Here is a 55,579-nt window from a genome sequence, read left to right on the forward strand (position 1 = left end):
TTTCCGTGGCCCGTGCACTGCTGGGGGACGACAGAGCTGCTCAAACGGCAGAAGAGGTGATCGCAGCCAGCGAACGGCAGGGAGAGCAGTGGATTAGGTCGCGCGCCCTCTATGCGCTGGGCTTACACGCCTGGATGAACGGTCAATTGGACCAAGCATCCTCGGCGGCCCGTGCTGGGCTGCAGATCCAGCGCGGATTCAATGACCACGTCGGAGCTGCGATGATGATCGAGCTCCTCGCATGGATCGCGACGGCGAAAACTGAGTTTGACCACGCTGCGCGTTTGCTTGGAGCGATTCGTTCGATTTGGGGCGCGCTGGGAACGTCGCTTTCCGCCTTTGGTCCACACTTGGCCACCTATCACTCCCAATGTGAAGCAGAGCTGAAAAGCGGGTTGGGAGGGTATGGGGCGCTGCAGGTCCGGCTCGATGAAGGAGGCCGGCTAGACCGAAACCAGGCTATCGCCTATGCAATTGATGGTCCTGAAGTGAGAAGCGCAATCGAGTCAAGACCAGATATAGGAGTGTTGAGCCCACGTGAGCGCCAAGTCGCGCAATTGGTCACTGAAGGGCTAAGTAATCGCCAGATCGCTGAGCGTCTAGTGGTCTCGCCCAGAACGGTGGACGGACATATTGAGAGGATACTGGCGAAGCTGGAGTTTTCATCCCGCGCGCAAATCGCTGCATGGGTTGCCTCTTCTGGTCTGCCGCCTGTGGACATCCCGGAACGGCGCTAGTACTCATATCATGCAGCATTTCCCTGCTGCAGGCTCGGAAAGACGACTCGGGCGGTCAGCTGGACATATTGAGCCCGCGCCGCGAGCTTAGGAGCGATCCCCGGGCTTCCTTAAACTTTAATCTCTACCAGTTGCAACTGCTGGGAGCCGTTCGGGTATCGCACCACCAGCCGCCAATCCTGCGAAATGGTTTACATTTCAACCATCTCCGACATGGATCTGACCCAGGGCAACCATGCGTACGACGAAACTCAGGGTAGATCTGCGGGTTCTAGGAAAGGGGTAATCCTACGCGTTCCGCAAGCGTCCGCCCGTAGCAGAGACTAAGTGCGAAGCAACGCGACCACTACATTTTTAGGAGCCCATCCATGACCGAAACACTTCGGGAGCTTGTTGCACTTTCATCGCGGATTCTCGCGTCGAGTGGGCACGGAGATTTGATTTGGGGCCACGCCTCAGCACGCGACCCTGAAGGTCGCGGAGTTTGGATCAAGAGCGCCGAATGGGGGCTGGAGGAAATCACCTCCGACCGCGTGCATCTCGTGTCGTCCCTCGGCGAGATTGTGGAGGGTGACGGCAAGCGCCACAGCGAGTATCCGATCCATACTGAAATTCTTGCGGCACGACCGGACGCTGGCGCGGTTGTGCATACCCACTCGCCGCACGCGGTGGCACTAGCTGCGACTGGGCAGCAGCTTCGCCCAGTGAGTCACGCAGCAAATTTCTTTGTTCCGGAAGCGGTTCCACGCTTCACTCTCACAGCGGATCTGATTTTGACGCAGGAGCTCGGCAAGGAAGTGGCCGTTGCGCTCGGTGATGCATCGGCGTTGTTCTTGGTGAACCACGGCATAGTTGCCGTTGGCCCAGACATCCAGACCGCTACCGTCGCTGCCGTGCTTCTGGAACGGGCCTGTGAACAACAGTTGCTGACGCAGTCATTTGGAGGTTGGCCAACCTGGTCGGACACGACTGAGTCATTGGCAAAAAGAGAACATATCTACAATTCCGCTGCACTCGCCGCGGTGTGGGACTACCTAGTGCGTGGGCTCGACTAAAACCACCACTTGGGGCAGACGGATTACGTGTCTTTGCACTGCTGCGTGGAGGCCGCGCGAGCCGGTGCATCCCGTCAGGGTTTGAACAGTTATGCGGCCTAAGGATTCCTTGGGTGATTTTGTTGCCCTAAAGATTGGGCCGTATTAGGGGGAAACGGGCACAAGGTGAGGTCGTCAGCCCGGACTTCCAGGGCTGGGATGTAACCTTCGTCCGAAGCCTCGCGGGCGGAGAACATTTGAGGGGATCGAAGCAAAATGACAGAGTTAAATCGCCGCAATCCTTTCGCGCCCATTGGTGACCGATTTGGCAACCCCGCATCCGAACGCGGACATCGATCAACGGCAACACCAGCAAAGTCGGCGGGTGTAGTAGATATCGACGAGCTGATCACATCCCCGTGGATCGGGTTGCATTATAGGCACGAGTTTCTACTCCACTATGCACATGAGCAGTTGCCGGCACCGCATGGCTCAACCTTAGTGAATCTGACGTGAAGGCTTCAGTGGATCCACAACGTTGGCATTATGCTGGCACTTCTATCGAAGGACCGCAGCTCTATTGAGAAACGGCCCCCTGGCATGTCGGTAACGGACGTTGACGGAATGGATGGCGTTTGTGCGGCGCTTGGGCCGCCGGATTTCAAAGTCGTCGTCCGACCGGCAGATCTATGGCCGGGTCTTGGGTGTGTATGCGGCCATCTTCGGTAGTACGAAGCCGCCCATGGCACTCATTAAATCGAAGAGGATGAAGCCATGTGTACAGAAATCAGCAGCCGCCAGATCGCACGGCCGTTCGTGACTCCGGGCTCAAATTGCAACGTCCCAAAACTATTGGATCGTGAAGCGATTCTGCGAAGAGTTCTATTCGCCGTCGCATAACGGATTAGTCTTGGCACTCGATGCAGTATGGACGGCTATTTTTCAGGGGCCAGTTGGGACAAACGGCGGACCAAGAACCATGAGAAACAGTTGAACTCGTCCATTCCGCTCCGTCCAATACGCTGGCGACGCTGCGGGCATCGCGTGGGTTAGCAAATTCTATTGCCTACTGGCGGCGATCCTGCGACTCCTTCGCTGGGTTTGACGGAAGCTTCGGCTAGGTGTGTGTTCTCGGTCGAACCTGAAGTGCATACGGGTTGCCGCCGTCCTCGCCTCAGTCATGGAACTGTCACCTTGGCCTAGAATCGCGCGCAGTAGGCTGCTCGTAGCGCAATGGTCTAAATTACTGAGAGATCGGCTAGGCCTGCTATCGGTGCCACTAGTGGCGGTCTGGCTTGCTGCGGCCAAGGCGAATTCTAAGTTGTCGGCTCGACTACACGCCAGCTGCCAGGCGAGGTCGAGCATGGCAAGAGAGCCGTACGGCGATCAGTAGTCGTGCCGTCCGTCTATGCCAAGGCCGATCCGCACGCATGCTGCAATCCGATCAGCCGAAGGTCGCCCCCTCCGCCCTGGCGGATCAATGTGAGAGCGACGTCAGATTCGGTTGAATGTGAATTGCAGGGTTTGTACCGCACCTTTAGACAGCTTCGGTTACCCTTGAGCCCACGCACCATCTACAAAATAGGGTTAACGCCGCTACGAGTCAGCGTCCTTTCTCGGGACGCTGACTCTTAGCGGACCGGGCGTGAGTTAGATCCATTTCGGAGCGGCCGGTATGCCACCGTTCTCGCTGGGTATGGTTGGGGAAACGCCGGCGCTGCCGCGTCCGGTGACCCATTCGACGACGGAGGGCAGGGGCCCGGTGATGATCGTCGGGTTGGTGGTGGTGTTGTCGCCGAACACGAGGTCCGTGCCCGTGACCTTGATCTGGAGTCCGACATCGGTGCCGCGGGTTTTCCAGGCGCCGGTGATGTCGCGTAGGAGCCGTTCGAGGACCGAGGCTGGGATGTCGTTGAAGGTGGCTCCGTTATCCAGGTCCACGGCGTGGATCCATACTTCGCGGCTGCGCATCCACACGGTTTCGGACGCGGGGACTGTTCTGCCTTGCGCGGTGCGGATTTCGTTGGACCAGTTCGCATCGGGCAGGTCGCGCCATTCGACGGACAGGTGGACCGCGGAATGGTCGAACAGGTTCCGCAGAGCGATGGGGGAGAGTGTGGCTCCGAACTCGATCTCCTGCTTCCGGGCTTCCGTGGAGGAGTACATGGGGGTTTCCACTCCCGTGGCTGCCCACTCCACCAGGCGGGCGATCGCGCGGGCGTTGTATCCCACGTGCGCCACAACGTGGCGGCGGGTCCAGTCCGGAAGGCGGGTGCCGCCGTCGAGCTCTGCATCGGTGAGTTCGTTGAGTTTGCGGGCGAAGTACGCGGTGCCCCGCCGGGCCTGCAGGAGGTCTTCCTGCAGGCGCGGGTCGGTGGCGAGGTCGTGGCGGGCTGCCATCAGGCTTCCTTGACCACGCGGTTGTTCAGTTGGCCGAGGCCCTCGATGGTGGTGACCAGGAGCTGGCCTTCCTGCAGGTACCGTTTGGGGTCCTGGGCGTGTCCGACGCCGCCGGGGGTGCCGGTGGCGATCACGTCCCCGGGGTTCAGGGTGATGATGGTGGAGATGTAGGAGACCAGGAACTCGGGGGTGAAGACGAGGTCGCCGGTGGGGGTGGACTGCTGGATTTCCCCGTCCACGGCGGAGGTCATGAGCGGTCCGGCGGTGAATTCGTCCTTGGTGACCAGGGCCGGGCCGAACGGGGTGGAGTTCTCCCACGTTTTGCCTTGGAGCCACTGGATGGTGCGGAACTGGTAGTCCCGCATGGAGATGTCGTTCAGGATTGCGTAGCCGGCGATGTGGTCCGCGGCGTTGGCCTCGGCGATGCGGCGGCCCTTCTTGCCGATGATCACGGCGAGTTCGGCTTCCCAGTCCACGGTGTCTGATTCCTGCGGCAACGCCAGGTCATCGTTGGGGCCGATCAGCGATTCGGTGTACTTCGCGAACAGGGTGGGGTGTTCGGGGATGTCCCGGCCCATTTCCTTGATGTGGTTGCGGTAGTTGTGGCCCACGCAGATGATCTTCCCCGGTGCGGGCACGACGGCGGCCAGGTCCGCGCCGTCGAGGGCGTGCGTTGCGCCGTTGGCCGCGGCAGCGGTGGTTTCCCAGGCGGGGTCGGCCAGCAGCGCGCCGACGTCGGCGAACCCGTCAATTTCGGTGAGGGTGTTCCCGTCCTGGCGGACGGCCTTGGTTCCGGTTTCGGTGCGGAGGGTGAGGAGTCTCATTACTTGCGTCCTTCAGTGTAGCTGCGGTTGAAGTTCAGGCGTTCGAAGATGGGGGCGTCGCTGAAACGGAACAGATCGAACTCTGTTTCGGCGTGCAGGGACCATTCCTGCCAGGACGGGACCACGAACAGGTCGCCCTTGGCCAGCTGTTTGGTTTCGCTGTTGATCACCACCGCACCGGTGCCCTCGAAGACCTGCCAGACACTGGAGCCCACCTCGCGCAGCGGCGGGGTAGAGGCTCCGGGACGGAGTCGGTGGAACTCGGCCCGGATGGTGGGCATGACGTCCCCGCCCGTGGTCGGGTTCGAGTACCGGACAGCGGCGTGGCCCTGGGACACCGTGGCCGGATGGCCCTCGTCCTCCAGCAACAGCTGCTCACGCAGGGCTGCGTCGGTGTGCTCCCAGCGGTAGGCGGCGATGGGGGAGTTGGTGGTGTCATCAAGACCGGACAGCGGCCGCAGGCCGGGGTGTGCCCAGAGCCGTTCGGAGCGCGAAATGTCCGGGGTCGCTTCGTCGGTGACGCGTTCGGTGCCGAACTCGAAGAACCCGGCATCGGCATAGTGCACGAACGGGATGTCCAGGCCGTCGATCCATGCCATCGGCTGATCGGTGTCATTGTGGTGGCCGTGGAAGTTCCACCCCGGTGTCAGCAGGAAATCGCCGCGGCGCATCGCCACCGGGTCTCCGTTCACCACGGTCCACACGCCCTCGCCCTCCACCACAAACCGGAACGCATTCTGGGAATGGCGGTGCTCCGGAGCGACTTCGTGTGCGCCCAGGTACTGGATCGCAGCCCACAACGTCGGAGTCGCATACGGGGTGCCAGCGAGGCCGGGGTTGGCCAGGGCTATGGCCCGCCGTTCACCACCCCGGCCCACCGGAACCAGGTCCCCGGCACGGGCGGCCAACGGGTACAAATCATTCCAGCGCCATACGTGCGGGACAGCCTTCGGCGTGGGCACCATCGGCATCAAATCACCGATCTCCGTCCACAACGGGATCAAGTTCTCCGTCTCGAAGTCCTTGTACAGCTGATCCAGCTGTACCTGCTCCTCGGGAGTGGGCTCCGGCAAAGCGTGGCTGGTGGCCACGGATTCATGGGTCGTGTTCTCGGCGCTGATTGACACGGGGGCCTCCTCGATAGGGTCCGGTTCTCTGGTGTAGTTCGACCCTAGGGCTACCAGACTGGGAGTCCGAGCACATTCTGTCCTACAGAATTATCAAAAAAACCCCCTAATCTGCTTCGGCCGGGTTTGCGGCGATGTCTATTTCCAACTGCCGGCACGTCTCGCGCAGCGCGGCTACCAATCCGGCGTCGAACACTTTCCTGAACCGTGTGGCAGGAGTAGCGACGCTCAGTGCGCCAACCACCTGCCCGTGTCGGTTATGGAGCGCCATGCCAAGGGCGCTGACACCTTCCTCCGTGCCCTCAAAGTTGGCCGCGAAGCCGTTGGCCCGGATGCTGTCCAGCTCGCGCAAAAACGCCGGATACTCGGCATCGGGGATTGTGTCGCCACCGATTTCCGCATTCTGGCTCCGGAACAGTTGCTCGATCATGGCCGGTTCCAGTTCTGCCAACATCACCTTGCCGCCGGAAGTTTTGTCGGCAGGCATCACCGTGCCCTGCCTGTCGCCAATGCGCAGGACGTTGCTGCCCTCCACCGTGGCGAGGAAACGAACTTTCGTGCCCACGCGGACCATCAGGTTGACGGTCTCATCAAGCCGCGAAGACAGGAGCTCCATGTGTGGCTGGGCCACATCCCTTAGGAGCCTGGTCCAGCCCAGTCCCGCTGGACCAACGCCCATGGCCGGGCCGGGAACATAGCGGCGGTTTTCGTCCTGGACGGCGAAGCCCCGGTAAACGAGCATCGCTAGAAGCCGGTGTGCCGTGGAAGGAGCAACCCCCAGTTCCGCTGCCGCGTCCTTGAGGCGGAGAGCCCCGCCATCACGGAGGAGCTGAAGGAGTTGCAACGCATTGTCCACCGCCTCGATGGAATACGTAGGCCGCTTCTGCACTTGGTTACGCGTGTAGGGGGAACCCTGCTTGTTCTGCATAACAGAATTTTATGGTCACGCGCCCTGCGATGGCAGGACAGTGGAGGGTGTTAGGCCCGCCGCACCATGACTTTGTCGTCACACCGGGAATCAAGGCGTCCTGCCGGTAGGGCTGGGTCGTTCCAACTTCTTGGTGTCTGGGGCCCAACAACCAACATTACAGCGGGTTCCTGTTGCCCGCTATCGGACTTCAAAATCACCTCGAATTCCCCAGGAGCAAGAAATGTCTGAGTACACCAATTCCACTGATGTCCTCGTTGTGGGAGGGGGCATGGCCGGCCTTGCCGGAGCCTTGGCCCTCCGAGAAAACGGGGCCAACGTCACGCTGGTAGAACGGGCGCCCGAGTTCGGTGAGGTAGGCGCCGGCCTGCAGATGGCTCCGAATGCCTCACGGGTACTGAAGCGCTGGGGCTTGCTGGAAAAGGCGCTGGAGATCGGCGTGCGGCCCAAGCACCTGGTGTTCCGTGACGCCGTCACCGGGGAAGAGCTCACGCGGCAATCGCTTCACGGTGAGTTCGAGGAACGCTACGGCGCGCCTTACGTGGTCATTCACCGCAGCGACCTGCACCGCGTTCTCCTTGAAGGATGCGAGGCTGCGGGTGTCAAGCTGATCAACGACGTCATGGTGGAGAGTGTGGAAACCGTGGACGGCCGGGGAGTAGTACACACAGAAGCAGGCGTGGACTATGAAGCGGATGTGGTGATCGGTGCCGATGGGCTGAAGTCCACGCTTCGCCCGTTGGTGGCCTCAGATGAGCCCGTTTCCTCCGCTTACGTCGCGTACCGCGGTACCGTTCCCATCACCTCGGAAACCCCTGCAGCCGACCTCGAAGATGTAGTGGTGTACCTCGGCCCGGACTGTCACCTGGTGCAGTACCCGCTGCGCAAAGGTGAGCTGCTGAACACCGTGGCCGTTTTCAAGTCGCCGTCCTTCGAGCGCGGTGAGGAGCAGTATGGAGGAGTGGACGAGCTGCAGGCCGCATACAAGGACTGCATTCCGGCAGTTCAGGCGGCGCTGGCCAACCTTGGCACCGGCATCCGTTGGCCAATGTACGACCGCGACCCGATTGAAAACTGGGTCGCGGGCCGCATGGTTCTCATGGGCGACGCCGCCCACCCCATGCTCCAATACCTTGCCCAGGGTGCCTGCCAGGCCCTCGAGGATGCAGCCGTCCTGCAGGACGTCACTGCTGAAACGGTCTTCAGAGCCGACGGCGTCAACCCGGAAGGATGGGATGAAGCGATCGCCACGTTCAACTCAGTCCGCGCCGGCAGGACTGCCCGTGTCCAACGCACCGCCCGCGTCTGGGGCGAATCCTGGCACGTCTCCGGCCTCGCCCGGACCCTGCGGAACTTGCTGTTCAAGAGCCGTAAGGACAACGACTTCCAGTACAACGACTGGCTCTATGGCCAGTCGTTGTAGGGGTGGCGCCGGGAGGGGAAACAGGGCCAGGTGTACCTGGCTACTCGGTTTGGTCACACTGGTGTTATCGGGTGTCCCTAATGACGTAGATGTGCAGTGTTGCAGCCATTTAGCCAAAGAGCCGGTGCTGCAACTTTGTCGGCGTCGCGGGCGAATGGTTTGACGTCGCGTTCCAGGGTCGAAGTGATGTCGGCCTGGATGAATACCGGTTCAAGCTCGGTGGGTTTTTCCTGCGCTGCCCTGATGTCGGTTACGACGACTACGGCGCCGGCGGCTTGGACGGCCACCACGATCTCGCGGCTAAGGCGGCAAGCGGCCGCTGTGACGAGGGCAACCCTGCGCGCAAGTCCGATGGAATCGCTCATGTGGGGGACCCCCGCTCGCGGTAGTACTGCTCTGCGCGGATGCAGGGGAATGTCGGGGTTGTGAGCCAGTACGAACATGTCGATGCTGCTGGTTATGCCTGCGGATTAGCGTGGAACCACTAGTTGATCGCCGGTTGCTAGTCCTCGACGGCTTGCACTGTGAGCTGCGATCCGGCCGTCGAGATCTTCGTGGCAGAAGAGGAGCCATCCGCTGAAGTCCAGGGCCGGGACGTCGTGTGTGACGTTCGTGAAGGTTCCATCGCTGAGGGTGCTCATGGCCCAGCCGCGTTCGGTCAGTGTCGCGGCTGCTTTGGGCTTGATTGGCAGGAAGACCAGGTCGTATTCGTCTGTGATGCGCTGTCAGCGCCATATCATGATTGCTTTGTCGAAGAGGGCGTTGAAGGTTGAGTCGATCTGCGAAAACGCCAAATTCTTCAAAGGCGGGAGTTCTCGCATCCACTTCTACTCCCGTTCTTTAAAGGCCGATAACGGAGATTCCGTCAACCTAGGGAAGATGGCAGCCGGTCCCTCAATTCCGTGGCTACCGACCGACCCGCCAAAACCGCAGACCGGTGTCGTCTAAGCAGGATCCAAATGCCTCCGCCACACGTGTGAGTACGTTCAGTTGAGCGCTAGCCATTGCTAGGACCCCTCCGTCTTCAGTGGGAGCGCGTCAAGCCAAGTACCAGGCACGTTGCCAAGACGATTCTCGATTAGACCAACAGCCTCAAAGGATTTGTCTGTATCCGCGATCGCGGACGCCCAGGCGCGTCCGTATCCATCTCCCTGTAGGAATTATGTCGAGCCAAGAATAACGGAGACAGCGCATATGATCCGGGTGTTCGGCAATGACATGCCCCACGGTGATTTCAGCTAGCCAGTGGACTCTCTGGACGGGGACAGCATCCTCGAATTCATGGACTCGATCCTCCATGGTGTATACCAGTTACGCGCCAAACTTCAGAGGCTGCGGCAGCTCGATCAGGGACCCGAAGCCCAAAGGAAATTCAACCCCTGTAGCGTGCTCCACATGAACAGACACCTAAGACCCGAAGCCAGAATGATTTCAACTGTGGCTGGAATGATTGGACCATGACTGAAGAACCTCCCCTTCCCGGATATGTTTACGTGCTTTTGGATCCCTCCAATCCATCGGAGGTGAAGATCGGCTACACCACGAAGACAGTAGGAGAGCGTGTTCAGGAGTTGTTCTCGACCGGGCGGTCACGGCCGCTACTCGCTCTCTGGGATGAATATGTCCTGAACCCTAGGTACGTGGAAAGCAAGCTCCATCAGCGTTTTGCATCATTCAGGGTCCACCCAAATCGAGAGTTTTTCGCTATTCCTCCTCAAGAGGCGATCAGAGCGCTCATGGACGAGGCCGCGCACCGCTACATAGCGAGGCCGGTCAACAGCCCAGGTCGCGCCGAGGTCCTCGCAGAACTCCGCGAGGCCCATGAAGAAGCAATACGATCCGATGTTCGTTCGGCCACAGTTGTGGTGACCCAACTTGGCGTCTATCTAGAGACTTCTTGGGTGGATTCTTACGGCGGGAAACACACGAGCCAGCAGATTCTGAGTGATCATGATATTTCGATTGACGTTCAGGATGACCCGTTCACGATTGAAGAGTCGGCCGAGCAAAACGCAGAGCGGTTCCTTCGCCTTACAAGGAACGAGCAGATGGTTTGCTCTGACGTGTTCGACTTACCTCGATTGGATTTCATGGCGGCCCAAGCCAACGCGTCTGCTTAGACCGCAGCTACATGAATCGACAGGCCGCCATTCGTCCGGCGTTCAGTGCGTAGACCGCCTGCCTTCGTTTCGTGGACCTGCATTCTCAGTCGATCAAGTCCGGTCGCTTACCGTGGTACGACTCGAGGCCCCCGCAGATTATGCGGAGGCCTCGGATCTTTAACCAGGTGTATTCCGTGGATCGTTGCCAGGAGCAATCGTGTCCTTTGCCCTGATCTTGTTGTCCTTGCCGTGGATGTTCAACTCACCGCCCCCGGAACGGGACAGATATCCACTAGCAGCGTCGATAGCAGCAGCTTGGGTGTCGTGTACAGAGGAAGCACGGGACGAGCCTTCGCGCTCAGCCTTCCATCCTTCGTCACCCGGAACCACGTGATAGGAATTTCGTTCAGCCATATTAGTCACCCCCAGTCGTTGCTGATGGATGAAAGATAACAAATGCCACCGACAGTGTGGGCACTGCTCTGTATATTCAGGAGAAAAGGCGATGAATGACGTATCTGTGCGCCCTTAGGAATCCTGCCATCTCACTTCAGGCGGTCGGGGACCCGCTACTCGTCGCGCCACTTCAGTGTCAGGATCTCGAATACTTCCAAGACGGCTGCTGCGTCGTGGTGGAGGTCGACGATACGTTGTTGGCCAAGCTTTAGACTCGTGGCCGGATCTCCAGGTCGTTCAAAGATGGCCCAGAGTTTGAGGTCGTCCCCGTGGCGGGAGCTGAATGTGACCCCGTCAACGGACGTCATTTCATAGAGCCAGGCGGCGACGGCTTGGGTCAGCTGCCTCGGTCTGGCATCTTTGAGGGCGGCTGCGTCGAAGTCGGTCAGCCCAAGGCTCAGCGCTTTGGCGATGAAGTTCGGATACAAGACGCTGACCGTGCTCGATGCGCTGACAGCACAATAGTTTCCTCTCAGCTCGGCCCGGGCGGCAGCCCGCGCGTCAAGCCACTCACGCGGAACTTCTCCCGGACGAATCGTGGGGTACAGCACCTGGTCTTCATCGTCTTCAAGAATGTTGCCCAGTTCCGCTGCGATCCGGGGATCAGGCCGGAGCCCGGCAAGGACTTCCAGCAAGCACGCCTTCAAGGACGAGCCAGCATAGACCGTGCGGAAGTTCCCGTGCAGGTCGTCCCAGCGGCCGGGAAACCGGCCGCTGGTGGACCATTCCCACCCGCTCCACGCCCACGGTTCCGGGCGGAAACCGATCCGCCAAACCGTTTCGGAAGCCGGAATGACTGTCAGTTCACTCGGTTCCATCCGTCAGCCGGCGGCCGCAAATGCGCGCGCGGCGGCGAGAACCTGTTGAGCGCCCTCGTCCACGTGGCCTTCCCGGAGCAACCTGGCGGGCGGCACGTCATCCAGTTGTGGGTTCATGCCTTGGAACCACGCTTGTACGACCGCCCGGGAATCACGCTCAGCCAGCAACGCCGCCACATGGTAGGCGTGCCGCAGCCGTGTCATGACCTCGGCGGATGGCTTCCGTTCGCCGTCGGCCCATTGCCGGACGGCGCGGGTTTCCTTGACTGAACCGACGTAGGCGACCAGTTTCGCGCCCAAGATGTCCCGCAAGTCACGGACCAGCTCGGCCTCGGGCAACCTGATCGAGTCTTGATGGGCCTTCAGCCCTCCGCGGGCGCCTGCAACTGCTGTCATGCTTCCATGCTGCCATCGACGACAGTTTGTTTCAACCCTTCAATCACACCTCAAATCACAGGTACAAAAACGCCGATAACCGATCTTATGTCAAGTTGTTAGTATGATAGGACATAAAGCCCTACTTTCAGTCTAGCATTTCCGCCTGGAAGTGCTGCCAAAAAAACTTGGTCTGAGAGCGAGCCACGGATTGGCCCTTGGGACGGTAGTCATCACGGTGCCTATGGCGTGAGCGGAGGCCGCCTGCCGAACGCTTCGACCGGCATCGTGCCTCGTCCGATTTTTAACCGCCGGTAGAATCCGAGGCTTATCGCCCATGATCGTGGCTCTCGGATACGCGGTAGAGATCTGTGGATAAAAGTTTCTTAAAGAAATTTTCTTCCTGGAAGATTCCCTAACTCTGGACACTGACTTTGGCGCACTCAGGTTCTATTTCGTGGACTCAGCGTCTATATAAACTTTGAGTGCACCAAGAAGCACATCTGCGTCCCAGCGTTTTCCCTATTCTTCCCGCCCTAACACCACTCCAAAGCCTGTGGATAAAAGGAAATCAGCGGGACGCACTAGAAGTCATTGCTAGGCTTGAATCATCGGGCAACAGCCTGCTGTGCCGTTAACGAACTATGGACCCGACTGGCATCGGATCCACGTTCTGAGCGGTGCGCTCATTGGTGCGGTAAGAGGGCTGTAGAACCTCAAACTCCACACTTTGAGTCTATGGCCCTACGCATGTAGGGCGCAACGCTGTTGTGCCTACAAACACGTGCGTGCCGTGCCCTGTTCCTCCGGGAGGAGGTGCCGGCATGGGATCCCAGCGGGAACGTGAAGAACCATGGGGCGCCTGGAACCTGGTAGTCAACATCATCAGGCTAGCCGTTGATGTTGCCCGCCTGTTCTGGCACAACATCCCGTAAACGGGAGCGGTGGCCACCAGCCATGAGCTGGTGGCCACCGTCGCATCACCCGCGGCCACCTCGGCGACATTTTGCGACGACCTCACCGTTTCAGCCCCAGGGGGTGCAATGTTCAACGGATTAGGCTCCGAGCGGAGCCCAGGCGTCCGGCTCTTGTTGCTGAGTGAGATAACTCTGGCCGGATCCGTCTCACTCAAGGCTCGTTGGTGGAGATTCGCGGTTTCCGGAGTCGATCTGCCGCCAAGTGGTGAGGAGGCGCAGGCTTACTCGGCTACGTCTTCGGGGTGAGGTTCCTCGGGCCGTACTGGCTTCAGTAGGCGCTGTTTGATTTCCCAGGGGAAGAATCGAGCGCCCATGATCCTCTCGCCACCGGGGACACGGTTCAGCAGGAAGTCAGGTGGAAGTGCGCTGACCAAACGTCCCTCCTGTTCGAAGCCTCTGGTGGTCTTGGCCGCGAAAATGCGGGTAGTGTCTAGAGCACGGAACGAATCAATTGATAAAACGGATGAGTCCTTGTTTCCGAAGATGAGTCGATCAAACTGTTTAGTTCCGCTCCAATGGCGCTTGATCCGTGCCCGGATATCGCCCGTGTAACCAACGTAGATCTGCTTGTATCTGTCGAGGACCATCACGTAGATGCCTTCCACGCCGCTAAAGTCGGACAAATTGGTTACGACCCCCAAGTTTTTGTTGGCTGAAGACGTCCTGGACACAACATCCATGAAGGCCTTGCCCGACAGCTGCTTGAAGAAGTCCATGTTTAGGTCGAAATTTTCCAATGCCGCTTTGCGCTGCATCGCGCAGTATTCGTCGCTGAAGAAAATATGATCTTCGTCTTCGAAGGCCCATGCCTCGTCTTCCCAGGCGGCGTCTGTATATAGCTCCCGGGGCAGCCGAGTTGATCTCCGCTTGTTCACAAGGGCGTACTCGTCTCTTATCAACCGGTGGCCATATCGGCTGGTGCGAAGAGTCTCCCCAAAGTGTTTTCGCGGGGGCGTCCGGCCGCTCATCCGCACGGCGAACAAACCACTGGTACCAGGCTCCTGTCCGGACAGCCCTTCAGGTCCGCTTGGCTTCATTTCGCCTCAAGTTTCGCGAGGCGCTCAGCAATCTTGCTGCCTGCGCGGCGGCTGCCCGGGCACCGCGCCAACCAACGCCTCAAGACCTCGATCTCTTTGTCCCTCTCCCCCAGCTTTCTGTGGACGATGGCCGCCTGTTCGGTGTACCACGGCGCGGGCTCCCGGCCGCCAGCATCTTGTTCTGCAGCCTGAATGGCCTTGTAGCAAAGCACGAGTGATTCTTCATACCGGCCTTCACGCTTAAGCTGCTTGATCGGTTCGACCAGCTCAAGGTAATGAACGCCATCAACCATTCCCCGTTTGAACTGTTGCGCCCTTTCACCACCACCCTGAAGAGTCTCTCGCACCATAGTGGACATGGCCACGTGGGAGCTGTTGTTTCTCTCCGTTGACGAAAGCGCTGGTGGATTGTCCTGCGAGTAGGCCCACTGCGGTTCCCCTTCTCCCAGCCAAACATAGGCTTTGGCCATGAAGTTCTTATCTCGGAGTACGTGAAGCTGGTACACGACCGCCCCACTGGCCCCGATCGGGAGGGGTAGGTCCCGAGTCACGTAAGAAGGGAGACACCCCACCTTCTCACCCTCCACCAGGACGGCCACTGCCCTGGCATCAACGAGGTTATCCGGCTCCCGCAGCAGCTGGGCTTGCCCCTCGTAATAACCGCGCTCCCCCACCTCCTGGCGGTCCACCAAGGCGGCAACGGCGTCCTTCGCAAAAGTTGTTGTGCCCGCTACCTCGAGGCACTGGTGATACTGCGACGATATCGAAAGCGTGATCGGCTGATCGGCGCGACTTTGCTCGAAATCCGAGTGCTGCACACCCTGCGCCTCACCGAAGATGCCTCTAATCCAAGATCCAAGCCCCATTGTTTCCCCTCAAATGATGCGGGGTCTCGACCCCGGTGGGCCCGACTCTACCAACCACATCGAGAGGCGGTCATCAGTGCGGCAAGGCTGGACTTGGCCCATACTCGTCGTTGCCATATCTGAGGTCCGGTCCCTTTGGTCATTACCGCACCACTGTTCGAGACCCAGGCCCAGGCCCTTTCAACCGGATCCCAATTTCGGCCCTTCCTTGGATCGGCGACCGGGCCGCAACCCTGAACGACTTTCCGATGGAGAGTAGCCCCATTGGGGGCATCTCACCAGCGCTCAATGACTAGCGTGTCGAAGAGGGGAATCAATTTTTTGTCCGTAGCCACACATATGATTTGGATCGTCAGCTACTTATGGGGGTAAATATGCCAGCAACTGGCTCTAATGCTCACGGGATCGCGGTCCTGGATGTTCACGATGGCCGCTGGGCTGTTTGGCAGGTTTCGACTGCATCGCTCACGGGGTCGGGACGGGCGGGATCAACGAATGCTGTCGTCACCGAGGGCTTCGACGAGCGGGTTTTCCTGAGCCTCACCTACAACCGGCCCGTCTTCCTGACGTCGCGGGCGCAGAAGCACTGCCAGGAACGTGTGGTCCTGGATACGACGGCTTTTGTACCGGAGGACTTCCTTAGGGACTGTGCGTCATGGGTCGACTATCTCCAGGGACTCTTTTGGGCCGAAAACGATAGCCGCCGCGAGTATAACGCGACCACGGCAACCGCCCGCAAGGAAGCCAAGGCGGCAGGCCTACCGCTTCCCGACTTTCAGCGTCGCGCCCCTCTGCAGGACATTGATTGGCCCGCTCCCCCACTCTCAAGCGTGTGGGAAAGCAGCCCAGCGTGTGAAGACCCAGTCAACGTCGAGGCGCTGCGTATTGCTAATGGGTGCATACAACTCCTCAATTATTGGCAAGAGATCGAAAACGACCGGTTGAAGAAGTCACGCTCTTACTACAAGGGAGCCGGGGGCCCGGTCGCTCGCCCGTGGCCTACGCGTGCACCAGAGTCGGTGGACAATGTCTGAGCCGATGTTCGCCGTCGTCGACGTCGAGACCACAGGGCTATTCACGTCGATGCATGATCGTGTTGCTGAAATCGCCGTGGTGCGCGTTGACTCCAGCGGGGCGATTGTCGATCGTTGGGAAACGCTGGTCAATCCCCAGAGGGATCTTGGCCCTCAACGTATCCACAGGATCAGCGCGGCCGAAATACTTGATGCGCCAACCTTCTCCGAGGTGGTTCCGGCGCTGACGGAGGTTCTGCAGGGCTGCATCATGGTGGCCCACAATCTACGGTTCGACTCTGACTTCCTCGGCTACGAGATGACCAGGGCTGGTATCGAAATCCCCGATGGGTTCCTGCAAGGTTTATGCACCATGCGACTTGCCCACGACTACGTCGTCGGCAACGCACGGTCGTTGGCCCACTGCTGCGAGTTCTTCAGCATCGAGAACTATCGCGCTCACTGCGCAGGCGACGACGCAGAGGCAGCAGCCGGGCTCCTCGGCCGGTACATAGATCTCGACCCCGACCGACCGGAATGGTCACAGGCGTTGGGTGTCGCCTCATCGCTGTCCTGGTCTTCCCGTAATTCGGGCTCAGCGGCTTTCATTCCCCACAAGCGCCATGCCCTGGGTGCGGTCGAGAAGCACTTCCTCTCGCGTATCACCGCGCACATGCCCGAATACACCGGGCCGGAAGAGCACGACCAGTACCTGGCTCTTCTTGGCCAGGCGATGTTGGACTCGCACCTCTCGGTCCATGAAACACGCGCCTTGGTCCGTTTGGCTGATGAACTGGGCATCAGTCAGGACCGCTGCCGGAAACTTCACGCCTACTACGTTGAGCAACTCGCTATTGCTGCTTGGGCTGACGGCATCATTACACCTGCCGAGGAGGCAGAGCTGTACCAGGCGGCGGCGCTGTTGGACGTGGATGGGGTCGTGCTCGAGCATGCCCTGAGAAACCCGCCCGCGGTAGCAGCTGAGTCCGGGCCGGTCACAGGAAAGATTCGTCCCGGCTCAACGCTTGTTTTGACCGGGGCCATGACACGCGAGCGAAGTGAACTCTCCAGTTTCCTAACAGAGATGGGCTATGTCGTCGCAGAACGAGCCACGAAGAAAACTGACCTTGTGATCGCCGCAGATCCCGACAGCCTATCGGGTAAGGCGGCGAAGGCCCGGCAGTACGGAATCCCCGTCGTAGCGGAAAACTTTCTCTACGACGTCCTCGGCGTTCCCAGCTTCTAGTTCAACCCCGAGTAGCCGTCGCTCAACGGACGCGTAGCTTCCCGAAGGAGAAATGAAGGCCATGACCAACTACCCTGATTCGTTGGCGGCATGGGTTAGGGAGCATCCGCGCCAAGAAGCCATCCATAGCCACGGTTTTCGTCTCAACATCGGCAAATGGAATACTCTGGTCGGTCATCTTCCCGGTACTCCGCTAGTCGGCGAAGATGGAAGTGAGAACATCGGCTTGATCAGCCGCGGTGGCTTGTTTCGGCTGGCTGAGGAAGCGCAAAAGGACGATTCCGGGACAGCCGCGCTCGGCCTGTTCTGGAACTCACTGGCCTGGGGTACTGGGTCCAGTCACCGGAACACGCCCGGACGGGTCAGAGCCGTCGCCGCTGACACCACCCGTTCAGCGCACTTATTGCGCGACGCGGCGCGGCTGGCCGTCAACGATCCCAGAGCAGCGTTTCTTCTCCTGAAGCCCGGCCGCACCGCTTTGAAGTACTGGGGACCGAACTTCTTTACTAAATTCCTGTACTTCGCCGGTGGCGGTGACGTGGATCATCCAAGCTTGATCGTGGATGCTCGCGTGCTCGCCACGCTTTATGCAGAAACAGAAGACAGGATATTCAGGCCGCTCTCCACCAGCTACCCCGTTAGTACGTACCTGGCAGCTTGCGAGTTGATGCAGGGTTGGGCCGGAGAACTCTCGTCACCGGAACGTTCGGTGGGCGCGGATGAAGTAGAGCGCTGGGCCTTCAGCGAAGGGCGGGGCTGGCGTAGAAGACAACCAAACGCGTAGAGCCAGGATGCATATGCGGTGCGCTGCTGTCGCCGCCGTCGGCGCCGATCTGCTGCACCACTGCAGCTTCATCGGGTTCCAGGGTGTAGCGGTCCATGTACCAGGTGCCGTCGACGCGGAGGTCGCAGGATTTGAACTTGGCGAAATCAGGGGCAGCCCAGATCTTCTGAACCGAATTGAACGATTGGTTATCTTTCGCTGTTATCGCGCTCCCGGACGGTGAGCACTTGAAGTCGTATCGCACCGCTCGCTTCGCTGCGGCTACTTTTACGGCGGCCGCGGCATCGAAGGCACGTTGGGTATTGTCGATCTTGATCGTCACCTTCTCGCCGGGCCCAACTTCCTCTCCTGCAGCAGGTTCTGTGCCAATGACCTTCGAAGTATCTCCGGTGCCGCCGGTGAACATCTTGCCGTCGGTACCAGCCGCTTCGTACTCAATGCGGGTTCGCCGCAACCAGCATGCCGCGGGCTTCCGGGAACGGCCGGCCCACCAATTTCGGGATGGTCTTCGGCATGTCGGAGGCAGTGGGAGTCGCCGGGGACGATGAGGAAGGAGACGCTTCGGGGGCGGATCCACCGCATCCACTCAGCAACACCCCAACGGCTGCAGCCACCACAATGATTTTGTACTTCATTTCTTCCCCCAGCTGGCCGTATGTGCTCACATCCTATGCGGCGTGCACTCTTGCCCCTAAGGGTTCCGCGGTGTCGACGGACAGCCGGGCGCTAGTCCAAGGATTGCTACCGTTAATCGGCACTTGATAAAGCCATCTTGAATTTGCCAGTTTCATACTCCAGAAAAGGTCATCCTTCTAAGAGGCTAGAATCCAGTGATAAATAAATTCGGCTCAAGAATTGGGGCTCCACTTGACAGCTTGGCAGCTTAAAAAGTCTAGAGGTCGATTCATAACTAACTTCCCCGTGCGACGGCAGCCACAAAGTCAGCTGGTTACCAGCGTCTTGGGAGTCCCGCGAATCGACTCCGGCCAAGGGAACTTCGACGTGTTACACCACCTCATGCATTCTTTTCAACGTGATATCGGACAGTTTTCCTCCAAAGATGTCTACTGCGGTCTAACCCCCAAACAGTCTGATCCTCCCCAAGGGCCTCTCGTCAAAAGCGAGCAACACGCGACCGTCAGGGATTCGGCATATATACAGATCGATCTTAGATATCTCGAGATGTCTAGTGCCGTAACCGACGCCGGCGTAGTCTTCAAGCGGCTCGTGGCCGAGTCCGCTCACCAACCAGGGCAGAATGGCCAAAACATGATCAACGGGACCCGGGAAACCCTATTTAAGCATGTGGGAAAGGATTACCCCGGCGAGCACCAAACATACTGGGATCAGGGCCAGTTTTGGCGTCAACAGCGCGGCACCAAACATTGGAAAGATCTCACACGCTCGGCTCTGCTCTTTACAATGGCTCACGAGCTCGACCATCTCTTCCGAAGAGACCCGTGGGTCAGCAAACGCGCTCAAATCCGGGCCCGTGGTCGACTTGTGGCCTCACAGCAGGCTGTCCAGAAGCTGTGGCCAACCGCAGAAGGTGACTTGAGTGTTAAGGCCACACAAGCCCATCAGGATGAAATTATGGCCGATCATGGAGCAGTCGAGCTTGCCGGAACCGCGGCACTACGAGCGGGACTAGACCTGAAAACCGTGATGCAAGGATCATTTATCTCGATGGGGACACTTGCGCTTGATGGATGGTTTATGAATCAGAGCAAGCCCTCCAGTAGTCATCCCTCGTCATTTGCTAGGACTTTCGGGCTCCTTCCGGTTTGGTCAGAGTTTCTCCAAAATCAGAATGAGCAGGGGTGGCCGGAAGTTCGGCAGCCAACGCGCGCTGACCTGGCAGAAGTAGCAGCCCTATTTGTGATGGTCGACTGGATAGCAGGTCGCTACCGGGCTCATAGGGAGGGAAAGAGCAGATGATCCCAGACGCCGCATTTGTCCATGACGTCCTGGTGGGGGCCGCCGGGGCCTGACCCGCGGAGACCCTCAATGCCGTTCAACGAACACGAGCTGATCCTCGAGCCTGGCCGGGTTTACCGCGTCACAGGACGCCGACGGCACAGCATCCTAGGCATGCGCGGCAATCGATACGGTGGAGGCAGCCGACTTTACTCCATTCTGGAAGAGGTCTCCCGCACCACGTAAACCAAAGTTAACCTCGATGCCGGTCCAGCCGGCTGTTAGACACGAAGGACGGTCTCCGGGACTTGCCTCCAAGTCAGTTGCTCCCGTGAATCTTGCTGAAAGGATATGTCTCCCAAGCTTCCTGGATGACTGGATTCGGCCGGGCTTCCTCAGACCCATACTTTGAACGAATTGACCCTCCCTGGGACTCAGGATCTTGTACAAGATCGAGCAGAAGCGAGTCCAGCGGGCGATCCAACGTGACGGCCCATTCAAGTTCCGCGACGCTGGCAACAAATGCTGGGATACCTTCATCGCTTCGGTACAAGTTCCGGACGAAGGTCGAGTTCACCACATGGAAATCTTCCATGGTGATTACTAGCCCAATGCGAGGGAGCGAGCGTGGAATGATGGCAAGCTCAGGCTGGCCCTCATCCATCAACTGACTGGTCCTGTTGATTTGTTCAAACGCCTTCCCCAGCATCCGGGTAAGTTCTTTGCTGGCTCTGGCGTCGGCCATTCGGACCGATTCCGTTGGCCTTACGCCCTTGACCTCTATCAACAGCACCGCTTTGTCCAGAACGACGAACCAGTCAATGGTCTTTTTCCGTTGGGGCCCGTAGATGATCTCTGGGTATACAAGCGCATTGGGCACAAGTTTGAGCTGCCTGCCGACGTACTGCTCGAACAGGTCACCCATATCGTCAGAGAAAGAGTCTCCCCACTTTGCCATTCCTGCGTAATAGATCCCTTGTGGGCTGACTTTTCTTGTGATCACAGGCGCTACGGGGATGATGAGCTTGTCCACAACGCCTGCAATGGCGGGAGTGTTCAGAAGCGGGTTGTGGGAGAAGCGCCGATAGGGCCCCGGGTGGTCGTTCTCAATGTTCTTGCGTTTGAACTCCTTTAAAGTGGACATGAATTGGGTTCTCAAAATCTTTCGGACGGTTGCGAGGTCCATATATTCGTCCAGGCCAATCGGGTTCTGGTCCTCCACCCAGGAGAGATCGAACAACCCGACGTTGGGCCCGCATGCTGTCTGAAGTAAGAATCCTGTCCCCACGAAGTCAGCGACCGAGCCACCCAGAAGCTCTTCGGCCCAACCAGGGCGCATTATCCTTGGCGTCCTTGATGGAACGGTTTGCTCCAGCATGGCGACCGAACGAGAAATTGTCGCCTGCGGGGGAAGGTTATAGACGAGTTGTTCTCCGGCAATACGGAGAGAAAAGTTCGTCAAAGCACCGGGTTTATGGGCGAACAGGTCTGGATCATCGAGGTCGTTGTACCAATCGACACATTCCAAAACATCGGCGAAGTCAGCCGGTGCGCCTCTGTGCTCCCTGCCGTGGACCAAACTGACGCGGGCTATGTCAGCAAGGGCCCAGGGGGTCACTAGCGTGTCACCGATTGTGACTTGTGTCTGCCCAGGTGCGAACGTCGATCCTACGTGTGCCGCCAGCGGCAGAAGCTGAGAGGGCGCATGTCTTCGAACCCTTTGTACATACTCCGCGTCGAGCACGAAACTCCCCAATCTAAATGTGTTCTGTGCCGGTAATCGCCAGTCTTCTACTTCGCCAGCGTAAACGACGGATGCTAGAGCAGATCAGTGGGCGGCAGGAGAATTCTTCAGCCACCCTTCCGTGTTTCCCGGAACTGGGTTCGCTTAGCCGGGCCACGCCAGGAGTGTGAAGGGCACCACAAGTCTCCAGAGCTGGCTCCAAAGGTCTCTCTCGTAGTGGCCTCGTAGATCTCGCTTTACGGCCGGCCTCCTCTCGGCGTGTGAGGTGTCCTGCCCAGTCGGTCAGGACACCTCGCACTCAGTCATCGCGGACATTAGCCGACTAATAGTCGAATGATTTCAAGCAAAGTGGACAGGACTACTGCCGTAGTTTTCACCCATTCGCGTATGTTGACCCCGTGCTCAGCTTTTGCAGGCTGGTTCGCACTACGCATTTGATTCCTCCCCTCGTTTCCGCTCGCCTGCCGATGAACCAGCAGTGTTGATTGGGTGTTCCGTAATTTGGAGCCCGCAGCCTTCTCCAACAGACCTCGTTGGTTGTTCTCGGCGCCTCTTATTTCCGTGGAACCCCTGGTTTAATTTCAGCGGGACATAGGGGGGTGTCGCTGCGGGTTGGGGGTGTGTACTTTCTGGCGGCGTAGAAGGATCTACTCACCGTTGACATGAGCGATTCGAGACAAGATGGCGGAAGCGCCCTCGGATAAAGTAGGAGGTAGTCTGCGGGGCGCGAGTATCTGCTGCGGCTGGAAGACTGAAAGCGTCAGCCGCGGTACGCCGCCGGAACCACTGGTGCAGGCTTAGCCGTTACCGCGCCCAAGGTTTCCACTCGCATCCTTTCGTAGCACCTTGGCTAGAATCTGTGGTGACATCCCGCTGACACCTTGAAGGGTCGTCAGGTCTTCAATGAGAGATCGTGGCACGAGAAGATCACGTCAGTGGGTGCCTTAAACTCTCGGCTCACGTGAGAGGAGCCGCCAGCGTTCCGCCTCAGCCAAATCTCCGCGGGACTCTTCGAGACAAGCCAACTGCAGCATGGCGTCATATGCCATCTGCGGCTTGGAGTCAGTATCACCGGCCTCGGCAGCCCTCTTCCACAGAGTACGAGCCCGTTCCAGGTCCCCATCATCACGGACAAGGTAACCCAGCTCGTACATCGCGTAAGTGTCACCGGCCTCGGCAGCCTGCTCCCACAGAGTACGAGCCCGTTCCAGGTCCCCATCGCCACGGGCAAGGAAACCCAGCTCGTACATCGCGTAAGTGTCGCCGGCCTCGGCAGCCTGCTCCCACAGAGTACGAGCCCGTTCCAGGTCCCCACTGTCATGGGCAAGGACCCCCAGATGGTACATCGCGTCAGGATCGCCGGCCTCGACTCCGCCTTCCCACAGAGTACGAGCCCGTTCCAGGTCCCCATCGTCATGGGCAAGGACCCCCAGCATGGCGGACTCACTTCCGGCCTCGGCAGCCCTTTCCCACAGGGTGCGTGCTCGTTCTCTGTCTCCGGCTAAGTAGGCGGTTGCTCCGAGGTTCAGCAGGGCGTCAGTGTTGCCGGCTTCTGCGGCCTGCTCCCACAGGGTGCAGGCCCGTTCTGTGTTCCCGGCTTTGTCGGCCATGAGGCCAATGTGGAACATGACGTCAGCTTCACCGGCGTCGGCGGCGTCTAGCAGGACGGTCTCCTTACCGTCCGCGACAGCCTCGTCCCACAGGGTGCGTGCTCGTTCTCTGTCCCCGGCTAAGTAGGCGGTTGCTCCGAGGTTCAGCAGGGCGTCAGTGTTGCCGGCTTCTGCGGCCTGCTCCCACAGGGTGCAGGCCCGTTCTGTGTCTCCGGCTTTGTCGGCCAGGAGGCCGAGGCTGAACATGGCGTCAGCTTCGCCGGCTTCGGCGGCACGTTCCCATAGGGTGCGTGCTCGTTCTACGTCCCCATCGTCACGAGCAAGGTTGCCGAGGCCAAGCAGGGCGACAGGCTGCCCGTGCTTTGCAGCCGACTCCCACAGGATGCGCGCCCGTTCTCTTTCCCCGGCTTCGTAAAAGAGTGCGCCAAGGCTCAGCATGGCGACAGAGTTGCCGGCGTCGACGGCCGGCTCCCACCAGGTGCGCGCCCCCTTTTTGTCCCCGACGTCATGTGCCAGGAGGCCGAGGTTGTACATGGCGTAAGAGTTGCCGGCGTCGGCGGCACGTTCCCACCACGTGCGCTGGCCCTTCAGATCTCCGCTTCCACCGACCAGATGTCCGAGTCCAAGCATGGCTAGATCGCTGCCATGTTCAGCAGCATCCGTCAAGACTTCCCGAGCTCTGCCGTACTGGCGATTGGAGTCGTGCCACCGGCCGATCTGGTAGAGGGCCGTGACTATTCCAGCTTCGACCATAATTCCCTGTTTGAGGGTCTTCTGGAGTCCATCGGTGTCTCTGTCTGGTTTCAGCAGCTCGGGGATCAGAGCGTCAAAAAGTCGGTAGGAGGTGTGGTCTGTGGTTGTGAGAATGGCGTGGGGTGAGCTCTCGGTGATGCCGGTCGTGAGTGCGTCAATTGCCTGGTCGAGGCGATGAGGCCGCCAGGGGCGGTTGGGCTGGCGGCGATGGTAGTGGGCTTGAGTGAGGATGCAAAGGATGTCGATGGTGGTGCCGGTGGGGAAGGCTATGGTGGCGTCGATCGCAGCCTCGAGCAGAGCTGCCTCTAGTCCGGTGGGGTCGCTGAGGAACCTCTGAGCCCGTTCGCGGAGGGCTTGGACCCCGGCGAAGGCCTCGGCTAGTCGGGCCAAGTCGAAGGACTTCAGCCGTTCGTCGGCGCCGTCGTAGGCGTGGGTGGCGGTCTCGGTGTCATCGAGGACGGGGGCGTAGCGTACTCGGTGGTTGAGGAGGTCCATCAGTTCCCGGGTCACCCCCAATCCTGAGGCGGAGGTCTTGTCAACGGGCAGCCGGTGGGTGAGCTGGTGTTCCCACTCGGCAAGGACCTGGTCGTGGAGGACCACAAAAATGTGGGCCCCCGTGGCTGTGAGGTCATTCAAGCGCTGAGCGGTGAGCCCCTCTATGGGGTCGGTGCCGATAAGGCCGGCGTCGTCCAGAACGACGGCCTCGGGGCGCTCCGCGGGTCCAGCATCCAACCGGCAGGTGGCCTGCGCGGCACCAACTAGCTCGGGTAGGACGGTGGGGGTGGGATTCGCCCACCACACCAGCCCGCTAGGAAGGACTCGCTGAAGGATCTGAAAAATGCTGCGGCTCTTACCCGACTTCGGCGGTCCAACCACGACGGTGACCCCTGGTCTCTGGAGCCGGGCGGCCAGGTCGGTGTCGGCGGTGCGGGGGACGTATGGCGGCAGTGCCCCAGCGAAAGCCCATGAGCCGAGGCCGAGGGAGAGCGGGTCCAGCTGTGCGGCTGGGACCGGCCATGCGGCCAGGAACTGGTGCCGGCCTTCGTCCCGCTCCCGGAGAGCCCGAGCCTTCTCCTGTCCCGCTCCCCGTTCCTGGCGTTCGGTCCGTTCGCTTGTGAATGCTTCGAGCAACTCCCGGAACGTTGCCCATTCCATCTCTGTCGGCGGCTTCGGGACGAGCGCCGTGACCGTTTCGACGAGCGCTTCCCGGACCGGCCCGTCCTTGGGGGCCTGTGGCTGGCGTCTAGCGGCGCCGGCGCCCTTCTCCCAGCGAGCCACGGTTCCTCTGGCCCACTTGCGATCGGCTTCGGAGACGAAGTCCGTGGTCCAATTTTTCGGGACGCCATCGGAGGTCTCCGTCTCGGCAATCTTCCGGGCGATCCTGCGGGCCAGATTCACGGCGCCGCGGGCCTTCTCCCGGGCAGCGGCCAGCCAGTCCGAATAGGCTCGCTCGACAAGGGTCCACTGGTGCTCACCCGGATCATCTGCCACGTCTCACCCCAAGATCCTCTACAATCCAAACGCCGAATCGGTCACCCGTTTGGGGTCATCTTCACACGTCCCAGCCGAAGCTTCACCCCATTCCCTTCGCGGCGCCCAGTACGCACTGCTTGCCAGCGCCCTCGTTGGGGTTCCATCATGCTTCCTGGTCTTCCTTGTAGGCATTGCGCCGGAGTCGTTCAACGCCCTCGGCGGGAGTGGAAGCCACACCGAGGTGATCTTGGAACATGAATTCTGGTTTTACCCGCCCCTCGCGCCGCCCAACTTCGACATTCCAGGCGTTGCCGTTCGGGGTAAGCCTGCCGACAACCTCACCTGTGGAGACCCACTCGACAGTGAGCGTGCGGTCGCGGATGTTTGAATTCGTGAGGAATTCCCCGTATTGCATCTGGCCGGGGACTCCTGTGGGAACCCCCTGGAGTGCTTGACCGGTGGGCCCGACATGAACAAAGTCCCATCGCGGATACCCCTGTTCGTCTGTCCATTCGACGCGAAAATCGATGCCCTCCAAGTGCCCCTTGTCAGTTACCCGGGCGCTAAAACTGTTCGGATCGGAGGCGTTGTCTCCAGGGATGGTGGCTCCATCCCTCTTCGGCATAACTATCTGATTCTTAGGTGCGGTGATGTGAAGGGTCTCGCCAGCCATTTCGTTGAAGTCATACCAGTTAAACCAATCCTTGCCGTCTGCCGGGGAGCGATGTTTGTACGTGATGTTGAACGGCGACGGGGCTGCGTTTCGGGCCTTTACCTCTGCAAGAGCTTCGTCCTTGCCCTGCTCCATGAGAGCGTCCCGGCTCCTCTTGCCGTACACCCGAATGCCCAGCAGCCATACAGCGAGCCTTTTCAGGTGCTTGAAAATGAACCTTCGCGTTGGTCGGAAGATCAAAAGAGCGAGTACAAGCACACCAATAGCGAGCGGCGACAGCTGCTGCCAAAAGGCTGGATTCGTCGGCCCGGAAACGGTCCCTGTCCAGATCGCTACGAAAAGGACAATGAATGGGGTGCTTATGATTGAGCCTACTGCGCCGGCGATGGAGTTACCGGGCACATCACTCTGCTTCTTGATCGGTTCATTCACTCAGGAAGCTTAGCGCCCGCCCATCCGGGACATCACATGGTGACTGTCATCAGTTCGGTGGCCCAGGCCTCCACAAAGTGTCTACTTCGTAGCCGCCGTCTTCATGGATGCCGATCGGTGCGATGCGCCCAGGCAGTTCGGTCTGAATTTTTATGAACAGCGGACCGGACATCTCATTCAGGGAACTGTTGTAGAAGTGAACGTCCGGGTAGTGGGTCAGTAACGCGTAGACCATATCTGTGGCCCACCCTTGGTGCTGATATTCGTCCGGAACTCCGACGCCCTGAAACTTTCCGACGCGGTTCCTGATGATCACAAAGTCAAGGTAGGCGCTCGTTGTGCTCTCTCCGAAAATGCCGGAGCGCGTTCCGTGCAGCTGGGGACGCGGTGCAAGCCGGCCCTGAACAAGATTGGGGCCTGATTCTCTAGGAACGGTCAGCGTGAAGGACCTTGCTCCGCGGCGAAGGACAATTCGTCGTTTGTGCCGGAGCTCCCACCACGCATTACTAATACTCCTTAAAGGTGTCCACACAGCGCCCCCTCCCGGCTATGTCCTGGGTCGCGATCCTTCCGCTACTGCGGGACATCGGCGGGCCGGGTTGCTTCGCGTCGAAGTCCCGGGCTCCGCCAGCTCTTGGGGTTGCTTCTCCTCGAACTTGGGGCTCACAAGCCGAGTTGGTGGTCGATGGTCTCGCGGACAGATTGCAGGGCCGGGGATTCGAACCCTTCGGGAAGCAATGAGATCCTATGAAGTTTGGTTGCTGAATCTTGGGCGCTCCCGTCATAGTTTCGGTCTATTTCCCGAACCTTGAGAAGCCCGAACCATTCAAGTGTCTTGCGTGCTGCTGAGAAGGGATCGCGGTGAATCCCGTAGTTTCTCAGTCTCACGTCCGCGGGGATTGCTACTTCGCTCGGGAGGATATCCGGGTCCTCTCCTATTGCTGTGAGGGTACCCCGGCGGCATGCTATAGCCAGAAGAAGGACGATTTCGGAGTCTTCCAGCACATGGAGCCACCCTTGGGTAATGAATCCAACCGGCAGGGTGAAGTAGTCCTCATTTTTTAAGGGGACTATGTAGGGAAGCGGGTCTCCGCCTCGTTGCCATCCCGATTCGTCCAGGAGACTGAACCCCTCGTACCTGCCCTTTTTCCCGGGCATGCCGGGGAGATGCACCAGTTTCGCTTCCTCAAGAGTGTCCAGAGCAGTAGCCAGTGTTCTGGCCTTCTTATCGCGTATCGCCGAGCTGGACTTTCCCCGCCCGGTTTGAACCGCTGAGGTGGCCACCAGGTCGCTCCATCCCCATTCCCGCGAGAAAGTTGTCAGTGGTATGTCCAATAGGGCTCTGCGGCCGGGACGATTTCTGATCTGTGCATAGGCCAGAGCCGTGAGGTACATGCGCAAGGCTGCTCCCTTGCTTGAGAGGATCATCGTGGCCGGAGGCCGAAAAGCGCGTTTTGGTGCGGTCCGGTCCGACACGTCCTCTCCTGGGATTGGCTTCTCAAGATAGGAAAAATGAGTTCGTACTCGTAGCCCTTCCGTTAGCAAGAGCCCTGGTGCCCCGAAGCGATCAATCAGAGCATCAGTTGCGTTGTCGGCTGACGTCCCGAACTGGCCATATAGTCGGGTCCGGCGTGCCTGAAATGTACTGCTCTCCTTGGCGCTGAGGCCGCGGGACCGATCTAAGTCGATCTCTTTCATGCGTACCATCGGACTTAGTTGGGCCCTTTCAAGCTGAACGTGTAAACCGGCCAGGGGACCCTTGAGTCATCTTCAGAATCTGAGTTAACTTTCTGGCGGGTTTACCCGTAGTTCCAGTGTAGTGGAAGTATCCGGCCAGTCCTGTTGAACTTCTCAGGTACAACACACGCTATTCAGATGAAGGTGAGCATGTCCAAGCAATCTCGGGCCGGGGGGCCGGTCAGCCGTGGAGGCATCTGGACTGATCGGTCCAGCCTCCTGCTGACTGTCGCACCGACGACGTTGGCCGGTATCGCCACCGCGTTCATGGGGTGGGCACAGCTCGATGGTGGGATGGCCACCATTCTTCGGACTGCGGCGATCATTGCAGGGGCCGTGGCCACGGCTTTGCTGCTCATCAAGGCAGTCCGGGAGGACAAAGAGAAAAAGTCCGCTACCGACGCCAGATACGAGACCATGAAAGAGCTGAGGAACAAGCTTGGCCCGGCTTTGGATTTGATGGCTGAAATCGCTTCAGTAGATCCGGCAGATTCCAGCCGTGAGGTGCTGCATGAAAGCTTGAAGACCATTGCCACACATTGCTGCAGCGCGCTGGGCGCCATGATGCCAGCTAGCACCGATGTGCGGGCCATCGTATATGCCGTGAAGGAACCGAATGAGCTGTACCCCTTGGCCCGCCTGGGACGCAATGACGTCCCTCGCACGTTCTCCTTTGACAAGCCTGACGGCGCTGAGATTCTGACATATCTTTCGGGAAGCTCACCAGAAGGGGAGCTCTACACCGACACCTCTGCCGAAGCTCCTGAGCACTATAAGGGTGACCAGGCGCGGTACCGAACTTTTATCCGCGCCCCCATTTGGTCGAGCGGAGCAATTTTCGGCATGGTGGCAGTTGATGCCCCTAGAGCTGGCTCGCTGTCCAAAGGCGACGTCTTCCTTGCCGAGTTAATCGCAGCTGAACTCGCACCAGCGTTTGCAATAGCGGCTGCGGTCGGACGCAGCTAAAAGTCAACCTAACGGCCTACACTGTAGGCATGAGCAATCAAGTCGAAGTAACTCCAGGGGGCGTCGGCTTCATCCGGACGACAGCCAAGAAGGCAATCCCGGACGCTCCGCTTGCGCTGAAGACCGCCCGTCGCCGTTCATGGCTTGTACCACGAGACCTCACAGCCGGTCGCCATTCCAAAGTCGAACCGGCTCAGGGCACCCGCAAGAAGGCTTAGCCCGGGCTCTTTGTCGCTGCCACACTTGCCGTGCAAAAGTTCAGCGACCAGCGGCGGGCTGGCATTACTCGTCGGTGCAACCGCGAGGATACTGAAGGTTCCGCGTGTTTCCTTGCCGTGGCGCGCTGACCAGAGCCCCTCGTCAGACAGCGCCGGTAATGGAGATAAGACAAGCGAACGTACGTTCCGTTTCGAATCTGGACGCGTGCCCTGATAGTGGCCTTTAACCGAACCCTCAAGCTACAGACGCACTAAGCGTAGACTCGGGAGGAAATCGGCCCCTCCCGTCTCAGTGCCTAACATCGTGTGATCCCCGGTTCTGCGCTTGAGCCGGAAGGCTGCGGTCTCCCCCGCCTTCCGGGGCGGAATCAGATACAGTCGCTCAATGAGCGGCGCCGATAACCTTCAGATCGTCAGCAGAAGGCCCGTACGCAAGGGCCAGTACTGGTCCCCGACTTACGAGGGCTCGTCCGATTTCGTGAAGTCATGGTGGCGGGAAAATTACGGGAACGAGCCGCCGGCCGAGGAACACTGGGTGTCGTTTTTGCTCCGCGACCGGGAAGTCGCGCGCTGCAAGTACGTCGTAACAGGTGCTGATACGCACCCGGTTCTCGGCGACCTCCCGCACGGGCAACTCGACATCCTCGCGTTCGAAGTCGCTGTCCCCATGCGTCGAAAGGGGATTGGCCGCATGGCATTGCAGGCGATCCGACACCAGAACCCGCTGCCGCGCATGACCGCCCTGAACGATGACGCCGAATCAAGGAAATTCTGGGATGGGATTGGCTGGATCAGGCACGAGTCCCCCCACGCCGTCCTGAGGGGCGGCGAACGCGTGACCTACTCCGAGCCATGATCCGTAACGGCTAGAGTTCGCGGCCGTGGTTTTGCTGGTTCTGGCGTGCCTGGGCCGCTGCGCGTTCGGCTTGCTGTTTGGCGGCTTCCTTCTGTTCGGCCGTTTGCTCGGTTTGCGGCTGTGCTTGCTGCTGCGCCGCGAGCCGTGCAGCGTTCCGCTCGGCCGTGATCTTCTCCAACCGGCTGCGGAGACGCGGCTTTTCCGCCTGCTCGGGCGTGATGGCAGCCGGCTCCTGGACGTTGGCCTGCCGGTCCGCGTCGGTGGCACGCTGCGCGGGTGATTCGGGAGCGTGAGTGTCCTTGGTGCGCTCGACCGCACGCAGAGCGTCCAGCGTCCGGTCTTCGTTGGTGGCGCGTTCGGGCAGGGCATGTGAGCGCTTGGAGACGGTCACTGCCTGGTCGTGGAGTTGCTGGCCGATCTCTTCGTTTCTGAACCGTTCTGGCACGGGTGTGGCCTCCGTTTCGGGAACGTTGTAGCGGGCGCGGAACATTTCGATGCTTGCCGCGGTGTCGCGCCATTGCTGGGCAGCGTCGGGGCGTATCGGGACGGGTCCGAGTTTCTGTGCCCATTCTGGTGGTGTGGCCGCCAGCAGGTGGCCGCGTTCGTCAAACCTCGCGGCGAGTACTTCGCGTCGGGCTGCGAGTTCTTCCTTCCAAGGCTGGGGAAGGTACGGGCTTGCTGCCGCCCGTGACGGGACGAGCCATTCCGGCAGCCTGTCCGGTACCTGCACAGCAGTGACGGGCCGGGGTGTGAGGGTGCGTAGGCGTTCCTCAGCCCGGGCGCGGGCAGCGATCGTTTCGTGTCCCCATGCGCGTTGGGTGTTGGCGTCAGCGGCGGGGTTCTGCCCGTAGACGCTGCGGCCGCCGCGTTCGGCGGCTTCAGCCGCGCGCTGGGATTCTTTGAGCTGCTGGTTGCGGATCCGGTGTTCATCCTGGAGCGCGCGCAGCTGCTGGTGGGCTCGGCGGGCCTGTGCCGGGTCGTTGATAGAAGAGGTTTCCCGTGCGGTGAACCTGGTGGTGAAGATCCGGCGTTCCAGCTCGGCGTCGGTGAGCTTGCCGTGCCGGCGGTTGGTCCAATGGTCAGCTGGTTTCGGCCCGCGGACTGCAGCTGCTTCACGGGCGGCCCGGGCACCAGCTTCTGCCTCTGCACGGAGCGTGGCCAGCTGCTCGTCGGTGAGTCCTTGCAGGGGGCGTTCCCCTGCTTGGGCGATCAGCTCTGGGGCCTTGTCCATGATCGTTTCCACCCGCCAGGCGAGCACGGCGGAGAGGTCGTCGGCGCTCTGGAACTCGCGTTGGCCGGCTGCGGTGCGCAGCAGGCCAGCGGTGTCCCATCCGCCTTGTTCGGCCTTCGCCAGATGGGTGGCTACCGCTCCCCAGGACTCGGCGTTGATGAACTTCTCAGCGTCCGGTCCAAGGATCTCCCGTGCCATGGCGGCCATGCGCAGTGTGTTGGCTTCCTCGGTGACGTAGCGGTACTGATCGGCAAGGGTCAGGGGCGAGTTGATGCGTTCGTACTCGGTGGCCATGGTCTCGTGTGCGGAGGAATCATGGCTGTGGTTCCCGGCGATAGCGGCAAGAACACTGTCGCGGTCTTGGCCTTCCTCGACGGCGACGAACAGCACGTTCTCATCCCGGCCACGCGTTGCGGCGACGTAGGCGTTCTCACGCGTGGTGGACGCATCAAGGATCGGGATACCGGCATCTTTGGTCATGCCCTGGGCGCGGTGGGTGGTCAGGGCGTAGCCAAGGTGGACGTGCTCCGAGACGTACTCTGCAGGGAGCCGGATGGTCCCACCGTGCTCGAGGTGACTGACCGACAGGGACCCGTCCTCGTGGGCTTGCTCCACGGTCCAAAGGTCGCCGTTCTTTACGACGTCCCGGCCTCTCTTGACCTTCATCTGGGAATCGTTCAGGCGGGTCACTACGTGGTCCCCGGCCCATGCGTGGGAGCCGTCGCGCAGCTGCACGGACGTTCCCGTGCCGGTGACTTCGCCGGTCTCGATCCGGTAGGCCTGTGCACGTTCGGAGAGGCGCTGGGAGCTTTCGTTGGTCGGTGTCATCATCACCGCGGCGTCACCTTGGTTCAGGCGGCTCTGCCAGAGTCCGAACGCCAACCCTTCGACGGTTTCGATACTTCCGGCCTGGACGCGTCCGTTGTCCTTGTACCAGGCGAACGGGTCAGCTTCGTGCTCGGTGGGTGTGCGCAGGAGCAGGGATGCTTCTGCTTCTTCGGGGCTGTGGAACCGGTGAATGGTCTCCAGTTCGGTTGCGCCGACTGCGTTGATCAGCAACCGCAGCGCGCCGCCGGCTTGGACGGCGGAGAGCTGCCGGTCGTCCCCGATGAGCCGGACGAGTCCGCCGCCAGCTTCCACTGCCCTAACGACGTCGGCGAGTTTGCCGGTGCCCTGCATCCCTGCTTCATCGACGATCACGAGGGTGCCGGGTGTGACCTTGAAAGCCTCGTTGGGGCTGAGTAGGAACTTGTCTGTCGTCGCCGCGGTGATGCCGAGCTGTTCGCCCAGATTCGCCGCCGCCACGGCTGAGGGCGCTAGGCCGATGACCCTGCCGCCGGAGTGGGTGATCGCTGCCCGGACCAAGCCCATGGAGCTGGATTTTCCGGTACCGGCGGCACCGATGCCGACACTGAGGAGTTTCGATGAGGTGGCGAACTCGCGTGCCAGTTCAATCTGTCCGGCGTCCAGAGGGTGGGACTTTTCTCCGGTGGCCACGGCGAGGTTGTAGTCGTCGACGGCGGCGTCGAAGTCCTGCATGGAGGCTGCCGGGATGACGTCCTTCTTACCGGCTCGCAGGAGCAGGTTTTCGTCTTCGAGGATTTTCGTGGAGGTGTACCGGGTGTCGGTGCGGTGGTTGAAGTCTGCTGTTCCGGCGTTGCGGGTGAGTGCTTCGAACCGGCCGTGAACCTGGTCCGGGGTGATGCGGACGGAGGCGGTGCTGAGGCTGTGGGAGACCACCCGTTCAATGGTGCCGGCCGGGACCGGGCCGTGCTCGACGGCGTGCTCGCGTGCCCAGCGGTTGGCCTCTGCCATGATGTTCTGCGCCGTCCAGGTGGAGCGCTTGTCAGAAACAGCGGCGACGATTTGACGTGCTGTCGCGTCAATATCAATCTCGGCAGTCGCGGGGCGGAGTGTCCGGGAACGGGCACCGGTGATGCGCCTAAGGTCCTTCTCGGTGAACAGGGCTGCGGCTTCCTGCCGCCATGCTTGGGCTTGTTCGGCGAGGGTCTTGGGCTTCTCTTTGTCGGGCCGGGTGTCCAATGTTGCTGCCTGTGCGAGTTTGATCAGGGCGGCTTGGTCGGGGCTGTGGCCGTGCTGTTCTTCGTACGCCTGACGTAGTTCCGTCAGGCTTGAACGGATGCCCGTGCTGCGCTTGGAGAACAGCGCATTCAGCTCGCGGGGCACGGAGGCGACTTCCATGACGGGCTGCTTGGACCCGTTGACGGTGCGGGCTTCGAACTCCACGCCGTGCTCTTCCAGGTAGGCCTGGATCCGGGTGTTGTAGTGTTCCGAGACGGCCACGGCGGAGCGGTGGAGGAGTTTGCCGTCGATGGTCTTCCAGTTCCCCTGAAGGTCCTGGACCTTGTTGGAGACCACAAGGTGGGTGTGCAGGTTCGGATCCCCCAGGCGGGAATCGTGGTGCCGGAACGCCGTCGCCGTCAGTCCGCCTTTGACGGAGGTTTGGGCGATGCCGTTGGTACCCAACCGGGTAGCCAGGCCGTGGGTTTCCAGATACTCCACGGACTGTTTGAGCGCGGCCTGGTGGGCTTCTTCGACCAGGCGGCGGGTGTCGGCATCGCCGAGAGCCCACAGCACGGAGATGCTCTTGACGGGCGTGAAGGTCAGGTCGTACCCGGCTACAGCGTTCTGCTGGGGACGCAGCTGCGCGGTGATGTACTTGCCCAGTTCTTCCTTGGACGCGGGCGGGCGGCCGTGTCCTTCACGGAACATCACCGCCCCGGCGGTTGCCCGTATGCGGTGCCGCTCCCCCGCTGTGGGTTTGCGGCCCTGCATGCGTACGAAGTCGCTCTCGCGGACGCTGATGGCCTGTGCAAGGTCGTTGTCTTTGGGGCCGTAGTCGTAGTAGCGGCGTCCCAGTTTCGCCTCGGCCTTCGCGGCTTTTTCTGCCGCTTTTGCGGGAAGACCCTCGGCCAGTTTCGCGGCGAGGATGGCTTCGTATTCCGGGTGACGGCCCTGCCCGAAGAGGTTGGCCATTTGGGCTTCGGTGACGGTCCCGGACACTCCCAGCGCTTCGGCTCCGCGTCCGAGCCACTGACCCGGCGGAAGGCCCTGGAAGGTGTAGTAGTCGCCCAATTGGCGGTCGCCTGCGCGCAGCTCATCACCGCTGGCGGTCTCCTGCGTGTAGTACAGGTAACCGGTGCCAGCACTGAGAACGTGCAGCGACATCATGACCCGACTCTAGCGGAATCGGCCTCATTTATTCGAAATGCAAGAGGTGTGACTGAATTTGGCGTTTTGAGCGTGATGCGAGCTAGCGAGTATCGGTTCGAAGAACGTCGGATTGAGTCCATCATTCTGATGCGAGTATCCATATGAAAAGCGGCAGCTTTGATTGTTGATACTCGCTGGCAGGGGTTATACACAGCTAGACATCAAACAGAGGTTCCTTGCCTGCCCAGGCAAGTTGTGTTTAACCCCTGCCAGCGCCCACAGGTCGGCCGCAACGCCCCTGCCGTCCCCTCGGGATCGAACACGCGTGGGCTTCTAAACCGTTAGGTTTCCGGGTGGACCAGGGGCTTCTGCAAGAATGGGGACCGGAGACAGGAAACCGACCACACCACAGGGGCCGTGATGGCTGGCAAGACACGCAACACGATGATCGTTCAGGCACGCCGGAAGACCGAGGAGCTGGCCGCGAAACGGCGCGAACGCGAAGCGACACTTCAATCGCTGGCTACCGACTACCACGCAGCCACGATGATGGCCGAAGCTGGAGTCGAAGAAGCCGAACGGCAGGCGGCCGAACTGATCGCCACGGCGAAGAAGAACGCGGCCGCGGCCATTGATGATGCCAAGGAAACTGTCCGGAAGATGCTCGCCACCGGCGAGACCCGACAAGGCATAGCCGAACTCCTGGACGTCAGCGTTTCCTACGTCCGCAGCATCGACGTAGCCACATCGAAGAAGGCCAAGGCCGGCACCGAAGCTGCGACTGCCGAGACTCAGAATTCAGAAGAGAGTGGGAGCGTCGGGGTCTTGTCCGGACATGAGGGGTCGGATCACTGAATCATCCCATCCGTGCTCTTTGAGCGCATCACGGAGCTGCCGCGACTGAGCGGCGAAGTTCGCGCGGCCGACGCCATGCCAACGCCACGAATGGGCGTTGGCGTGGCGTCTCTTTTGTGACCGGTCAATCAGGTTCTCCGCTTGCGTCCCAGGGAACAGGTGACTATCCGGCCCGCCCGTCGCGCGGACGCATAGTGGAATATCGCAGGAGTGCATGAGCTTGGTGTCGGGATCCAGCTGCTCTCCGGTCAACAGCAAGTGTGCGAAGCGCTGCGGACGGACAGCCTGTTGACCCGTGGGGGTCTTGATCCAGTAGCGCGCGTAACCGTCGTCACCGACCGCGCCCGTCCAGAGCCAGCAGTCATTTTCCCTCGGTCCCTTGATCACCTTGGACCAAAAGCGTCCGGACTCGTCGGGTGCGCTCATGGCGTCGTGGCCGGCGGTTCGAGACGACGGCGAGCCTCCCGGTGAGATACGGCATCGATGATTCGGGCCGGACCTTCGTATCGTCCGCCGATGATGGCTAGGGCGCCGTCGTACTTGCGGTACCTGATGGACTCGGGCCGGTTCTGGGCCAGGAGGTCACGCGTGTCGATGATGATCAGGCTGGTGCTGTGTCGGCCGTTGAGGTTCGACAAGTCCAGGTTTAGCAGACCGCCGCGTGGCTTATGGCCCACGTAGAGGTAGAGGGCCCGCCGAAACAGCAGCGGCACGGGAGCAGAGTGTTCGCGGTTGATCCTGACGAATTCCTTCCCTGTCTCCGCATGTGAGGTCCGTTCCAAGTAGCGTGTCTGCACAAAACGATAGGCCGAATCTGCTTCCAGCAAAGCGCGCAGCTCCGGGCTCACGCGCCGATAGGACGCGAATCCGATCCAGACTGCAACGAGCAGGCAAACGCATAGGAGAAAGGCAATGAGGAATTGTGTGCTGGTATCCATCGCGGAACTACCACCGCCGCCAACGGCGTTCCAGCCTGTTCGCGGCGAAGAAGAACGCGACCATGAACAGGGACGGTGGCACTGCATGGAGCAGGCTCTGACCGAGCCAGGACACGACGGCGGTGATCAACGCGATGACTCCGGCGGCCTTGCAGAAGAAGATGAGAATGCCTTGGCCGGCGGCTACCGGGTGGGTGAGTGCGTAGATGATCCAGCCGCCCAGCGCAACGGCGGCGAACGCGGCGAAGAAGATCAGAACGACGGCCACGGTGTTCCCCTAACGATTGGTTGGTGCCTGGTCGGTGGTCTCAGCAGTTCCATCGGCCGGCCTTGTTCTTTCTGGCTTGGTCGGCGGCCGTGGTGAAGTCCTCGCTGTAGGCGAAGGATTTGCCGTAGCCGGTTGCTTCGGCGTGACCTTGTTCAAGGATCGTGCGGTTGGTCAGGGTGCCGTCGGTGGTCCACACGTAGGCAAGAAGACGGTCGTACTTGTCCCGGACCCCTTGGACGGGATCCGCGGAGAGAAAGACCTGTTGCCCGTCCAGGAGTGAGTGCAGGTAGGTGGACGCTTCCGGTCCGCCGCACTCCACCGGTGCGTCTTCCTTGACGCTTTCCGGGGCGTTGATGCCAACGAATCTGACGCGGGTGCTCGTGCCGTTGCAGCTGATCCGGATCGTGTCCCCATCGACAACCTTCTCCACGGCGTACGGGCCACTGGCCGGGACCTTAAGTGCCGGCGGCCGCGCCGCCGTGCCCGTCGCTTCACAGGGCACTTCATGCAGCGGCGCCGGACTGCCGGCGGGAACGATCTGCGGTCCGCCCTGGGACGTGCATCCTGTCAGGGCAAGAACGGCCAAGACGCTGCCGTGCAGGAGCCGGCCCTTGTATCGAGTGTTGGTCATGGGTGGTCCTCTCTTGCTGCTGTCTCGGCTCGGGTCCGTCGCCCTGGGCGTATTTCGCCGGCCTCCACTCCCGGCCATTTCCGGCCGTCGTTGTACTTGCGCTGCAACCGCCGAAGCTCGCGACGCGCAGCTGCTTCAACCAGGTCCGCAACGGAGACATAGCCCTCCAGCTTGCCGACGTTCTGAACGGCTGCACGGATCTGCTTCATGTCCTCTTCAGAGAAGTAGGACCCTTTCTTCCTGCGGTTCTTGGTCATCGACTCAGGCCACGGGCACAGGTTGGGATTGGAACAGCTGCTGCCTCGAACAACTTCCTTGGACTTGGCATGTGTAAATCCTTTATTTGAAGGGTGAAGTCCTGCCGGGGCCGGCCGCACGCTGGCCCCGGCAGTCGTGGTTAGAAGGGGGGTTCGGAGTCGTGTCCGTTGCCCCAGGAACCGGCGTTGGTCTGCGCGTTCGAGGCCCATGGGTCGTCCTGCTGGGTAGCCTGTCCGCCGCTATTCTGGTTCCCGAAACCTCCGCCGTTTCCACCGCCCTGGTTGCTGCGCTGGGTGCGGTTTACTTTCGCGTTGGCGTAACGCAAGCTGGGCCCGATCTCGTCTACCTCAAGCTCTATGACGGTGCGCTTTTCGCCCTCTTTGGTTTCGTAGGACCGGGACTTCAGCCGTCCGGAGACAATGACCCTGGAACCCTTGGACAAGGAGGCTGCGACGTTCTCAGCCATCTCCCGCCAGGCACTCGCCCGGAGGAACAATGTCTCCCCGTCTTTCCATTCGTTTGAGGCAGAATCGAAGGTCCGGGGCGTCGAGGCAATGGTGAAGTTCGCAACCGGAGTACCGTCAGTTTTCCCGAACTCACGGGAAACCGGAGTGAAACGCAGCTCTGGGTCAGATGTCAGGTTTCCAATGACTGTAATGGTGGTTTCGCCGGCCATGATGGTTCCTTTTCCTCGTGTGCTGGTGGTGTTCTCGGTGTCGGTGCCGGTTTCGTTCTGAGGTTCGGTCCCACCCGGTTGGTCGTGGGTGAGGTCGTTGGGTTGGTGCTGGTCTGCGGTGTGTTTGTCCCAGAGACCGCCGGCCCCGATCGGGGCCCGGTTGATCGCGTCAAGGTAGCGGTCATCTTCGATGCTGCAGGGGTTGGTGTAGTAGCCGGCGTACGGGTCGTAGTCCTGGGTGTCGGGGTAGATCCTGCCGCTGGGGTTGGTTTCCCGGAACAGGTCCACCTCCAACGGGATCCGCGGGCTGATCTTGAACCCGTCCACCGGGTGCGGGGTGGTCACGGTCCTCACGCTGCCCTGTGGCTCATGGCCGCTTGGACGAGCTTGTCCCGGCGGAGGCCTGACCAGTGGTCCTGGTCATCGGAGTTGTTCACGATGACGGGCGCCTGGGAGTAGCCAAGCTCTGCCGTGATGTATTCCAGCGCTGCCGCCACTTCGGTGATGTCCACGGGCGTGTAGGTGATGCCTTTGGAGTCGAAGTACTCCATGGTGCGGTCGCAGTTCGGGCAACCGGGCTTGGTGTAAACCGTGTAATCGGTGATTGAGGAAGTCATTTTCAGTCCCGCGTTTCGTATCAGTTTTGGTTAGGTTCGTCTGGCTGACTTGCTACTACCATTCTAAGGTGTATTCATCAGAATAAAAGGGTCTGGCCCTTGATTTATAGGGGTTTTTACCTCAATTTTGGTGGTCGCTTTTTGGTGATTTGGGCGTCTGGTGCGGTTTGGAAGATCGCGGGAAGCAGCCCGGGGTGACTCCCCCGGCTTCTTTGAGAGCTGCCCTGGGCGCTGCGTTCTTGTGCCTATGTCAGGTTCGCCCGGATTTCCCAGTGTGTGGTCCCGGCTGAAAAGAACTGTTCCCCAGCACAGGGTGGGTCGGCGGCGGGTGGCTTTGCCCATGGGGAAGGTGCCCGGTTCTAGGTGTTAAACAAAGCAGGACCGGCGCTGCCGGTCCTGCTTCGCTCTCCTCGGACAAAGGAAATCTGTGGCTCAGTCTACAAGACTGAAGTCTTGCGCGTTAGGGCGTTGTTCGTGGGTGTGTTGCTCGGTGCCGACGCCGGAGAAGGTATACGCCCAGGGCGAGGATGGCTCCGATCGCTGAGCCGAGGATTAGGCCGGTAATGCTGCGCGTGCTGTTCAGCAGGATCAGCGGCAGGGAGATGGCGGTGACGAAACCGATGTGGAACGGGAGGGTGTCATTGTCGCCATCGAGGTCTTCCATTCTGGAGTGGGCGATCATCCATCCGATGCCCAGATAGATTGTGGCGACGGCCGAGAAGATCAAAGCCCCCATCATCACGTGGTCAAGGACTGGGGACAGGCCAGGGAAGATCTCGGCGAGCGTGACCCCTGGGGGTGTCTGCGTGGTCATGGTGACTCCTGTCTGTGCTGCCATGGGATGAGCTTAGCGGTGGCCTCTGACAAAGATTTCTTAACTAATAGTGAAGAAGTTCTAGTGAATGGGACGGCGCGGCACTTTGTTTGGGTGTGCCTGGTGGCGTTGAACGGCGGTCCGTCGCTGGTGATTGGCTGCTGTGGTTCCCCCTGGGCGGCGGACCGCCCGACTTTTGGGAGGTTCCCGGCCCTGCTCGTGGTGAGTGGCCGGGGGCCTTGCCGGGCGGTGGGGGTTCCGCCCGGCAAGGGGTCTAGGCGGCTTCGGGTTCGTCCGCGCTTTCCGTGGTTTCCTCGGTTTCTGCCTCGGGGTCGGTGAGGATGATCTTTTCAACGTCGCTGGCCTCGTATCCCCATGCCGTGAGCTGGGCGAGGTAGTAGAGGGTGTTGCTGTGGCGGCTCCGCCAGCTCGTGCGATCGATGTTCGCCTCGTACGCGGTGATCATCATGGCGAGGGTGACCGTTTCGGGTTTGGTGGTGGGCTTGTCCACGTAGGCTGTGAACTCGCCATACCCGGTGCCGGTGCCCAGCAGTTCGGCGGTGAGTTCGGTCTTGTTCAAGGCCTTGGTCAGGATGTAGCTGCCGTGGGCAATGGTGTGGGCGATGAACTTCTGCGCGTTCTTTGGCAGGGCCTTGCGTGCCAGCACGTTTTTGACGAACTCCCTCCGGACCACCTCGGCCGAATCCATGGCTTTGTTGTTTTCAATGACCTCCCGGCGTGCGGCCTTTTCCTCCTCGGTCATCCCTCCTGCCGGGGACTTGCCGTCCTTCCGCAGCCCACGGGCCTTCCAGTCAGCCACGGCGAACTGTGTCACCAACCCGCCGTATCCGATGCCGATGTAAACCGCGTCCGCGTCCGTCTCACTGAGGCGTTCGCCCTCGGCGGTGGTCAGTGCGGAGATCAGCGCGGCGGGCCCCTTGTAATCGTAGTAGCCGGGATCTTGTTCCAACACGGTCAGGCCTTTGGCGGCAGCCTCGGCGCAAGCTTCGGCAAGCAGGGCGTTATTCCTGCGCTCGTCCCGGAGCCGCTGCACCCGGTGGGCGAAGTTTCCGGGGTTCTCAGTAGCGAGGCGTTCGAGCGTGGCCACTGCCTCGGCATCATCCGCGAATTCCTCGATCACGGCAGACTGTTCCAGCGTCAGGCCTTGGTCCAATGCCTGGGCAGCGGTGGCGTTCGCTTTGACCTTAAGCGCGGTTTCCACCACTGCTTTCTTGGCCCCCATCTTCCGGGCGATGACGCTGGCGCTCACTCCCAGCAGTGCCATTTGGTGGAACGCTTCGGCGCGGTCGCCGTCCGTGAGTGCGCTGCGGTGGTCGTTCTCCACTACCTGCGTGGCGAGGCGTTCCGCTTCCTCGGGGGTCGCTCCGACGAGCACGGGAATGGTCGCCGCTCCTGCCTCTACGGCTCCAAGGGTGCGGCGCTGTCCCATCAGGACGTGCACGGTTCCGTCCTCGGTCCGGTGGGCGACGACGGGCACCAGCACGCCGTGTTCCTTGATGCTGGCCACGAACTCCTTGGTCAGTCCAGCGTCTTTGCGGACGTTGGTGTCCACGGTCAGGGTGGTGGGGTCGAGCAGTTCGAGCGTGGGTGTTGCATTCATGTGGTGTTGCTCCTTCTTGTCCGAGAAGTTGGGTGGGTGGGGCGACCAATGGTGACCGGCCAGCTCCCCTCTCCCCCCGTTGTTTTTGGCTGCTGGCGAAGCTTGCGGAGCTGTGGCCGACGGAGGCCTGTCTACCCTTGGGCAAGGTGTGGGAAATTCCCGGAGGAAATAAGCGACGCAGGAGCGCCGTAGGGACATTTCCTGCACCGCAGGCCCCGGAGCCTGCGGAGGGGCTAGAAGGGGTGGAGCGGACACATAGAATCCGAAGGACAGCAGCCAAAAACGTCGTAGACAGCAGGTGATGACGGGCAGGAGCTCTGCGACGGACCGGCAGCACCCAACAGCCGGCCGCGCCAGCGGACGCCCGTCAACTGGTTGAAGCGCAGCGAAAACCAGGGCGAGCCCCGCGAGCCTGCTCCTCCCCTGGCCATCCCGGATCCGCCCAGGTCAATCCCCTGCATGGGCTTGCCGCACGCACCAGGTGAGCAACACCGGCCCCGTTGCGGGAACGGCGGTTCGTCGCCGGCAACCACCCACCCAAGCGGCCACCTGCGGCGGACCGCCCGCCCTTGCGAGGCGAACGGCCCACCGCGCTTACGTGGCGCTGTCGGTTGCGCGGGTGTTGAATCGGCGGAAGTTCACGGCGATTTCTTGGGCGATATCAGCCATCGGTGTTCCCGGCGTTATGGTCTTCTCTTCATCGGCGGAGAACTCCACCGGTTCGCCGTCGTCGTCGTAGTGGTCCGGGCCGTAGTAGAGCTCAGCGGTGGTGAACTTGGATTCCAGGGGGTTCTTCCAGCTGAATGATCCGGGGCCGATCGTGAAGGTGTGGCTGCCTTCGCTCTGAAGGAAGAAGGTGGCGGTGCCTCCGCCGGTTTGTTCGACGTGAAGTTCCAGGCCTTCGGCTTTCATCGCGTCCACCAGTTCACGCGCGGGAAACCATGCGATCTCTTCGGCGGCCTGTTGGGTTTCGGGGCTTTCAGTCATGGTTCTGTCTCCTTTACAAATGGGGCGGTGGCCGGGACGGGCGTCCCGGCCACCGGTGGGTCTAGCTGGCGAGTAGTTCGGCCAGTTCTGCGGCGTCGGAAACCAGGGCCGCCGTGCCTTCTTTCAGGAGCCTGTGGCAGCCTGCCGAGTTCGCGCTGTGCACGCTTCCGGGTACTGTCGCTACATGTCGGGCAATGGTTTCGGCGTGGTGCGCGGCGTTCAGTGCGCCGGAACGCCACCGGGCTTCGACAACACAGGTGACCCCGGCGAGGGCGGCAATGATGCGGTTCCGCTGCAAAAAGCGGTGACGCGTAGGCGCGTTTCCCGGGGGCTGCTCTGAGACGATCAAACCGTTGGCCCTGATCGCGGCCGCGAGGTCGGCGTTGCCGGAAGGGTAAACCCGGTCAAGGCCTCCGGCTGCAACGGCGATCGTCGCCGGTCCGGTGCCGGTAAAGCCAGCAAGCGCGCCACGATGGGCGTGCGCGTCGATGCCGTAGGCCAGGCCGGAGACAATGCAGATTCCACGCTGGGCCAGTCCATGGGCCATCTCACCGGTGACAGCTGCGCCGTAGCTGGTGGAATCGCGGGAACCAGTCAACGCGGCCGCGCGCTGTACCGCGGGGATCCCCTGGGTGATGTTCCCGACGTACCAAAGCCCATACGGGGCATCAGGCAGATCATCGAGGCCGACGGGCCAGTGTTCGTCACCGGGGATAAGGAAACCTCCGCCCAGTCGTTCAATGGTGGCCAGATCCCTTTCAGCGTCCACGTCAGGGATCCGCTGCGCCCAGCGGCGCAGCCCTTCGGTCAATTCCTCTTCGCCGATGTGGCGGAAGGTGTGGGGCGGTTGGGCTCCGGTTGCTACTCTCAGGGCCGCGTAGGCGCCCAAGGCGTCGACAAGCGCCCGGCCAGTGGAGTCCTGGGAATCGAAAAGACGAGTCAGGGCGGCGCGTGCAATGCGGTCGTTCATGGTGTTGCTCCTTCTTGTCCGAGAAGTTGGGTGGGGCGACAATTGGTGACCGGCCAGCTCCCCTCTCCCCCAGTTGTTTTTTGTTGCTGGCACGTAGTGCTCTACGGGGCCGACGGAGGCGACTCCTCCCGCCAGGGCGAGGCGCTGGAAATCTTCGAAAGGAAATAAGCGAAGCGCCGTCGAAGAATTCCAGGGCCGTAGGGCCCCGGAGTTTACGGAGGGGTCAGGAGCTTGAGCCGGAGCGGAACCGTATGATCCGCAGGACAGCCACAAAAACGTCGTAGACACACAGGACCGGGCACGGCGGAGCTCTGCGACGTCGGGACCGGGCCCAACAGCCGGCCACGGAGCGAAGCGCAGTGGACGCCCAAACGGGTGCGAGCCCCGCGAGCATGCTTGAGACAGCAACACGGGCCCCCGTCCCACACCGCTTTGAAATTCGGCCTTACGTTCACCAGGTCAAGTAGACCTAAAGTGAAGGACGTTGCCATGAATACTGAAAGCATCAGGCTGGAACTCTCCCGGATGACCGCAAGGGTTGAAGCGTTGGAGGATCAGCCGCTGTCCCGAATCGTTGCGGCGGCCAGGAGCGAGGCCAAGGCGATCAACCTGAGGATGGCCGAGTCCACGTTGCAGACCTGGGCCCGTGCCGTTCACTACGGCATTGGGTTCCGGTTCCATCTCCGCTGAGTGCGACTGTTCCTGTAAAGGCAGAAGAGCCGGCACCCTGGTGGGTGCCGGCTCTTCATGTGTTCCTCGGACAAAGGAAATCTGTGGTGCAGCGTCGTTGCTGCCGTGGTGCTAAAAGTCGTGGTGTTCCTGGGGGTGGGTGAAGTCCACCGGCCCCAGGGATTCATTGGCGGTAAGCAGCTGCAGCTCGATGACGTCTTCGAGGAAGCTGGCCCCTGGTGCGGGTTTGTCGTCCTCGGTCAGGATGTATTCGGTTCCCATGCTGGATCTCCTGGTGCAGTGTTCTCGTTGGAGTTCACTGTAGCCGTGGATCCTTTGCGTTGGCTGGTTGCCGCTGCGCCCGCGCCAGCGTCATGGCGGCCGGGGGAGCGCCAGCGGCGGAGGCCGCCCCGCTACCTGAGAGGGCCGGGCAGGACCGTTGCCAATCCTGCCCGGCCGTACCGGTTAGCGAATGGGGCGCTTGTAGGCGGTTTCTTGGTTCTTGGCCACTTCTGCGATGTAGACGCTGCCAATCAGGTCGTACAGCTGTTCGGCGAACCGGTAACCGTGCACGTCCTCGACGGCCAGTTTCAGGTAGCGCTCTGCGTGCTTTCCGTAGCCTTTGAGCCATTGCAGCCATCCCATGAGGGTGAGCATGGGTGCGCGCTGGCCTTCGGGGACGGCCTTCATCAGTTCGAACGCGATGGTTTCGGCGTGGTCCACGCGCTTCCAGTCGGGGCGGCCGTTGAACCTGCCCAGAATGATGTCAATGATGACGCCGTTGTTCGTGGTGATGGTGTCGGCCATGAGGAAGTCCCTGATGTAGTTGTCTTGGAACCATGCCGCCAGTTTCCGTGCGGTCTCGTGGTCCGGCATGCGGTCGGCGTCCAGTGCACTGTCCCATTCGCGGCGTGCTTCCTCGACGGATTCCTCCGTGCGGACGGGCACCTGTACCGGCTCAACCCATTTGCCCAGCAACGCCGGGTTGTAGACGTCCACGTTCGGGGCGCTTCCCATGAAGGTCAGGGTGGCGTTGGCGTTGCTGTCGGTGATCTGTTCCAGCGGGTTGCGCTCCGTGGTGCCGTAAGCGGCCCAGTGGGTGCTGGTGACGAGGTAGACCTTGCGGACGGGCATCCGTGCCGTGGCCAGTTCGTTGCCCAGGGCCGCGACGTGGGCGGCGTAGGGGAACCGGGCATCTGTGCTGGTTTCGTCGGTGTAGACGATGAGGTAGCAGGCCGTGGCGTTCTCGTCCTGCGCCGCGAGGCTGGTCACGGTCTGGGCGAAACCCAGCGGGGCCGCGTCCATGGGTGCATCCACGCGCAACGTGGCGCCAAGTGCTCCAACGGTGGCGGTCAGCACGACGAAGGATTCAGTGGGGGTTCCTCCGAGCAGGTGCGGGACGTAGGCCAGCAGGTCAGCGGGGCTGGTGAGGGTGAGTTTTTCAGTCATGATGTGTTGTCCTTCTTGTCCGAGAAAGTAAATGGTTGGGGTGGCCGGGAACGTCGGGTTCCCGGCCACCGTGGGCGGTTAGGCCGCTGGCTGGATCAGACGGGTATCGAAGAGTGCTTCGGCCCTGCGGATCAGGTAGTCCGGCACATCAGTGTCGTGGCTGAGTCCTGCCCTGCCCAGGAACACGGCGTTCCCGGTCACCGGCAGGTCGAGGCCGGTTTCGTGGAGCAGCTGCACCGCACGGACGTTCGACGGTCCGGTGGTTTGCGTTTCCGCGTTCAGGTAGACCTGCCAGTCGCCACGGGCGATGCATTCCAGTCCGCCGCCGACGATGATCTGAAGGCTCGCGTGCCGGGCGTCAACGCTGTGCACAGTGACGCTTTCGCTCAGCCGCGCCGGGACATAGAGCCCGATCAGGTGCTTCAACATGGTGTTGCTCCTTCTTGTCCGAGAAGTTGGGTGGGTGGGGCGACCAATGGTGACCGGCCAGCTCCCCTCTCCCCCCGTTGTTTTTGGCTGCTGGCGAAGCTTGCGGAGCTGTGGCCGACGGAGGCCTGTCTACCCTTGGGCAAGGTGTGGGAAATTCCCGGAGGAAATAAGCGACGCAGGAGCGCCGTAGGGACATTTCCTGCACCGCAGGCCCCGGAGCCTGCGGAGGGGCTAGAAGGGGTGGAGCGGACACATAGAATCCGAAGGACAGCAGCCAAAAACGTCGTAGACAGCAGGTGATGACGGGCAGGAGCTCTGCGACGGACCGGCAGCACCCAACAGCCGGCCGCGCCAGCGGACGCCCGTCAACTGGTTGAAGCGCAGCGAAAACCAGGGCGAGCCCCGCGAGCCTGCTCCTCCCCTGGCCATCCCGGATCCGCCCAGGTCAATCCCCTGCATGGGCTTGCCGCACGCACCAGGTGAGCAACACCGGCCCCGTTGCGGGAACGGCGGTTCGTCGCCGGCAACCACCCACCCAAGCGGCCACCTGCGGCGGACCGCCCGCCCATACAAGGCGAACGGCCCACCCTCCGGTCTACTCGCAGCGGTCGTGGAGCGGGATGGCTCCGTATTGCCCGGCCGCGCGGCGGAATCGTGAGTCGCTGCTGAAGATGAACGTGCCGCCGAACATGTACCACGGGGCGGGTTCGTCCTCTGGGGCGACCGGCTCGGCGTGGATCACGGTTTCGCGGTCGAAGCTCTCGTTTTTGACGAGCCGGACGGCGGGCCGTTCCTCGGTCGCTTCGAAAACGGGGTCGATGCCCTCGCCGATGACGGTTACCTCCATGACGCGGGCGGAAATGCCCTGATTGGAGAAGTCCGTGCCCAGGGCGTCGCGGTAGATCAGGGCGGTGATGCCTTTGGGGGTTGTGGTGGCGTTGCTCATGTGCTGGCTCCTTTGAAGTGGTGGGGATGTGCTGCCCGGCTCTGGCCGGGCAGCACATCGGTTCTCGGTTCCTGCTAGAGGAACGTGGGGCGGTGTTCTGCGGCGAACAGGACGGCCACGGCTTCGTTGTGCCAGTCCAGTGCCGCGTATTGCCGGGTGGTGGTCAGCTCGCCGGGGTTCACGCTGGCCCCGGTGGTGACGGCTGCGGCCATGCCGCGGATGTGCGCGGCGAGGTCTTCGGCACCTGTGGCGCTGTAGGCCACGGGGGACTTCTCGATGATTGCGGCGAGGGTTTCGAGGAAGACCACGGCTTGGGCCGGGCTGTTGGTGATGCTGCGGTTTTCGGTCATTGTTCCTGGTCCTTTGCTGGTTCGGTGCCTTGCCGGGCGGTGGGGGTCCGCCCGGCAAGGAGTCAAGGGGCTGTTAGGCGGCGGCTGCTGGTTGGAACGTGGGCGGGATGCGGTAGCGGCTGGGTAGCTCTGCGGCGGCTTCGGGCAGGTCTTCCGGGCCTTGGGCTTGCCCGTTCTTCCAGTGGGAAAAAGCCTCTTCGGTGATCGCGTCCCAGAAGCGGGCTTTGGTCCGGTAGAACGTCGTTTTCACGTCCCCCTCGCAGTAGGTGGCCATGCCGAACAGGTTGCCGATCGCGTCGGCGGTGCGGGTTCCGGCAACCATGACGTAGGGCCACTGGCCGAGGTCCCAGCCGTCGCATCCCCAGTTGGGGATCACTACCCAGCCGTGTTCTGAGATGAGTTCCATCCAGTCGTAGCCGTCGTTCATGTGGTAATCCACGAGTACGGGCACGTCGTGGATGGTTTCGCCGGTGTCCTCGGTGGTGATCGTCTGGACGCTGATTGCGTTCATGGTGTTGCTCCTTCTTGTCCGAGAAGTTGGGTGGGTGGGGCGACCAATGGTGACCGGCCAGCTCCCCTCTCCCCCTGTTGTTTTTGGCTGCTGGCGAAGCTTGCGGAGCTGTGGCCGACGGAGGCCTGTCTACCCTTGGGCAAGGTGTGGGAAATTCCCGGAGGAAATAAGCGACGCAGGAGCGCCGTAGGGACATTTCCTACACCGCAGGCCCCGGAGCCTGCGAGGGGCTAGACGGGGTGGAGCGGACACGTACAATCCGAAGGACAGCAGCCAAAAACGTCGTAGACACAACAGGACCGGGCACGGCGGAGCTCTGCGACGTCGGGACCGGGCCCAACAGCCGGCCACGGAGCGAAGCAGAGTGGACGCCCAAAAAGGGGTGCGAGCCCCGCGAGCATGCTGGCCCTAAGGGGCTAGGCTGGCCTCAATCTTTAGGATGGGATACCTGAACCGTGGAGCTACTCATTGGAAGTGTTGTTGCGGGAGTGGCCGTACTTATCGGTGTTCTCGTGATCGTAAAGCGCAAGGCGCTCAGCAAGTTGATGGAAGGCTCTCAGCAAGCAAGGTTTGTTAAGACGGGCACCAAGTTGATGGGTCGGCCAGAGCCTGGGTACATGGTCGTTGTCGGGCTATTTGCCGTCCTCATTGGAGTGGCGATAGCGATTGTGTTGTTAACCCGCTGACTTCGTAGGACGGTTCATTCGGAGTCCGAAGGGCGACCCGGCCCGGTAGGGCGGGCCGCCGTGTGGCAGGCCCGCCCCGGATCCGGCTTAGCTTTCGTCTTCCTTGGGGACTTTGGAGGTGGCGCGGTACGCCAGGATCGCCGCTCCCAGTGCTGTGAGCGAGAGAACGAAGTTCACGATGGTCAGTGGATCCATGAGGTTTCCTTATCGGTGAGTAGGACTTAGTCTGAGAAGGAGCCGGTGGCCGCAACCAAAGCGGTCACGACCACCGGGTTTCGTAGCTACACCTACTTCCTTGCTTTACGCTTGCGCTTCCGAGTTCCAGCTCGGGAGCGTTTGCTTGTTAAGCGCGCGTTCCGCATGGAGAGTAGAGCGATGACAGCTGTCATCAAGCTCACGACCGAAGTCGCGAGCTTGATCGCTTCGTCGATGCTCATGTAGCCACCTCCTTCCTGCCCCGCCGTGCGAGGCCCCCACTGGTCCAGCCGGTCGAGGGTGGGCCGTCAACCCCGAAGAGTGACCGGGGAATCCCGCGAAATAAGGGAGCGCAGCGACCGCGTGGGATTGCCCGGTTGCGTGGGTTGACGGGTCGGGCCCCCGGACGGCTACGATCAGTGGCCTTGTACGGAGAACAACCCAGCCACATGTAAGGCCAAGAAATGCTTTTACAGTCCGAAGCGCAGCGAAGGTCCGTTCTGGCCTTTAGGCTGGGGCCATGGACAAGAAGAACGCAGCGCTGATCTGGGCGCTATTGGGGACTGGCTTCCTTGTGTACGGCCTCTACTGCGCCCTGACCACCGGCGGCACCTGGTACCTCATTGCCTCCGCCGTGATCCTGATGGTTTCCGGCGTGGTCTGCCTTGGTAGCGCGGTTCAGATTATGCGCCGCCCGGATCAGCAGCGCTACTAGACAGAGCGACACCCAAAGGAGCAGCATGCTTGGTTTTAAAGTGAACGTCCAGAACGAGGACAAGAGCGCTGAGTTGGAGATCCAGGGCTTCCTGGATCCGGAGACGGCCGAGGGTTTCGCGAACGCAGTTCAGGAAACCCTGGAGATGTGCGTGGAAGAGTACGACGAGATCACCGGTTTCGAAGTTGGCCGTCCCGGCCCCATGGAAGCCCGCGATGATGTCCCCGAAGCGGATATTGAATACTTCATCGATCAGATCACCATGTCTGTCATGAATCCCGAACCGGAGAACCTGATCAAGGGCGAGTCCCCCGTGCGGTTCGCTGTTGAGCACCCCGTGGAGTTGTAACCGGGCGCCACTTCTATGGCCGGCCGCACGTACCGGCACGAACAGAACGGGATCCCATGAGCGAGTCCATCCCGCGGGCACTGCAACCACCGGTTGCTGTTGCCCTGGCGAAACTCGTCAAGAGGTTCCCCGGACCCAATGCCCTCCCGGGCGGGATCTGGGCCGAACCGAAATGGGATGGCTACAGGACGATAGTTCTGAGTGATTCTGAAGGGGTGACCCTGTGGAGCCGGCAGGGCAAAGAACTCTCCCGGATCTTTCCTGAGCTATGCGCAGCTGTACGGGCCCAGGTTCCGCCCGGCGTGGTGCTGGACGGTGAAGCGGTCATCTGGAACGGGGACCGGCTGGACTTCGAAGCGCTGCAACGCCGCATGGTCAGCTCCAGGACGGCTCTGCCGGCCTTGGTTCACGAACTGCCGGCATCGTTCGCAGCCTTTGACGTGCTGGCCGTTGCCGGGCAGGACATCCGGGGCGTCCCTTTCACGGGCCGCCGGCAGCTGCTCGAGGAACTGGCCCGGTGCTGGGCCGCCCCTTTGAACCTCTCCCCCACCACCGCGGACATGGACTTAGCGAAGACGTGGTTGAAGGACCTGCCAGCCACAGGGGTCGAAGGGCTGGTTTTCAAGGGGGGATCCCAGCCCTATGACGCCGCTAGGTCCTGGTTGAAGCTGAAGACAAAAAGCACGTTCGATACGGTCTGCGCAGCCGTCATAGGCCCGATAACGCAACCGCAAGCCATCATCACCGGATTGCCGGTGGGTGGGCAGCTGCGGATCGTGGGCCGGTCAACCGTCCTTTCCACACGGGCGGGGCGTGATCTGGGCCGCCAGCTCCGCCCGGCCCTGCCAGGGCATCCCTTTCCCGACGAGATCACCGAAACCTCGCTGAACAGATTCAGCAAAGACAAAGACCCGGTCCACCTGACGCTGATCGAGCCGATAGTGGTTGAGATATCGGCCGACGTCGCGTGGACCGGCAAATCCTTCAGACACCCCGTCGGATACGTCCGGGTCCGTCCAGAGTTGGATCCCGATGAGGTAGAACTCCCGCCGCATCTGAAAAGGTAGCTCCTACCAGCCTGCGGCAGTTACATGGCTGGTCTCTTGTTCGGGCGGCACGGACGGACTTGGTTCGACGGCAGACCCCGGCGGAAGCCAAGTAGGGGGCTTGGGTGGCGCCCTTGAAAAACGAGTACCAACTACTCGTGTGCAGGACCAGGGAGAGGTCTTCAATTGAGTCAGCGGATTAGTGGCAGACGGCGATAATCCCCCATTTCGCCGATCAATGCCTCAGTAATCTGCCGGCAAGGCCGGATAGCGGTACCCAGAAGCCTGTCCGGCCTTTCGCCTGTCCTGACTCAACGCCGTGACCGTGGAAACGCGGCACGCTTCCGGAGACCTCGGACCGAAGTCTTCACAGAACCCCGGGCCTTCTTTCTGGCCAGGTTCCATTCCGTGTCTCTATGGGCGTCTCTACGAGCGGCCCGCTGGGCTCTTCTCTGGGCCCGATCGAGGCGGAAGAGCATGAAGAAAACGAAGCCAATCCACAGGATGGCGGCCCCCAGAACCATGCCCATCAGAACCAATGGCTGCATACCTGCAACGTACCCCGGCCGGGGTGACCTAACCGCCCGTAATGGCCGTGGTGGACGGGTTGTGCCCACTGGGGGCAGGTGGAGCCCTCCGCACAGCTCAAAGCTGTCCCCTATTGGCGTGCAAGCCGTCCATGCCGCCCCTAGGGCGGCTATCGTGTCGGTCCCCCTGGAGTACAGTTAACCCGAACATATATTCGAATAAAGGGTGTGTTGTGGGCGTGATAGTTGGCCCCCGTGTGATAGACGCGGGACTCTCTCTGGTGACGGTTCAGCTGTCACCGGTAGCGGTGGCCGCCGGCTATCCCTCGCCCGCCCAGGACTACTTTGACGGACGGATCGATCTCAACGCGCACCTGATCAAAGACGTGACCAGCACCTTCATCGTCCGGGTCACCGGCCAATCCATGGAACAAGCCGGGATCAGCGACGGGGACGAGCTGATCGTTAACCGGGCACTGGAACCGAAGGACGGTTCCGTAGTCGTCGCCGTCCTGGACGGGGAACTAACGATCAAACGGCTGCGGATCACACCCACAGGCGTGATCCTGCAGGCCGACAATCCACGCTTCCCTGATATTGAGGTTCCGGCCTTGTCGGAACTGACGATCTGGGGCGTGGCCACGAGGTGCCTGCACCATGTCTAAGCCCGCGGTGATGCGCCGGATGCAGGAAATCGCGCACGTGGACGTCAACTGCTTTTACGCCTCGGCCGAGCGCGCGTTCAACCCTGCTTTGGAGGGCAAACCGGTCATCGTGCTCTCCAACAATGACGGCTGCGCCGTCACCCGCTCCCCAGAAGCGAAGCGCCTGGGCATTGTCATGGGCGATCCGTGGTTCAAGCTACGGCCACGGGCCAAGGAATGGGGGCTGGTGGCCCTGTCGAGCAACTACGAGTTGTACGGGGACATTTCCGCCCGGGTCATGGAGCTGCTGGGTCGCTACTCAGCCTGGCTTGAGGTCTACTCCATCGATGAGGCGTTCCTGGGCGTCAAGGGCGAACCGGACGAGCTGCTGGCCCTGGGCCGGGAGATGAAGGCCGCGTGCCGGCGGCACGTCGGCGTGCCGGTCTGCGTCGGGATCGCACCCACGAAGACCCTTGCCAAGTTGTGCAACAAGTGGGCGAAGAACAACCCTGCCTTCAACGGTGTCTGCCGCTGGGAATCAGTGCCGGCAGCCCAGCGCGAAGCGCTGATGGCCAAGCTGTCCGTGATCGAAATCTGGGGCGTTGCCACCAGATTGACCAAGCGTCTGAACGCGATGGGGATCTTCTCAATCCTGGACCTGACCCGGGCGAACCCGGTCGCGATCCGGGACAAGTACTCCATCGTCATGATGCGCACCGTGCTGGAACTGCAGGGCACCCCGTGTATTCCGATGGAAGAGGAACGGATCGGCCGGGACCAGCTGATCTTCTCCCGGTCCTTCTCCACACCGATCACCACAACGGCAGGGTTGCGGCAGGTCATGAGCGTGTACGCGCAAATGGCCTCCGCACGTCTGGCTAAACACGGCCTGCAAGCGAAAGTGTTGACGGCGTTCGCGGCGACGTCGCACTTCAACCCAAACGAAAAGTCCTTCCCCTCGGTCTGCCTGGCGCTGCCGATGCCCACCGCTGACCCGGTGTTGCTGACGAAGGCCGCCCACGCGCTGCTCCCCCAGGTCTACGAGGGCGTGAAGTATGTCCGGGCCGGGATCATGGTCACCGACCTGCGCCCGTCCGGGAACCAGAAACCCTTGGAACTGTTCGAGAACCCGCACGAAGAACGCGGCATTGGGATCCTGCTCGAAGACGTAGCCAAACGGTACGGCCGCGGCTCCATCGGGCTCGGTCATGCCGGGATCAAAGGCGGGCCGGACTGGTCTATGAAACGCGACATGCTCTCCCCCAGGTACACCACCCACTGGGACGAACTCCCCCTCGTCAAGGCCGCCTGACCGGCGCCAAGGTAAGAAAGGAAACCGCAATGACCATTGCACCCGAATCACCCACGACCCCCCAAGACGTCGATGTCCGGTTCAGCCCCGACGGCACACCGTTGGCGATCCGCCACGACGGCCGGATCTGGATGGTCGATCCCGACGTCCACACCGCTCACTGGTTCACCAGGGACGCATGGTGGGAAACCCGGACCCGGGCAGCGGTCGGCACCGGCGATCTGGTCAGCGTCGAACACTGGCAACTCCAAGCCAAATTACCGTCATCCAATGCCGAACTGCGCACGTTCACGCTGCGGCGGGAGCCGCTGGCTACCGTGTGGCAGCTGGAATCCATCAGCTAGTGCCGGCTGATCTGTACCGCTCCCATGTCCCTGAACAGCTGTGGGAGCGGATCCGCAATGAGTTCCACCTTCCCAGCCTGGAACAGGTCCGGGAACGGTTCTCTGCCGTGCATGAGGATCCCGAGCCGGTCATGCGGGAGCTGGTTAGGGTCTTCCTGGACGGTGGGACGTATTGCCCTGGTTATCAGTTCCGGCCCGATCTGACCCTGGACCCGGTGGTGCTGGAACTCTTCAAACGGGCCATGGAGCTACGGATCCCACACAATTACTTCGCGCTCTGGATGATGGTCCCCTCTCCCGCCCTGCAGGGATCACGACCCGTGGACCTCCGACGCAGCGACAGGACGCCGGCCCTGCTCGTTGGGCTCGAACGGACCTTCCAAGGCAAGGCGGCCTAAAATATGGGAGTGAAAGTAACCCTGACAGTAGAGGCCGGCACCGGCGAAGTAAGCCATGTCGACGCCGAAGGCGAGACGTACGAGAACGCCAAAGCGGCCGCCGAAACACTGATCCCGGAAGGCTCCAAAGTCATTGCCATCCGCACCAACTAACAGACGCTCGTACGTGGAATCGGCGCACCAAATAGCCGCCTACGTTCAGCGCACTGGCGGCCTTCCTACCTCCGATGGTCAGAGTGGAAGTGAGGCTGAACGCCTCGCCGGAGCTCTCGTTGCTCTACGACATCAGAAGCGGCGCGGCCTCCTCGCAAAAGAAGCCAGCGAAGCACTCGACGCGGCGTTTCCTGGGTGGCTGGACGGGATCGCGCTCAACGTCGAACGTCACTGGCAAAAAAGGGCCACTGAGTTCATCGAGTGGGTGCAAGACAACGACAGACGCCCGCACCGTAACGCCGCTGACCCCGCCGAACGTGCCCTCGCGGCATGGGTCGCAAGGCAAAGAATGCACGCAAAGCAGGGCCAATACCCGTCCCGTATCAAGGAGCTGAACAAACGCATGCCCGGATGGGACCGAACACCCTATCTCCGGAAGGGCCGGGGCAGGGCTATTTATCAGCCCAGCGTTCGTGGGCGGCTTGGCGGCTGATCCCAGCCGCCCGGCCAATATCCGTCCAGGAAGCGCCGACGGCTTTCGCAGCCGCGACGGTCCTATCCAGGCGATGCCCGGCCTGGCGGTGCTCCCTCGCAGCGGCCTCCACACCAAGGATCGCTTCAGACGGGGCAATGTGGGCAAGCCATTCCTCGTGAACAGCATCTTCCACGAGGCTAGAGACGAAGGCTGCTTCCCCTGGTGCAAGGTATTCCCTGCGCGCCTCAAAATTAGCTTCTGCAGGTGTGAGAACTCGTTGCCATAGTTCTCCGCGCCAGCCGCATTCGCAGGCTCCGCGCCAGTTCATAATCTTGTCGTCAGGAATGAGGTCCTGGTCGGGCGCGAAGTCCCCTCCTGATGGATAGTCCCCGGTGATCCCAAGGAACAGCATTCCCTCCCTGGTCGAAGTCGACGAGAGCCTGCCGTCCGGCGCAACCGACGCTACCCAGCCCTCGTGCTTGTAGTCGTTCGAGATCCAGCCCATGGCATCATGCCTTCCTGTCAGGGTTTCCTGACAGGAAGTCTCTCAGGAGCTTCTGACAATAACCAGAGCCGCGAAAAAGCAGAGCATGCCCGGAGAGGGTTCGAGCCTGCCGGGGTTTAGTGTTTGGTGTCCTTGGCTGGTGACTCGTTCTTGGATCCCGAGTCGCTGTCGCTGAACTTGCCGTCCTTGTTCTGGATCCGCACTTCGCCGTGTCCCCGGCCGGTGTTCTCCACGATTTCCTTGGCCCGCTTCTCAGCGGCCTTTTTCGTGGGTTCATGGGCGGAGACGCGTTTGGCGTCTTCTTTCTTTA

59 protein-coding genes (1 of these 59 cut by a window edge) are annotated in these 55,579 nt (G+C 61.1%); 21 read left to right on the forward strand and 38 right to left on the reverse strand.

The genetic code is table 11. The features are described from left to right. A partial coding sequence (locus J3D46_RS23305; RefSeq protein ID WP_253469316.1) for a LuxR C-terminal-related transcriptional regulator occupies nt 1-737 on the forward strand: 737 nt, incomplete at its 5' end. A gap of 368 nt (nt 738-1,105) precedes the next feature. Further along, nucleotides 1,106-1,792, forward strand: a complete 687-nt coding sequence (locus J3D46_RS23310; RefSeq protein ID WP_253469318.1) for a class II aldolase/adducin family protein — start codon at nt 1,106-1,108, stop codon at nt 1,790-1,792. A gap of 1,629 nt (nt 1,793-3,421) precedes the next feature. Here J3D46_RS23310 and J3D46_RS23315 read toward each other — a convergent pair. From J3D46_RS23315 to J3D46_RS23330, 4 genes are all read right to left on the reverse strand, one after another. Further along, nucleotides 3,422-4,171, reverse strand: a complete 750-nt coding sequence (locus J3D46_RS23315) for a maleylpyruvate isomerase family mycothiol-dependent enzyme (protein ID WP_253469320.1) — start codon at nt 4,169-4,171, stop codon at nt 3,422-3,424. After that, a complete protein-coding gene (locus J3D46_RS23320; RefSeq protein ID WP_253469322.1) occupies nt 4,171-4,995 on the reverse strand; it encodes a fumarylacetoacetate hydrolase family protein in 825 nt (274 codons plus the stop codon). Before J3D46_RS23320 ends, J3D46_RS23315 begins: the two co-directional genes overlap by 1 nt. Continuing rightward, nucleotides 4,995-6,122, reverse strand: a complete 1,128-nt coding sequence (locus tag J3D46_RS23325; RefSeq protein WP_253469324.1) for a cupin domain-containing protein — start codon at nt 6,120-6,122, stop codon at nt 4,995-4,997. Before J3D46_RS23325 ends, J3D46_RS23320 begins: the two co-directional genes overlap by 1 nt. A 106-nt stretch (nt 6,123-6,228) precedes the next feature. Next, nucleotides 6,229-7,050 (reverse strand): IclR family transcriptional regulator, encoded by an 822-nt coding sequence (locus J3D46_RS23330; protein ID WP_253469326.1) that lies wholly within the window; start codon nt 7,048-7,050, stop codon nt 6,229-6,231. A 223-nt stretch (nt 7,051-7,273) separates the two neighbouring features. On the opposite strand from J3D46_RS23330, the gene J3D46_RS23335 reads away from it, so the two are divergent. Beyond that, entirely contained in the window at nt 7,274-8,473 is a 1,200-nt protein-coding gene (locus tag J3D46_RS23335; RefSeq protein ID WP_253469328.1) for an FAD-dependent oxidoreductase, read from the forward strand. Nucleotides 8,474-8,550: 77 nt separating this feature from the next. On the opposite strand, the gene J3D46_RS23340 is transcribed toward J3D46_RS23335, so the two are convergent. Together J3D46_RS23340 and J3D46_RS23345 are read right to left on the reverse strand one after the other, a co-directional pair. Further along, the gene (locus J3D46_RS23340) at nt 8,551-8,838 is read right to left on the reverse strand and encodes a hypothetical protein (RefSeq protein ID WP_253469330.1); all 288 of its coding nucleotides are present in this window, start codon (nt 8,836-8,838) and stop codon (nt 8,551-8,553) included. Nucleotides 8,839-8,943: 105 nt separating this feature from the next. Next, the gene (locus J3D46_RS23345; RefSeq protein WP_253469332.1) at nt 8,944-9,114 is read right to left on the reverse strand and encodes a hypothetical protein; all 171 of its coding nucleotides are present in this window, start codon (nt 9,112-9,114) and stop codon (nt 8,944-8,946) included. 816 nt (nt 9,115-9,930) lie between these two features. Here J3D46_RS23345 and J3D46_RS23350 point away from each other — a divergent pair. Then, complete coding sequence (locus tag J3D46_RS23350; protein ID WP_253469334.1) at nt 9,931-10,593, forward strand: GIY-YIG nuclease family protein; 663 nt, start codon at nt 9,931-9,933, stop codon at nt 10,591-10,593. Nucleotides 10,594-10,752: 159 nt separating this feature from the next. Here the strand turns inward: J3D46_RS23350 and J3D46_RS23355 are convergent, their stop codons facing one another. The 5 genes from J3D46_RS23355 to J3D46_RS23375 form a co-directional block, all read right to left on the reverse strand. After that, complete coding sequence (locus tag J3D46_RS23355; RefSeq protein ID WP_253469336.1) at nt 10,753-10,989, reverse strand: DUF2188 domain-containing protein; 237 nt, start codon at nt 10,987-10,989, stop codon at nt 10,753-10,755. A 155-nt stretch (nt 10,990-11,144) separates the two neighbouring features. Continuing rightward, nucleotides 11,145-11,849, reverse strand: a complete 705-nt coding sequence (locus tag J3D46_RS23360; protein WP_253469338.1) for an RES family NAD+ phosphorylase — start codon at nt 11,847-11,849, stop codon at nt 11,145-11,147. 3 nt (nt 11,850-11,852) lie between these two features. Next, on the reverse strand, nt 11,853-12,245 hold the full coding sequence (locus J3D46_RS23365) for a hypothetical protein (RefSeq protein ID WP_253469340.1): 393 nt from the start codon (nt 12,243-12,245) through the stop codon (nt 11,853-11,855). Nucleotides 12,246-13,422: 1,177 nt separating this feature from the next. Continuing rightward, entirely contained in the window at nt 13,423-14,238 is an 816-nt protein-coding gene (locus tag J3D46_RS23370; RefSeq protein ID WP_253469342.1) for a GIY-YIG nuclease family protein, read from the reverse strand. Then, nucleotides 14,235-15,056: a hypothetical protein gene (locus J3D46_RS23375; RefSeq protein ID WP_253469344.1), complete on the reverse strand. Its 822-nt coding sequence runs from the start codon at nt 15,054-15,056 to the stop codon at nt 14,235-14,237. The genes J3D46_RS23370 and J3D46_RS23375 overlap by 4 nt, the downstream gene beginning before the upstream one ends. Before the next feature lie 422 nt (nt 15,057-15,478). On the opposite strand from J3D46_RS23375, the gene J3D46_RS23380 reads away from it, so the two are divergent. From J3D46_RS23380 to J3D46_RS23390, 3 genes are read left to right on the forward strand one after another with little or no spacing between them, the layout of a single operon-like run. Further along, complete coding sequence (locus J3D46_RS23380; protein ID WP_253469346.1) at nt 15,479-16,138, forward strand: hypothetical protein; 660 nt, start codon at nt 15,479-15,481, stop codon at nt 16,136-16,138. Next, a complete protein-coding gene (locus tag J3D46_RS23385) occupies nt 16,131-17,363 on the forward strand; it encodes an exonuclease domain-containing protein (RefSeq protein ID WP_253469348.1) in 1,233 nt (410 codons plus the stop codon). The genes J3D46_RS23380 and J3D46_RS23385 overlap by 8 nt, the downstream gene beginning before the upstream one ends. 52 nt (nt 17,364-17,415) lie before the next feature. Next, the gene (locus J3D46_RS23390) at nt 17,416-18,147 is read left to right on the forward strand and encodes a hypothetical protein (RefSeq protein ID WP_253469350.1); all 732 of its coding nucleotides are present in this window, start codon (nt 17,416-17,418) and stop codon (nt 18,145-18,147) included. Here J3D46_RS23390 and J3D46_RS23395 read toward each other — a convergent pair. Both J3D46_RS23395 and J3D46_RS23400 read right to left on the reverse strand, forming a co-directional pair. Beyond that, a complete protein-coding gene (locus tag J3D46_RS23395; protein ID WP_253469352.1) occupies nt 18,104-18,601 on the reverse strand; it encodes a PASTA domain-containing protein in 498 nt (165 codons plus the stop codon). The two genes, J3D46_RS23390 and J3D46_RS23395, sit on opposite strands and share 44 nt — an antisense overlap. Next, complete coding sequence (locus J3D46_RS23400; protein ID WP_253469355.1) at nt 18,582-18,782, reverse strand: hypothetical protein; 201 nt, start codon at nt 18,780-18,782, stop codon at nt 18,582-18,584. The genes J3D46_RS23395 and J3D46_RS23400 overlap by 20 nt, the downstream gene beginning before the upstream one ends. 1,372 nt (nt 18,783-20,154) lie before the next feature. Here J3D46_RS23400 and J3D46_RS23405 point away from each other — a divergent pair. Beyond that, nucleotides 20,155-20,310, forward strand: a complete 156-nt coding sequence (locus tag J3D46_RS23405; RefSeq protein ID WP_253469357.1) for a hypothetical protein — start codon at nt 20,155-20,157, stop codon at nt 20,308-20,310. 73 nt (nt 20,311-20,383) lie between these two features. Here J3D46_RS23405 and J3D46_RS23410 read toward each other — a convergent pair whose 3' ends face one another. The 5 genes from J3D46_RS23410 to J3D46_RS23430 all read right to left on the reverse strand — a co-directional run bounded on the left by J3D46_RS23410 (nt 20,384) and on the right by J3D46_RS23430 (nt 28,447). Then, entirely contained in the window at nt 20,384-21,808 is a 1,425-nt protein-coding gene (locus J3D46_RS23410) for a hypothetical protein (RefSeq protein WP_253469359.1), read from the reverse strand. Between the two features lie 944 nt (nt 21,809-22,752). Continuing rightward, nucleotides 22,753-25,662 carry a tetratricopeptide repeat protein gene (locus J3D46_RS25110; RefSeq protein WP_253469361.1) on the reverse strand — a complete coding sequence of 970 codons (2,910 nt, stop codon included), beginning with the start codon at nt 25,660-25,662 and terminating at the stop codon, nt 22,753-22,755. Nucleotides 25,663-25,807: 145 nt separating this feature from the next. Further along, nucleotides 25,808-26,749, reverse strand: coding sequence for a hypothetical protein (locus J3D46_RS23420; RefSeq protein ID WP_253469363.1), 942 nt, complete (start codon nt 26,747-26,749; stop codon nt 25,808-25,810). Nucleotides 26,750-26,798: 49 nt separating this feature from the next. Beyond that, on the reverse strand, nt 26,799-27,065 hold the full coding sequence (locus J3D46_RS23425) for a hypothetical protein (protein WP_253469365.1): 267 nt from the start codon (nt 27,063-27,065) through the stop codon (nt 26,799-26,801). A 347-nt stretch (nt 27,066-27,412) separates the two neighbouring features. Next, nucleotides 27,413-28,447, reverse strand: coding sequence for a hypothetical protein (locus J3D46_RS23430; RefSeq protein WP_253469367.1), 1,035 nt, complete (start codon nt 28,445-28,447; stop codon nt 27,413-27,415). Between the two features lie 189 nt (nt 28,448-28,636). Here J3D46_RS23430 and J3D46_RS23435 point away from each other — a divergent pair, with 189 nt between their 5' ends. From J3D46_RS23435 to J3D46_RS23445, 3 genes are all read left to right on the forward strand, one after another. Then, on the forward strand, nt 28,637-29,452 hold the full coding sequence (locus tag J3D46_RS23435) for a hypothetical protein (RefSeq protein WP_253469369.1): 816 nt from the start codon (nt 28,637-28,639) through the stop codon (nt 29,450-29,452). Nucleotides 29,453-29,481: 29 nt separating this feature from the next. After that, the gene (locus tag J3D46_RS23440; protein ID WP_253469371.1) at nt 29,482-29,670 is read left to right on the forward strand and encodes a hypothetical protein; all 189 of its coding nucleotides are present in this window, start codon (nt 29,482-29,484) and stop codon (nt 29,668-29,670) included. A 385-nt stretch (nt 29,671-30,055) separates the two neighbouring features. Then, nucleotides 30,056-30,526 (forward strand): hypothetical protein, encoded by a 471-nt coding sequence (locus J3D46_RS23445; RefSeq protein WP_253469373.1) that lies wholly within the window; start codon nt 30,056-30,058, stop codon nt 30,524-30,526. A gap of 10 nt (nt 30,527-30,536) precedes the next feature. On the opposite strand, the gene mobF is transcribed toward J3D46_RS23445, so the two are convergent. Then, nucleotides 30,537-34,949, reverse strand: coding sequence for a MobF family relaxase (mobF, locus tag J3D46_RS23450; RefSeq protein ID WP_253469375.1), 4,413 nt, complete (start codon nt 34,947-34,949; stop codon nt 30,537-30,539). Nucleotides 34,950-35,351: 402 nt separating this feature from the next. Between mobF and J3D46_RS23455 the strand changes: the two genes are divergently transcribed. Continuing rightward, complete coding sequence (locus tag J3D46_RS23455) at nt 35,352-35,786, forward strand: hypothetical protein (protein ID WP_253469377.1); 435 nt, start codon at nt 35,352-35,354, stop codon at nt 35,784-35,786. Here J3D46_RS23455 and J3D46_RS23460 read toward each other — a convergent pair. The 11 genes from J3D46_RS23460 to dprA all read right to left on the reverse strand — a co-directional run bounded on the left by J3D46_RS23460 (nt 35,730) and on the right by dprA (nt 43,566). Continuing rightward, nucleotides 35,730-36,212 carry a hypothetical protein gene (locus J3D46_RS23460; RefSeq protein ID WP_253469379.1) on the reverse strand — a complete coding sequence of 161 codons (483 nt, stop codon included), beginning with the start codon at nt 36,210-36,212 and terminating at the stop codon, nt 35,730-35,732. The two genes, J3D46_RS23455 and J3D46_RS23460, sit on opposite strands and share 57 nt — an antisense overlap. Beyond that, nucleotides 36,209-36,724, reverse strand: a complete 516-nt coding sequence (locus J3D46_RS23465) for a hypothetical protein (protein WP_253469381.1) — start codon at nt 36,722-36,724, stop codon at nt 36,209-36,211. The genes J3D46_RS23460 and J3D46_RS23465 overlap by 4 nt, the downstream gene beginning before the upstream one ends. A 7-nt stretch (nt 36,725-36,731) precedes the next feature. Further along, nucleotides 36,732-36,992 carry a chemotaxis protein gene (locus tag J3D46_RS23470; RefSeq protein ID WP_253469383.1) on the reverse strand — a complete coding sequence of 87 codons (261 nt, stop codon included), beginning with the start codon at nt 36,990-36,992 and terminating at the stop codon, nt 36,732-36,734. 40 nt (nt 36,993-37,032) lie between these two features. Beyond that, nucleotides 37,033-37,623 (reverse strand): thermonuclease family protein, encoded by a 591-nt coding sequence (locus tag J3D46_RS23475; RefSeq protein ID WP_253469385.1) that lies wholly within the window; start codon nt 37,621-37,623, stop codon nt 37,033-37,035. Next, nucleotides 37,620-37,880, reverse strand: a complete 261-nt coding sequence (locus J3D46_RS23480; RefSeq protein ID WP_253469387.1) for a hypothetical protein — start codon at nt 37,878-37,880, stop codon at nt 37,620-37,622. Before J3D46_RS23480 ends, J3D46_RS23475 begins: the two co-directional genes overlap by 4 nt. Nucleotides 37,881-38,020: 140 nt before the next feature. Further along, the gene (locus tag J3D46_RS23485; protein ID WP_253469389.1) at nt 38,021-38,902 is read right to left on the reverse strand and encodes a single-stranded DNA-binding protein; all 882 of its coding nucleotides are present in this window, start codon (nt 38,900-38,902) and stop codon (nt 38,021-38,023) included. 5 nt (nt 38,903-38,907) lie between these two features. Continuing rightward, the gene (locus J3D46_RS23490) at nt 38,908-39,174 is read right to left on the reverse strand and encodes a glutaredoxin family protein (RefSeq protein WP_253469391.1); all 267 of its coding nucleotides are present in this window, start codon (nt 39,172-39,174) and stop codon (nt 38,908-38,910) included. Nucleotides 39,175-39,634: 460 nt separating this feature from the next. Next, nucleotides 39,635-40,012, reverse strand: a complete 378-nt coding sequence (locus J3D46_RS23495; RefSeq protein ID WP_253469393.1) for a hypothetical protein — start codon at nt 40,010-40,012, stop codon at nt 39,635-39,637. Between the two features lie 250 nt (nt 40,013-40,262). After that, on the reverse strand, nt 40,263-41,609 hold the full coding sequence (locus J3D46_RS23500; protein WP_253469395.1) for a ParB/RepB/Spo0J family partition protein: 1,347 nt from the start codon (nt 41,607-41,609) through the stop codon (nt 40,263-40,265). A gap of 594 nt (nt 41,610-42,203) precedes the next feature. Next, nucleotides 42,204-42,596 (reverse strand): hypothetical protein, encoded by a 393-nt coding sequence (locus J3D46_RS23505; protein WP_253469397.1) that lies wholly within the window; start codon nt 42,594-42,596, stop codon nt 42,204-42,206. A gap of 61 nt (nt 42,597-42,657) precedes the next feature. Next, a complete protein-coding gene (gene dprA, locus J3D46_RS23510) occupies nt 42,658-43,566 on the reverse strand; it encodes a DNA-processing protein DprA (RefSeq protein WP_253469399.1) in 909 nt (302 codons plus the stop codon). A gap of 489 nt (nt 43,567-44,055) precedes the next feature. Between dprA and J3D46_RS23515 the strand changes: the two genes are divergently transcribed. Beyond that, the gene (locus tag J3D46_RS23515; RefSeq protein ID WP_253469401.1) at nt 44,056-44,256 is read left to right on the forward strand and encodes a hypothetical protein; all 201 of its coding nucleotides are present in this window, start codon (nt 44,056-44,058) and stop codon (nt 44,254-44,256) included. 111 nt (nt 44,257-44,367) lie between these two features. Here the strand turns inward: J3D46_RS23515 and J3D46_RS23520 are convergent, their stop codons facing one another. From J3D46_RS23520 to J3D46_RS23545, 6 genes are all read right to left on the reverse strand, one after another. Further along, nucleotides 44,368-44,517: a hypothetical protein gene (locus tag J3D46_RS23520; RefSeq protein WP_253469403.1), complete on the reverse strand. Its 150-nt coding sequence runs from the start codon at nt 44,515-44,517 to the stop codon at nt 44,368-44,370. 183 nt (nt 44,518-44,700) lie between these two features. After that, nucleotides 44,701-45,684, reverse strand: coding sequence for a DUF4192 family protein (locus tag J3D46_RS23525; RefSeq protein ID WP_253469405.1), 984 nt, complete (start codon nt 45,682-45,684; stop codon nt 44,701-44,703). Between the two features lie 78 nt (nt 45,685-45,762). Continuing rightward, entirely contained in the window at nt 45,763-46,113 is a 351-nt protein-coding gene (locus J3D46_RS23530; RefSeq protein WP_253469408.1) for a hypothetical protein, read from the reverse strand. 595 nt (nt 46,114-46,708) lie between these two features. Further along, nucleotides 46,709-47,059: a hypothetical protein gene (locus tag J3D46_RS23535; protein ID WP_253469410.1), complete on the reverse strand. Its 351-nt coding sequence runs from the start codon at nt 47,057-47,059 to the stop codon at nt 46,709-46,711. 74 nt (nt 47,060-47,133) lie between these two features. Next, nucleotides 47,134-47,409 carry a hypothetical protein gene (locus J3D46_RS23540; protein WP_253469412.1) on the reverse strand — a complete coding sequence of 92 codons (276 nt, stop codon included), beginning with the start codon at nt 47,407-47,409 and terminating at the stop codon, nt 47,134-47,136. A gap of 73 nt (nt 47,410-47,482) precedes the next feature. Next, on the reverse strand, nt 47,483-47,920 hold the full coding sequence (locus J3D46_RS23545; protein WP_253469414.1) for a hypothetical protein: 438 nt from the start codon (nt 47,918-47,920) through the stop codon (nt 47,483-47,485). A gap of 1,401 nt (nt 47,921-49,321) precedes the next feature. Between J3D46_RS23545 and J3D46_RS23550 the strand changes: the two genes are divergently transcribed. The 8 genes from J3D46_RS23550 (at nt 49,322) to J3D46_RS23585 (ending at nt 54,289) form a co-directional block, all read left to right on the forward strand. Next, nucleotides 49,322-49,516: a hypothetical protein gene (locus tag J3D46_RS23550; RefSeq protein WP_253469417.1), complete on the forward strand. Its 195-nt coding sequence runs from the start codon at nt 49,322-49,324 to the stop codon at nt 49,514-49,516. A gap of 25 nt (nt 49,517-49,541) precedes the next feature. After that, complete coding sequence (locus J3D46_RS23555; RefSeq protein ID WP_253469419.1) at nt 49,542-49,865, forward strand: hypothetical protein; 324 nt, start codon at nt 49,542-49,544, stop codon at nt 49,863-49,865. Between the two features lie 56 nt (nt 49,866-49,921). Then, nucleotides 49,922-50,932, forward strand: a complete 1,011-nt coding sequence (locus J3D46_RS23560) for an ATP-dependent DNA ligase (RefSeq protein ID WP_253469420.1) — start codon at nt 49,922-49,924, stop codon at nt 50,930-50,932. A gap of 739 nt (nt 50,933-51,671) precedes the next feature. After that, nucleotides 51,672-52,103 (forward strand): LexA family transcriptional regulator, encoded by a 432-nt coding sequence (locus tag J3D46_RS23565; RefSeq protein ID WP_253469422.1) that lies wholly within the window; start codon nt 51,672-51,674, stop codon nt 52,101-52,103. Beyond that, nucleotides 52,096-53,394: a Y-family DNA polymerase gene (locus J3D46_RS23570; protein WP_253469424.1), complete on the forward strand. Its 1,299-nt coding sequence runs from the start codon at nt 52,096-52,098 to the stop codon at nt 53,392-53,394. The genes J3D46_RS23565 and J3D46_RS23570 overlap by 8 nt, the downstream gene beginning before the upstream one ends. 29 nt (nt 53,395-53,423) lie before the next feature. Continuing rightward, entirely contained in the window at nt 53,424-53,738 is a 315-nt protein-coding gene (locus J3D46_RS23575) for a hypothetical protein (RefSeq protein WP_253469426.1), read from the forward strand. After that, nucleotides 53,738-54,136 carry a hypothetical protein gene (locus tag J3D46_RS23580; RefSeq protein ID WP_253469427.1) on the forward strand — a complete coding sequence of 133 codons (399 nt, stop codon included), beginning with the start codon at nt 53,738-53,740 and terminating at the stop codon, nt 54,134-54,136. Before J3D46_RS23575 ends, J3D46_RS23580 begins: the two co-directional genes overlap by 1 nt. 9 nt (nt 54,137-54,145) lie before the next feature. Continuing rightward, on the forward strand, nt 54,146-54,289 hold the full coding sequence (locus J3D46_RS23585; RefSeq protein WP_253469755.1) for a hypothetical protein: 144 nt from the start codon (nt 54,146-54,148) through the stop codon (nt 54,287-54,289). A gap of 452 nt (nt 54,290-54,741) precedes the next feature. Here the strand turns inward: J3D46_RS23585 and J3D46_RS23590 are convergent, their stop codons facing one another. Next, nucleotides 54,742-55,269, reverse strand: a complete 528-nt coding sequence (locus tag J3D46_RS23590; RefSeq protein WP_253469428.1) for a hypothetical protein — start codon at nt 55,267-55,269, stop codon at nt 54,742-54,744. Nucleotides 55,270-55,385: 116 nt separating this feature from the next. Further along, nucleotides 55,386-55,579: the 3' portion of a DUF2188 domain-containing protein gene (locus tag J3D46_RS23595; RefSeq protein ID WP_253469429.1), read on the reverse strand. It continues 64 nt past the right edge of the window; only the last 194 of its 258 coding nucleotides appear in the window; the start codon falls outside the window, past its right edge; its stop codon occupies nt 55,386-55,388.

Origin of the sequence: Paenarthrobacter sp. A20 (assembly GCF_024168825.1) — a bacterium.
In the GTDB taxonomy this organism is placed as follows: Bacteria; Actinomycetota; Actinomycetes; order Actinomycetales; family Micrococcaceae; genus Arthrobacter.

Coding starts and splice junctions, on each gene's coding strand:
- J3D46_RS23310 (WP_253469318.1), top strand. CDS start 1,106: ATGACCGAAACACTTCGGGAGCTTGTTGCACTTTCATCGCGGATTCTC.
- J3D46_RS23315 (WP_253469320.1), bottom strand. CDS start 4,171: ATGGCAGCCCGCCACGACCTCGCCACCGACCCGCGCCTGCAGGAAGAC.
- J3D46_RS23320 (WP_253469322.1), bottom strand. CDS start 4,995: ATGAGACTCCTCACCCTCCGCACCGAAACCGGAACCAAGGCCGTCCGC.
- J3D46_RS23330 (WP_253469326.1), bottom strand. CDS start 7,050: ATGCAGAACAAGCAGGGTTCCCCCTACACGCGTAACCAAGTGCAGAAG.
- J3D46_RS23335 (WP_253469328.1), top strand. CDS start 7,274: ATGTCTGAGTACACCAATTCCACTGATGTCCTCGTTGTGGGAGGGGGC.
- J3D46_RS23340 (WP_253469330.1), bottom strand. CDS start 8,838: ATGAGCGATTCCATCGGACTTGCGCGCAGGGTTGCCCTCGTCACAGCG.
- J3D46_RS23345 (WP_253469332.1), bottom strand. CDS start 9,114: ATGAGCACCCTCAGCGATGGAACCTTCACGAACGTCACACACGACGTC.
- J3D46_RS23350 (WP_253469334.1), top strand. CDS start 9,931: ATGACTGAAGAACCTCCCCTTCCCGGATATGTTTACGTGCTTTTGGAT.
- J3D46_RS23355 (WP_253469336.1), bottom strand. CDS start 10,989: ATGGCTGAACGAAATTCCTATCACGTGGTTCCGGGTGACGAAGGATGG.
- J3D46_RS23360 (WP_253469338.1), bottom strand. CDS start 11,849: ATGGAACCGAGTGAACTGACAGTCATTCCGGCTTCCGAAACGGTTTGG.
- J3D46_RS23365 (WP_253469340.1), bottom strand. CDS start 12,245: ATGACAGCAGTTGCAGGCGCCCGCGGAGGGCTGAAGGCCCATCAAGAC.
- J3D46_RS23370 (WP_253469342.1), bottom strand. CDS start 14,238: ATGAAGCCAAGCGGACCTGAAGGGCTGTCCGGACAGGAGCCTGGTACC.
- J3D46_RS23380 (WP_253469346.1), top strand. CDS start 15,479: ATGCCAGCAACTGGCTCTAATGCTCACGGGATCGCGGTCCTGGATGTT.
- J3D46_RS23385 (WP_253469348.1), top strand. CDS start 16,131: ATGTCTGAGCCGATGTTCGCCGTCGTCGACGTCGAGACCACAGGGCTA.
- J3D46_RS23390 (WP_253469350.1), top strand. CDS start 17,416: ATGAAGGCCATGACCAACTACCCTGATTCGTTGGCGGCATGGGTTAGG.
- J3D46_RS23400 (WP_253469355.1), bottom strand. CDS start 18,782: ATGAAGTACAAAATCATTGTGGTGGCTGCAGCCGTTGGGGTGTTGCTG.
- J3D46_RS23405 (WP_253469357.1), top strand. CDS start 20,155: ATGCCGTTCAACGAACACGAGCTGATCCTCGAGCCTGGCCGGGTTTAC.
- J3D46_RS23430 (WP_253469367.1), bottom strand. CDS start 28,447: ATGAAAGAGATCGACTTAGATCGGTCCCGCGGCCTCAGCGCCAAGGAG.
- J3D46_RS23435 (WP_253469369.1), top strand. CDS start 28,637: ATGTCCAAGCAATCTCGGGCCGGGGGGCCGGTCAGCCGTGGAGGCATC.
- J3D46_RS23440 (WP_253469371.1), top strand. CDS start 29,482: ATGAGCAATCAAGTCGAAGTAACTCCAGGGGGCGTCGGCTTCATCCGG.
- J3D46_RS23445 (WP_253469373.1), top strand. CDS start 30,056: ATGAGCGGCGCCGATAACCTTCAGATCGTCAGCAGAAGGCCCGTACGC.
- mobF (WP_253469375.1), bottom strand. CDS start 34,949: ATGATGTCGCTGCACGTTCTCAGTGCTGGCACCGGTTACCTGTACTAC.
- J3D46_RS23455 (WP_253469377.1), top strand. CDS start 35,352: ATGGCTGGCAAGACACGCAACACGATGATCGTTCAGGCACGCCGGAAG.
- J3D46_RS23460 (WP_253469379.1), bottom strand. CDS start 36,212: ATGAGCGCACCCGACGAGTCCGGACGCTTTTGGTCCAAGGTGATCAAG.
- J3D46_RS23465 (WP_253469381.1), bottom strand. CDS start 36,724: ATGGATACCAGCACACAATTCCTCATTGCCTTTCTCCTATGCGTTTGC.
- J3D46_RS23475 (WP_253469385.1), bottom strand. CDS start 37,623: ATGACCAACACTCGATACAAGGGCCGGCTCCTGCACGGCAGCGTCTTG.
- J3D46_RS23480 (WP_253469387.1), bottom strand. CDS start 37,880: ATGACCAAGAACCGCAGGAAGAAAGGGTCCTACTTCTCTGAAGAGGAC.
- J3D46_RS23490 (WP_253469391.1), bottom strand. CDS start 39,174: ATGACTTCCTCAATCACCGATTACACGGTTTACACCAAGCCCGGTTGC.
- J3D46_RS23495 (WP_253469393.1), bottom strand. CDS start 40,012: ATGGCAGCACAGACAGGAGTCACCATGACCACGCAGACACCCCCAGGG.
- J3D46_RS23500 (WP_253469395.1), bottom strand. CDS start 41,609: ATGAATGCAACACCCACGCTCGAACTGCTCGACCCCACCACCCTGACC.
- J3D46_RS23505 (WP_253469397.1), bottom strand. CDS start 42,596: ATGACTGAAAGCCCCGAAACCCAACAGGCCGCCGAAGAGATCGCATGG.
- dprA (WP_253469399.1), bottom strand. CDS start 43,566: ATGAACGACCGCATTGCACGCGCCGCCCTGACTCGTCTTTTCGATTCC.
- J3D46_RS23515 (WP_253469401.1), top strand. CDS start 44,056: ATGAATACTGAAAGCATCAGGCTGGAACTCTCCCGGATGACCGCAAGG.
- J3D46_RS23520 (WP_253469403.1), bottom strand. CDS start 44,517: ATGGGAACCGAATACATCCTGACCGAGGACGACAAACCCGCACCAGGG.
- J3D46_RS23525 (WP_253469405.1), bottom strand. CDS start 45,684: ATGACTGAAAAACTCACCCTCACCAGCCCCGCTGACCTGCTGGCCTAC.
- J3D46_RS23530 (WP_253469408.1), bottom strand. CDS start 46,113: ATGTTGAAGCACCTGATCGGGCTCTATGTCCCGGCGCGGCTGAGCGAA.
- J3D46_RS23535 (WP_253469410.1), bottom strand. CDS start 47,059: ATGAGCAACGCCACCACAACCCCCAAAGGCATCACCGCCCTGATCTAC.
- J3D46_RS23540 (WP_253469412.1), bottom strand. CDS start 47,409: ATGACCGAAAACCGCAGCATCACCAACAGCCCGGCCCAAGCCGTGGTC.
- J3D46_RS23545 (WP_253469414.1), bottom strand. CDS start 47,920: ATGAACGCAATCAGCGTCCAGACGATCACCACCGAGGACACCGGCGAA.
- J3D46_RS23550 (WP_253469417.1), top strand. CDS start 49,322: ATGGACAAGAAGAACGCAGCGCTGATCTGGGCGCTATTGGGGACTGGC.
- J3D46_RS23555 (WP_253469419.1), top strand. CDS start 49,542: ATGCTTGGTTTTAAAGTGAACGTCCAGAACGAGGACAAGAGCGCTGAG.
- J3D46_RS23560 (WP_253469420.1), top strand. CDS start 49,922: ATGAGCGAGTCCATCCCGCGGGCACTGCAACCACCGGTTGCTGTTGCC.
- J3D46_RS23570 (WP_253469424.1), top strand. CDS start 52,096: ATGTCTAAGCCCGCGGTGATGCGCCGGATGCAGGAAATCGCGCACGTG.
- J3D46_RS23575 (WP_253469426.1), top strand. CDS start 53,424: ATGACCATTGCACCCGAATCACCCACGACCCCCCAAGACGTCGATGTC.
- J3D46_RS23590 (WP_253469428.1), bottom strand. CDS start 55,269: ATGGGCTGGATCTCGAACGACTACAAGCACGAGGGCTGGGTAGCGTCG.